The organism is Pseudomonas sp. KCJK8993 (assembly GCF_046230915.1).
GTDB lineage: Bacteria > Pseudomonadota > Gammaproteobacteria > Pseudomonadales > Pseudomonadaceae > Aquipseudomonas > Aquipseudomonas piscis.
Window position 1 is genome coordinate 1 of the sequence record NZ_JBJJLO010000004.1, and the last position, 56,640, is coordinate 56,640.

The 56,640-nt window shown below is 63.4% G+C and carries 51 protein-coding genes and 1 tRNA gene (1 of these 52 only partly in view); 16 read left to right on the top strand and 36 right to left on the bottom strand.

What is annotated here, in order from left to right:
* On the bottom strand, positions 1-2,041 hold a 2,041-nt coding region (locus ACK6AU_RS02380), incomplete at its 3' end, for an AsmA family protein (RefSeq protein ID WP_409297554.1).
* Positions 2,042-2,427: 386 nt separating this feature from the next.
* On the opposite strand from ACK6AU_RS02380, the gene ACK6AU_RS02385 reads away from it, so the two are divergent.
* From ACK6AU_RS02385 to ACK6AU_RS02415, 7 genes are all read left to right on the top strand, one after another.
* Positions 2,428-2,895, top strand: coding sequence for a hypothetical protein (locus tag ACK6AU_RS02385; protein ID WP_409297556.1), 468 nt, complete (start codon positions 2,428-2,430; stop codon positions 2,893-2,895).
* A 162-nt stretch (positions 2,896-3,057) separates the two neighbouring features.
* Positions 3,058-3,690 (top strand): TetR family transcriptional regulator, encoded by a 633-nt coding sequence (locus ACK6AU_RS02390; RefSeq protein WP_185697538.1) that lies wholly within the window; start codon positions 3,058-3,060, stop codon positions 3,688-3,690.
* Positions 3,691-3,956: 266 nt separating this feature from the next.
* The gene (ureE, locus tag ACK6AU_RS02395) at positions 3,957-4,457 is read left to right on the top strand and encodes an urease accessory protein UreE (protein WP_185697537.1); all 501 of its coding nucleotides are present in this window, start codon (positions 3,957-3,959) and stop codon (positions 4,455-4,457) included.
* Positions 4,454-5,128, top strand: coding sequence for an urease accessory protein UreF (locus tag ACK6AU_RS02400; protein ID WP_409297559.1), 675 nt, complete (start codon positions 4,454-4,456; stop codon positions 5,126-5,128). Before ureE ends, ACK6AU_RS02400 begins: the two co-directional genes overlap by 4 nt.
* A 23-nt stretch (positions 5,129-5,151) precedes the next feature.
* Complete coding sequence (gene ureG / locus ACK6AU_RS02405) at positions 5,152-5,766, top strand: urease accessory protein UreG (protein ID WP_185697535.1); 615 nt, start codon at positions 5,152-5,154, stop codon at positions 5,764-5,766.
* A gap of 34 nt (positions 5,767-5,800) precedes the next feature.
* Entirely contained in the window at positions 5,801-6,373 is a 573-nt protein-coding gene (locus ACK6AU_RS02410; RefSeq protein WP_185697534.1) for a HupE/UreJ family protein, read from the top strand.
* Between the two features lie 108 nt (positions 6,374-6,481).
* Positions 6,482-7,621, top strand: coding sequence for an AGE family epimerase/isomerase (locus ACK6AU_RS02415; protein WP_185697533.1), 1,140 nt, complete (start codon positions 6,482-6,484; stop codon positions 7,619-7,621).
* Between the two features lie 25 nt (positions 7,622-7,646).
* Here ACK6AU_RS02415 and ACK6AU_RS02420 read toward each other — a convergent pair whose 3' ends face one another.
* The 9 genes from ACK6AU_RS02420 to ACK6AU_RS02460 form a co-directional block, all read right to left on the bottom strand.
* Positions 7,647-8,552 carry a cation diffusion facilitator family transporter gene (locus ACK6AU_RS02420; protein ID WP_185697532.1) on the bottom strand — a complete coding sequence of 302 codons (906 nt, stop codon included), beginning with the start codon at positions 8,550-8,552 and terminating at the stop codon, positions 7,647-7,649.
* Between the two features lie 278 nt (positions 8,553-8,830).
* Positions 8,831-9,598, bottom strand: coding sequence for an SDR family oxidoreductase (locus tag ACK6AU_RS02425; protein WP_409297562.1), 768 nt, complete (start codon positions 9,596-9,598; stop codon positions 8,831-8,833).
* 825 nt (positions 9,599-10,423) lie between these two features.
* A complete protein-coding gene (locus ACK6AU_RS02430; RefSeq protein ID WP_103325705.1) occupies positions 10,424-11,140 on the bottom strand; it encodes an ABC transporter ATP-binding protein in 717 nt (238 codons plus the stop codon).
* Positions 11,137-12,009: an ATP-binding cassette domain-containing protein gene (locus tag ACK6AU_RS02435; protein ID WP_185697531.1), complete on the bottom strand. Its 873-nt coding sequence runs from the start codon at positions 12,007-12,009 to the stop codon at positions 11,137-11,139. Before ACK6AU_RS02435 ends, ACK6AU_RS02430 begins: the two co-directional genes overlap by 4 nt.
* Positions 12,006-13,301: a high-affinity branched-chain amino acid ABC transporter permease LivM gene (gene livM, locus ACK6AU_RS02440; protein WP_409297565.1), complete on the bottom strand. Its 1,296-nt coding sequence runs from the start codon at positions 13,299-13,301 to the stop codon at positions 12,006-12,008. The genes ACK6AU_RS02435 and livM overlap by 4 nt, the downstream gene beginning before the upstream one ends.
* Before the next feature lie 2 nt (positions 13,302-13,303).
* On the bottom strand, positions 13,304-14,218 hold the full coding sequence (locus ACK6AU_RS02445) for an ABC transporter permease subunit (protein ID WP_022641909.1): 915 nt from the start codon (positions 14,216-14,218) through the stop codon (positions 13,304-13,306).
* A gap of 161 nt (positions 14,219-14,379) precedes the next feature.
* A complete protein-coding gene (locus tag ACK6AU_RS02450; RefSeq protein ID WP_185697529.1) occupies positions 14,380-15,516 on the bottom strand; it encodes a branched-chain amino acid ABC transporter substrate-binding protein in 1,137 nt (378 codons plus the stop codon).
* 361 nt (positions 15,517-15,877) lie between these two features.
* Positions 15,878-17,161 (bottom strand): NAD(P)/FAD-dependent oxidoreductase, encoded by a 1,284-nt coding sequence (locus tag ACK6AU_RS02455; RefSeq protein WP_409297568.1) that lies wholly within the window; start codon positions 17,159-17,161, stop codon positions 15,878-15,880.
* A 74-nt stretch (positions 17,162-17,235) separates the two neighbouring features.
* Positions 17,236-18,726: an aldehyde dehydrogenase family protein gene (locus ACK6AU_RS02460; RefSeq protein ID WP_409297570.1), complete on the bottom strand. Its 1,491-nt coding sequence runs from the start codon at positions 18,724-18,726 to the stop codon at positions 17,236-17,238.
* Positions 18,727-18,896: 170 nt separating this feature from the next.
* Between ACK6AU_RS02460 and ACK6AU_RS02465 the strand changes: the two genes are divergently transcribed.
* From ACK6AU_RS02465 to nadE, 3 genes are all read left to right on the top strand, one after another.
* On the top strand, positions 18,897-19,790 hold the full coding sequence (locus ACK6AU_RS02465; protein ID WP_185697526.1) for a LysR family transcriptional regulator: 894 nt from the start codon (positions 18,897-18,899) through the stop codon (positions 19,788-19,790).
* Positions 19,791-19,917: 127 nt separating this feature from the next.
* A complete protein-coding gene (gene pncB / locus ACK6AU_RS02470; RefSeq protein WP_185697525.1) occupies positions 19,918-21,132 on the top strand; it encodes a nicotinate phosphoribosyltransferase in 1,215 nt (404 codons plus the stop codon).
* 3 nt (positions 21,133-21,135) lie between these two features.
* Entirely contained in the window at positions 21,136-21,963 is an 828-nt protein-coding gene (gene nadE / locus ACK6AU_RS02475) for an ammonia-dependent NAD(+) synthetase (RefSeq protein WP_185697524.1), read from the top strand.
* A gap of 56 nt (positions 21,964-22,019) precedes the next feature.
* On the opposite strand, the gene azu is transcribed toward nadE, so the two are convergent.
* Positions 22,020-22,466: an azurin gene (azu, locus tag ACK6AU_RS02480; protein WP_185697523.1), complete on the bottom strand. Its 447-nt coding sequence runs from the start codon at positions 22,464-22,466 to the stop codon at positions 22,020-22,022.
* Positions 22,467-22,816: 350 nt separating this feature from the next.
* Between azu and ACK6AU_RS02485 the strand changes: the two genes are divergently transcribed.
* Positions 22,817-23,404, top strand: coding sequence for a TIGR00730 family Rossman fold protein (locus tag ACK6AU_RS02485; RefSeq protein ID WP_185697522.1), 588 nt, complete (start codon positions 22,817-22,819; stop codon positions 23,402-23,404).
* A gap of 33 nt (positions 23,405-23,437) precedes the next feature.
* Here the strand turns inward: ACK6AU_RS02485 and ACK6AU_RS02490 are convergent, their stop codons facing one another.
* From ACK6AU_RS02490 to rnr, 10 genes are all read right to left on the bottom strand, one after another.
* Positions 23,438-23,899 carry a hypothetical protein gene (locus ACK6AU_RS02490; RefSeq protein WP_409297574.1) on the bottom strand — a complete coding sequence of 154 codons (462 nt, stop codon included), beginning with the start codon at positions 23,897-23,899 and terminating at the stop codon, positions 23,438-23,440.
* Entirely contained in the window at positions 23,896-24,780 is an 885-nt protein-coding gene (locus tag ACK6AU_RS02495; protein WP_221775132.1) for an NAD synthetase, read from the bottom strand. Before ACK6AU_RS02495 ends, ACK6AU_RS02490 begins: the two co-directional genes overlap by 4 nt.
* 223 nt (positions 24,781-25,003) lie before the next feature.
* The gene (locus ACK6AU_RS02500) at positions 25,004-27,301 is read right to left on the bottom strand and encodes a YgiQ family radical SAM protein (protein ID WP_185697519.1); all 2,298 of its coding nucleotides are present in this window, start codon (positions 27,299-27,301) and stop codon (positions 25,004-25,006) included.
* A 177-nt stretch (positions 27,302-27,478) separates the two neighbouring features.
* Positions 27,479-28,876: a replicative DNA helicase gene (gene dnaB / locus ACK6AU_RS02505; protein WP_185697518.1), complete on the bottom strand. Its 1,398-nt coding sequence runs from the start codon at positions 28,874-28,876 to the stop codon at positions 27,479-27,481.
* Positions 28,877-29,000: 124 nt separating this feature from the next.
* On the bottom strand, positions 29,001-29,447 hold the full coding sequence (gene rplI / locus ACK6AU_RS02510; RefSeq protein ID WP_007921484.1) for a 50S ribosomal protein L9: 447 nt from the start codon (positions 29,445-29,447) through the stop codon (positions 29,001-29,003).
* A gap of 21 nt (positions 29,448-29,468) precedes the next feature.
* Positions 29,469-30,368 carry a hypothetical protein gene (locus ACK6AU_RS02515; protein ID WP_409297576.1) on the bottom strand — a complete coding sequence of 300 codons (900 nt, stop codon included), beginning with the start codon at positions 30,366-30,368 and terminating at the stop codon, positions 29,469-29,471.
* Between the two features lie 36 nt (positions 30,369-30,404).
* Entirely contained in the window at positions 30,405-30,635 is a 231-nt protein-coding gene (gene rpsR / locus ACK6AU_RS02520; protein ID WP_002551829.1) for a 30S ribosomal protein S18, read from the bottom strand.
* 28 nt (positions 30,636-30,663) lie between these two features.
* Complete coding sequence (gene rpsF / locus ACK6AU_RS02525; protein ID WP_022641809.1) at positions 30,664-31,089, bottom strand: 30S ribosomal protein S6; 426 nt, start codon at positions 31,087-31,089, stop codon at positions 30,664-30,666.
* A gap of 248 nt (positions 31,090-31,337) precedes the next feature.
* Complete coding sequence (gene rlmB, locus ACK6AU_RS02530; RefSeq protein ID WP_022641808.1) at positions 31,338-32,099, bottom strand: 23S rRNA (guanosine(2251)-2'-O)-methyltransferase RlmB; 762 nt, start codon at positions 32,097-32,099, stop codon at positions 31,338-31,340.
* Positions 32,096-34,702 (bottom strand): ribonuclease R, encoded by a 2,607-nt coding sequence (gene rnr, locus ACK6AU_RS02535; protein WP_409297579.1) that lies wholly within the window; start codon positions 34,700-34,702, stop codon positions 32,096-32,098. Before rnr ends, rlmB begins: the two co-directional genes overlap by 4 nt.
* Positions 34,703-34,927: 225 nt before the next feature.
* On the opposite strand from rnr, the gene ACK6AU_RS02540 reads away from it, so the two are divergent.
* From ACK6AU_RS02540 to ACK6AU_RS02550, 3 genes are all read left to right on the top strand, one after another.
* A tRNA-Leu gene (locus ACK6AU_RS02540) sits at positions 34,928-35,014 on the top strand.
* A gap of 183 nt (positions 35,015-35,197) precedes the next feature.
* Positions 35,198-36,223 (top strand): extracellular solute-binding protein, encoded by a 1,026-nt coding sequence (locus tag ACK6AU_RS02545; protein ID WP_409297581.1) that lies wholly within the window; start codon positions 35,198-35,200, stop codon positions 36,221-36,223.
* Positions 36,223-37,782: an ABC transporter permease gene (locus ACK6AU_RS02550; protein WP_409297583.1), complete on the top strand. Its 1,560-nt coding sequence runs from the start codon at positions 36,223-36,225 to the stop codon at positions 37,780-37,782. The genes ACK6AU_RS02545 and ACK6AU_RS02550 overlap by 1 nt, the downstream gene beginning before the upstream one ends.
* Before the next feature lie 46 nt (positions 37,783-37,828).
* On the opposite strand, the gene ACK6AU_RS02555 is transcribed toward ACK6AU_RS02550, so the two are convergent.
* The 12 genes from ACK6AU_RS02555 to ACK6AU_RS02610 form a co-directional block, all read right to left on the bottom strand.
* Entirely contained in the window at positions 37,829-39,763 is a 1,935-nt protein-coding gene (locus tag ACK6AU_RS02555) for a methyl-accepting chemotaxis protein (protein ID WP_409297585.1), read from the bottom strand.
* Positions 39,764-39,902: 139 nt separating this feature from the next.
* Positions 39,903-41,195, bottom strand: coding sequence for an adenylosuccinate synthase (locus ACK6AU_RS02560; RefSeq protein ID WP_022641569.1), 1,293 nt, complete (start codon positions 41,193-41,195; stop codon positions 39,903-39,905).
* 54 nt (positions 41,196-41,249) lie between these two features.
* Positions 41,250-42,437 (bottom strand): ATP phosphoribosyltransferase regulatory subunit, encoded by a 1,188-nt coding sequence (locus ACK6AU_RS02565; protein WP_185697512.1) that lies wholly within the window; start codon positions 42,435-42,437, stop codon positions 41,250-41,252.
* Positions 42,438-42,729: 292 nt separating this feature from the next.
* On the bottom strand, positions 42,730-43,599 hold the full coding sequence (gene hflC, locus ACK6AU_RS02570; protein ID WP_185697511.1) for a protease modulator HflC: 870 nt from the start codon (positions 43,597-43,599) through the stop codon (positions 42,730-42,732).
* Positions 43,599-44,777, bottom strand: a complete 1,179-nt coding sequence (gene hflK, locus ACK6AU_RS02575) for an FtsH protease activity modulator HflK (RefSeq protein ID WP_022641566.1) — start codon at positions 44,775-44,777, stop codon at positions 43,599-43,601. Before hflK ends, hflC begins: the two co-directional genes overlap by 1 nt.
* Positions 44,778-44,873: 96 nt before the next feature.
* Positions 44,874-46,175, bottom strand: a complete 1,302-nt coding sequence (gene hflX / locus ACK6AU_RS02580; protein WP_263014122.1) for a ribosome rescue GTPase HflX — start codon at positions 46,173-46,175, stop codon at positions 44,874-44,876.
* 12 nt (positions 46,176-46,187) lie between these two features.
* Complete coding sequence (gene hfq / locus ACK6AU_RS02585; protein WP_007921378.1) at positions 46,188-46,448, bottom strand: RNA chaperone Hfq; 261 nt, start codon at positions 46,446-46,448, stop codon at positions 46,188-46,190.
* Positions 46,449-46,540: 92 nt separating this feature from the next.
* Positions 46,541-47,512, bottom strand: a complete 972-nt coding sequence (gene miaA, locus ACK6AU_RS02590) for a tRNA (adenosine(37)-N6)-dimethylallyltransferase MiaA (RefSeq protein WP_409297589.1) — start codon at positions 47,510-47,512, stop codon at positions 46,541-46,543.
* Positions 47,512-49,425: a DNA mismatch repair endonuclease MutL gene (gene mutL / locus ACK6AU_RS02595; RefSeq protein WP_409297591.1), complete on the bottom strand. Its 1,914-nt coding sequence runs from the start codon at positions 49,423-49,425 to the stop codon at positions 47,512-47,514. Before mutL ends, miaA begins: the two co-directional genes overlap by 1 nt.
* Entirely contained in the window at positions 49,422-50,849 is a 1,428-nt protein-coding gene (locus tag ACK6AU_RS02600) for an N-acetylmuramoyl-L-alanine amidase (RefSeq protein WP_221775112.1), read from the bottom strand. Before ACK6AU_RS02600 ends, mutL begins: the two co-directional genes overlap by 4 nt.
* The gene (gene tsaE, locus ACK6AU_RS02605; RefSeq protein WP_409297593.1) at positions 50,849-51,322 is read right to left on the bottom strand and encodes a tRNA (adenosine(37)-N6)-threonylcarbamoyltransferase complex ATPase subunit type 1 TsaE; all 474 of its coding nucleotides are present in this window, start codon (positions 51,320-51,322) and stop codon (positions 50,849-50,851) included. The genes ACK6AU_RS02600 and tsaE overlap by 1 nt, the downstream gene beginning before the upstream one ends.
* Positions 51,310-52,170: an NAD(P)H-hydrate dehydratase gene (locus tag ACK6AU_RS02610; RefSeq protein WP_409297595.1), complete on the bottom strand. Its 861-nt coding sequence runs from the start codon at positions 52,168-52,170 to the stop codon at positions 51,310-51,312. Before ACK6AU_RS02610 ends, tsaE begins: the two co-directional genes overlap by 13 nt.
* A 64-nt stretch (positions 52,171-52,234) precedes the next feature.
* Between ACK6AU_RS02610 and queG the strand changes: the two genes are divergently transcribed.
* Positions 52,235-53,314, top strand: a complete 1,080-nt coding sequence (gene queG, locus ACK6AU_RS02615) for a tRNA epoxyqueuosine(34) reductase QueG (protein WP_409297597.1) — start codon at positions 52,235-52,237, stop codon at positions 53,312-53,314.
* Here the strand turns inward: queG and ACK6AU_RS02620 are convergent.
* Together ACK6AU_RS02620 and orn are read right to left on the bottom strand one after the other, a co-directional pair.
* Positions 53,296-53,907 carry a trimeric intracellular cation channel family protein gene (locus ACK6AU_RS02620; RefSeq protein ID WP_185697503.1) on the bottom strand — a complete coding sequence of 204 codons (612 nt, stop codon included), beginning with the start codon at positions 53,905-53,907 and terminating at the stop codon, positions 53,296-53,298. The two genes, queG and ACK6AU_RS02620, sit on opposite strands and share 19 nt — an antisense overlap.
* Before the next feature lie 102 nt (positions 53,908-54,009).
* Positions 54,010-54,552, bottom strand: coding sequence for an oligoribonuclease (gene orn / locus ACK6AU_RS02625; RefSeq protein ID WP_185697502.1), 543 nt, complete (start codon positions 54,550-54,552; stop codon positions 54,010-54,012).
* Between the two features lie 108 nt (positions 54,553-54,660).
* Here orn and rsgA point away from each other — a divergent pair, with 108 nt between their 5' ends.
* A complete protein-coding gene (gene rsgA / locus ACK6AU_RS02630; protein ID WP_185697501.1) occupies positions 54,661-55,692 on the top strand; it encodes a small ribosomal subunit biogenesis GTPase RsgA in 1,032 nt (343 codons plus the stop codon).
* A gap of 53 nt (positions 55,693-55,745) precedes the next feature.
* Here the strand turns inward: rsgA and motB are convergent, their stop codons facing one another.
* Positions 55,746-56,640 carry the 3' portion of a flagellar motor protein MotB gene (gene motB, locus ACK6AU_RS02635; protein ID WP_409297600.1) on the bottom strand. The gene runs 197 nt beyond the window's last position, so the window shows 895 of its 1,092 coding nt (coding positions 198-1,092); its start codon lies off the right edge, out of view; its stop codon occupies positions 55,746-55,748.

Genomic DNA, 56,640 nt, shown 5'->3' on the forward strand with positions numbered 1-56,640 from the left:
CCGCACGCATCTGCTGCAACAGTGGCGCGCACTGGTTGGGTTCGTCGTTGCTCGGCGCCACCAGCGCCAGGAGCCCGGCCGCCGGACCGGCGATCACCCCCAGCGCCACCATTCCCGCGCCACGCAGCACCAGCGGCACGGCCTTGACCCCGGCGCTGGGCTGGATGAACTTGCCCTGCACGTAGAGGGGCGAACGCAGGGAGAACAGGCGCAGGCCCTTGGACTCGGGAGTGATGGTCAGGTCCAGCTGCTCGGTGGCCATGTTGGCGGTGCCATCGACGTAGATGATGGCGTTCTCGGTATCGAAGACGAACAGGCGCGAAGTGGCGAGGCCGGTTTTGATGCCGAAGTCGGCGGCGGCGCAGTTGATCTTCACATCCTTGTCGCCGAACAACTTGCCCACCACATAGTTGCCGACATTGAGCCCGGCGATCTCCATCAGCCCACGGCTGATGGCGCCATCGTTGATCAGCATCTTCAAGTCACCGTTGGCGCTGCCCAGCAGGGCCGCCACCGAGTTGCCGCGCCCGGAGAGATCGGCATCGCCGTTGAGCTCGCCGAAGCTGGTCTTCATGGGCTCGAAGGCGGGGAACAGTTGCTTGAGCTTGAAGTTGCGCGCGGTCAGACGGGCCCGGCCCTCCATGGGCGTGGCATGGCCATTGAGGCGCACCAGGGCATCGAGCTTGCCGCCGGCCACGCCGAAACGCAGGGGTTCCAGGCTGAGCTGGCCGTCGTTGAGCACCAGGTGGGTGTAGAGATCGGTGAACGGCAGGTCGGCGCTGTGGACGATGCGCTTGCCGGTGAACTCGACGTCGGCATCCATGTCGCGCCAGCGCTCGGTGCGGAACTCCTCCACCGGCAGCACCTTGTCCGCCGGTTGCTTGCTCTCGCCGCCCCGGGCCTTCTGCTTGGCATTGGAGTCGGCGCCGATCAGCGGCCCCAGGTCGCGGAACAGGAGCAGGTTGGAGACCAGCGCCCCGCTGAGCTTGGGCCGGGGTTGGCTGGCGACGTAGGTCAGGTTGCCATGGATGTCGCTGTCGCCGATCTTGCCGTTGAAATCCTTGTAGCTGAACGTTGCGCCGGCCGGGTCGTGCAGCTTGGCGCTCAGGTGGCCATCGGTGGAGTACGGCGGCGAATCGGGCAGGGTCACCCCGGTCAATGGATAGAGGTTGCCCAGGCTGGTGCCCGCCAGCTTCAGGCGCAGGTCCAGGGCGCCCAAGTTCAGCGGATCGGTGAGGCTGCCATGCAGCTCGATGCGCGAGTCGCCGATCTGCGCCTGGGCCTGGAGCGGGAACGGCTTGCTGCTGTCCTTGAGGGCCAGCAGGCCGCCGATCTTGCCGGTGCCGGCGAGCTTCTGCCCGTGGTACTGGCCCTTGACCTTGAGGGCGAAGGCATAGGCCTGGGGTTCGGCGCCTTGCTCGACGACTTTCTTCGCCTCGCTCTGGCCAACGATGTCACTGAACGGAATCGGCTGGCCAAGCAGTTCCACCAGAAGGTCCAGGCGAGTCTTGAGGCTCTGGTCGTCCAGGGTCACGTGGCCCTTGTCGAAGCCGATGGCGCCGATGTCCACCGTCCAGCTGGATGGCTGGGCATCGGGGTCCGCGGGATCGAAGGTGAAAGTCCAGTTGGCACGACCGTCGGCCAGCCGCTGCAAGTCGGCCTCGGGTTCGGTGAGGTCGATGCGCGGGATGCTCACCCGCCGCGCCAGCAGCGCCAGGGGCGAGATCCGCAGTTCGACCCGCTTGAGACCGACCATCCGCGGTGCCTTGGACCAGTCCGGGTTGCCCAGGGTCAGGTCCTCGGCGACCACATGGGGCCAAGGCACCCAGGCCCGCCAGCCACCCTCGTCGGGCTCGCGCCGCCAGGCCACCGACAAGTCGCCATTGATCGCGAACGGCCGGTGCAGTTCCTCGGACACCTTGGCATTGAGGGCCGGCTTGATCCGGTTCCAGTCGAAAAAGACCACCACCAGCACCAGTAGGGCCAGCAACAGGACCAGGCCGGTGAAGGTCCAGGCGAGGATTTTACGAGTGCGCGTCATGGCACGAGGCTCCTTGAGACAACTGAGCGCCGAACCACGACGCATCGATGAAGAACCGGGGCAAAACCACCGGCATTGGAACTACGACTGACAAAGTCCCCACAGGTTTGATCGGCGACGCCGGCCCGGGGGAAAAACCGGTCATTTCTGGCCACTTGGACAACCATGTGTTACCGCTCAACGCTCCTCCCTGGAGCATGAGTGAGTCGAAACTACCCACCCCGGTGCACGACCCTGAAAGCTGAGAGGCCCGGACTAGAGCCTCGCGACAAACAATCAATTCTGTTGATTATCATCATTGTGTTTATGAACTTTTATATCGATTTAGTGGCGGTAACATTAGCTCCGTACCCAATTTTTCGCCCCCCCACGGAGCACCCCCTATCATGAAACGCCACATCCTCTTGAGCCTGACCTTATCCATCCTGGCCGCCAACGCCTTCGCCCTGCCCGCCGCCGAACAGGCCACTCCACAGGTCCAGGCCAGCCATGGCAGCGCGTTCACCCAGACGCTGGCCGAAGGTGGTTCGGATCGCCTGATCGAACGCAACAAGGTCGCCGCCGATGGCTATGATCGCACCCCACAAGGCCAGAGCGTTGCCGAAGATGGCTACGACCGTACTCCACAAGGCCAGACCGTTGCCGAAGGTGGCCGTGATCGCCTGGAAGAGAAAGGCCTGGTCGAAGATGGCTACGACCGTACCCCACAAGGCCAGACCGTTGCCGAAGGCGGTCGCGATCGCCTGGAAGAAAAAGGCCTGGTCGAAGATGGCTACAGCCGTACCCCACAAGGCCAGACCGTTGCCGAAGGCGGTGCCGATCGCCTGGCCGAACGTCATCAAGCTGCGAGCTGAGGCCATGTTGGCCCAGAAAAAAGCCCGGTCCCTGGACCGGGCTTTTGACTTTTCAGCGTACCCGTCCCACCCCCTGCCTGCCCAGGCCTGACGCCAGTTCGACTCGGGCAAAGTTGATTTGCTAGAGTGCCCCGCTCTCCCAAGCGAAGAATTCCCTTCCAGATGCTGCCCCGCGCCGAACAGAAGCAACAGACCCGCAACGCCCTGATGGATGCCGCCCGGCACTTGATGGAGGGTGGTCGTGGTTTTGGCAGCCTGAGCCTGCGGGAGGTGGCCAAGGCCGCTGGCATCGTCCCCACCGGTTTCTACCGGCACTTCAGCGACATGGACCAGCTTGGCCTGGAACTGGTCAGCGAAGTGGGCCAGACCTTTCGCGAAACCATCCGCCTGGTCCGCCATAACGAATTCGTCATGGGCGGCATCATCGACGCCTCGGTGCGCATCTTCCTCGATGTGGTGGAAGCCAAACGCGTGCAGTTCCTGTTTCTCGCCCGCGAGCAATACGGTGGCTCGCTGCCGGTACGCCAAGCCATCGCCAGCCTGCGGGAAAACATCAGTTCGGACCTGGCCGCCGACCTGGCGCTGATGCCCAAGCTGCAGCATCTCGATGCCGCCGACCTCAGCGTCATGGCCGACCTGGTGGTCAAGAGCGTATTCGCCACCCTGCCGGACATCATCGATCCGCCAATCCAGGCCTTGCCCGAACACCTCACGCCCCAGGCGAAGATGACCCAGCAACTGCGCTTCATCTTCATCGGGCTCAAGCACTGGAACGGCTTGGGCAGTACCGAGTAATTCCCCCACCACTGCGCCAGATCTCCCTCGCCCTGCTCTGGAGCAGGCCTTTGCGCCTGCCCGGCAAACAGGCACCCAATTGCGGCAAAAACATTTGCAGCGCACCAAGCCAGTGCTATAAATCAGCTCGGCGCAGCAATTTGTAACAAGATAAAACAAGGTTTTGCCCCTTTTCCAGGCGCAGTACCAGGGGTTTTCCTTTCCTTCGAGCGATTGGCAAGGCCCTTGCTCTGGCTTGTGCATCGTTCATAGCTGGAAGCTTTCCGATGCTGGTGATCCATCGCCGAACCGCCCCCCAGGCCACCTGGTCCGCTGAACTGCACCTGACCTATGAAGCACGCAGCAAGAGCCGCCTGCGCTGCTTCAGTGCCGAGGGCGAGGACGTCGGCCTGTTCCTGGAGCGTGGCCAGCCACCGCTACACGATGGCGAATGCCTGGTCGCCGAGGACGGGCGTATCGTCAAGGTCCGCGCCCGCGCCGAGACCCTGCTGCATGTCACTTGTGGCAATGCCCTGGAACTGACCCGCGCGGCCTATCACCTGGGCAACCGCCATGTGGCCTTGCAAGTGGGGGATGGCTGGCTGCGCCTGCTGGATGACTACGTACTCAAGGCCATGCTCGAACAACTGGGAGCCAGTGCCAGCGTCATCGAGGCGCCGTTCCAACCCGAGCATGGCGCCTATGGTGGCGGGCACCATCATTCCCATCACGGCGATGCGGACTTCAACTACCCGCCACGCCTGCACCAGTTCGGCGCTCGCCCGTGAACCCGGCCTGGGCCCTGTTGCGCCTGGCCAGCCCGCAACTGCCCATCGGTGGCTACAGCTATTCCCAGGGCCTGGAGACGGCGGTGGACCAGCAGCGGGTGCATGACCCGGACAGCGCCCGGCGCTGGATCGGCGACCAGCTGTTGCTCAACCTGGCGCGCTTCGAGGCCCCGCTGCTTTGGGCCCATTGCCAGGCCGCAGCGGAGCAGGATTGGGAACGCCTGCACCAGCTCGGCGAAGAGCATCGGGCCAGCCGTGAAACCCGCGAGCTGTACCTGGAGAGCCGGCAAATGGGCTACTCCCTCAAGCAGCTGCTCGAAGGCCTGCCGGAACTGGACGCCGGCGCCCGGCAAATGCTGGCGCGGCAGGACGAACCGCACCTGGCCCTGGGCTGGGCCCTGGCCGCCCGTGCCTGGCAAATCGCCCCGCGCGATGCCCTGGCCGCCTGGCTCTGGAGCTGGCTGGAGAACCAACTGGCGGTGCTGATGAAGACCCTGCCCCTGGGTCAGCAGGCCGCCCAGCGCCTGACCAGCGACCTGCTGCCGCTGCTGCAACAGGCCCAGCAGCAGGCCACTACCCTTGATTCCCAACACTACGGCAGCGCCGCCTTCGGCCTGTCCCTGGCGAGCATGGCCCATGAGCGCCAGTACAGCCGCCTGTTTCGTTCCTGAGGGCCGTCATTTTGGAGAAGCACATGAATACACAACCCTTGCGCGTCGGTATCGGCGGCCCGGTGGGCTCCGGCAAGACCGCCTTGACCCTGGCCCTGTGCCTGGCCCTGCGCGAGCGCTACAACCTGGCGGTGGTGACTAACGATATCTATACCCGCGAAGACGCCGATTTCCTGGTGCGCAACCAGGCCTTGGCCCCGGAACGGATCATCGGCGTGGAGACCGGCGGCTGTCCGCATACCGCCATTCGCGAAGACGCCTCGATCAACCTGGAGGCCGTGGATCAGCTGAACCGGCGCTTCCCGGGGCTGGACCTGATCCTGGTGGAGTCCGGCGGCGACAACCTGTCGGCCACCTTCAGCCCGGAACTCTCGGACCTGACCCTCTACGTCATCGATGTCTCGGCCGGCGACAAGCTGCCACGCAAGGGTGGCCCGGGCATCTGCAAATCCGACCTGCTGGTGATCAACAAGATCGACCTGGCGCCGCTGGTCGGCGCCTCCCTGGACCTGATGAACAGCGACACCCAACGCATGCGTGGCGGCAAGCCGTTCGTCTTCAGCAACCAGAAGACCGGCCAGGGCCTGGCGGAGATCATCGCCTTCATCGAACGCCAGGGCCTGCTGAGCGCAGCCTGAACCCAACCTCGACCCTCGACAAGGACAGCGATCCATGACCTTCCAACGCATCCTCGGGGCCCTGGCCCTGCTGCTGGTTCCCACCCTGGCCCTGGCCCACCCCGGCCATGGCGACAACGGCCTGATGGCCGGCATCGGCCATCCGCTCGGCGGCCTCGATCATCTGCTGGCGATGGTCGCGGTAGGCCTGTGGGCCGCCCAGCAACAAGGCGTGGCGCGCTGGGCGCTGCCCTGCACCTTCGTCAGCACCATGTTGCTGGGCGGGCTGCTGGGTTTCGCCGGCCTGCAACTGCCGGCCCTGGAAAGCGGCATCGCCGCCTCGGTCCTGGCCCTGGGCCTGGCGGTCGCGCTGGCAGTACGCCCGCCGCTGGCCCTGGCCATGGCGGCCACGGCCTTGTTCGCCCTGTTCCACGGCGTGGCCCATGGCCTGGAGCTGCCGGACATGTCCAGCCCCTGGGCCTATGCCGCAGGCTTCGTGGCCGCCACCGCCGCCCTGCATGCCGCAGGCTATGCCCTGGTGCGAGCGCTACCGCGGACCGCCGCGCCCCTGGTGCGCATGGCCGGCGCGGCCTCTGCCGCCGCCGGCGTGTGGCTGCTCGCCGGTTGAAGCCCTTAGGTCGCGGCCGCCACGGTGGCTGCGACGCAGGGCCAATCGGCACGGCCTTCTCTGCTACCATGTCGCGCATTCAAACCTGCCGTTAGAAGACGCCAGCCAATGCTCGATGTATCCCGCCCTACTCCCTCGCCAGTCGCCAATGCTGTGTTCCAGGCCGTGCAGCAGCATTTCCACGAGGTGATCGTGCCCCTGTGGCAAGGGCCGGGCTGGAACCGGCAACTGGCGCTGCCCTACGAGGCGCTGGACACCGAGCACCGGCCCCTGCCGCCGCAGCGCTACCGGGCCATGGCCTGTGCCCGGCAGCTGTACGTGTTTTCCCAACTGATCGGCGAGGCCAGCGCGCCCTTCGCCGCGGAGCGCGCCGCCGCGCTGTTCCGCTCGCTGCAACGGCATTTCCACGATGCCGAGCACGGCGGCTGGTTCTACAGCATCGACCCCGAGGGCGCGCCGCTGGACCGGCGCAAGGACCTCTACACCCACGCGTTCATCGTCTTCGCCTGCGCCCACTACTGGGCCAAGGTCCGCGAACCGCTGGTGGAGTCGACGCTCAATGCCGCCCTGGAAGTGGTGGCCCAGCGTTTCGCCCAGGGCGAGGGACTCTACGAAGCCAGCCTGGACGAGGATTGGTCCCTGCTGGGCAGCGGTCCGTTGCAGAACCCCTCGATGCACCTGGCCGAGGCTTTCCTCGCTACCCTCGCGGCCCGTGACGATGCCTCGGTGGAGGCGGCCTTGCTCGAGTTGTGCCAGGCCATGCAGCAGCACTTCATCGAGCCACAGCAGGGCGTGATGATGGAGAAACCCCTGGGGGCCGTGGATAACTGGTTCGAGCCAGGGCACCAGTTCGAGTGGTATTTCCTCCTCGCCTCCTCGCCCCTGCTGCGCCAGGGTCCGCTGCACGCCTGCCTGGAACGGGCTTTCTCCTTCAGCGAACGGCAGGGGGTCGATCCCCAGAGCGGCGCGGTATGCGCGATGCTCGAACTGCCACCCCGGGCCAGCCCCAGGGATGCCACCCAGCGTATCTGGGCCCAGGCCGAATACCTGCGCGCACTGACCTTGCGCACCGATGGCCAGGTCTTCCTGGAGCGCCAGCTACAGGCGCTGCAAGGCAACTTCCTGCATGCCGGCGGCTGGTACGAATGCCTGGACGCCAATGGTGCGGTCAGCCGCCAGGACATGCCTTCGACCACGCCTTATCACCTGGCCACCTGTTACCAGGCCCTGGCTGGCTACTTCGGCTGAAGCGCCTGGCCGGCCCACAGGCCGGTCAGGCGATCCACTTGCGATCCCCGGTGAAGCTGATGGTCAGCCAGCGCGCGGTATCGGCCCCTCCCAGTTGGCTGGAGATGTCCTCGCGCAAACGGTCCAGGGTCGCGACATCCTGTAGCGGATAGTCGGCCGGCAGCACCACGTGGATCTCGATGAAACGCGCCCGGCCGTGCTTTTGCACATAGCTGACATAGTCCTCGAAACCATGGGTGGCCTTGGCCTGTTCCATCACCGTGCGCACGGTCTCGTCCAGTTGGTCGGGGGCGATACCCAGCACCTCGCGCAGGGCCGGGCGCAGGATCTTCAGGGCTGGCGCCAGCATGCTCAGGGCCAGCACGATCAGGATCAGCGGATCGACATACATCGCCCACCGGTCATGGCCGTAGTGCTTGAGCAACAAGGCGCTGACGAAGCTCACCAGCAGCCCCACCGAGAGCATGGCGTCCACCAGCCAGCTGATGTTGTCGAACTGGATCAGCGATGACTTGAGCTTGCGGTTGCGATGGCGCACGAACAAGAAGTAGGCGAACTCCACCACGCTGAACACGGCGGCATAGACGATCACCAGGCCCAGCTCGATCTCACGACCGCCGTTGATGATGCCGAACACGCCGTTGAGAAAGGCGTAGATGGCGATCAGCAGCAGGAAGCTGCCCTCGATCAACAGCACCATGGGCTCCAGGTGCCAGAAACCGAACTGGAAGCGTTGGTTACCCGGCTTGGTGATCAGCCTGGCGGTGATCAGCATCAGCACCTTGATGAAGGTGGCGACCAAGGAAAAGAAACCATCGAACAGGATGGATTGGGCGCCAGAAACAAAACCCGTGACGATACCGGCGATCGCCACGGCGAACATCAGTACGGTCGATTGCTTGAGCAGAGCCTGCTCACCTCGGTTACTCACGATTCCTCCCACGGAACTTGGAAAACACCGCCTCAATGACAGCGGCAGTACACATTCAGGGGAGGAATTCTAGCGTGCTTCGGCTTCGGCCAGCTGAAACGAATCAGCTTATATATTTCCGCATGCGACCGTCCTCACTGCGAGGCGGTGGATAACGGCTGTCGCTGGGGCATGATCATGAGCGTCATGAAAGGTCTGCGGGCCTTGGCGCAGCTTCGCCAGCTCAGCAGCGGCTACAAGAGTACCGCGCACTGCCTGCGAAGCTGCACCCTGGCAGGTCAGGCCTTGGCGTTGCGATCGATGGCGAAACCGGCCCAGGACTGGCTCACCGGCATCAGTTCCAGGCTGTTGATGTTGACGTGGGCCGGGGTGTTCATGACCCAGAAGATGGTCTCGGCGATGTCCTCGGGCTGTATCGGCTCGGCACCGGCGTAGGTGGCGTCATAACGGGACTGGTCGCCGGCGAAGCGCACCAGCGAGAACTCGCTTTCGCACAGGCCCGGCTCGATGTTGGTCACCCGTACCCCGGTGCCCTGCAGGTCGCAGCGCAGGTTCAGGGAGAACTGTTTGACGAAGGCCTTGGTGCCGCCATACACATGGCTGCCGGGATAGGGGTAGTTGCCGGCGACGGAGCCCAGGTTGACGATCCCGGCACCACGGCCATGGGCGATCAGCCGTGGCAGCAGCAGGCGGGTGCTGTACATCAGCCCCTTGATGTTGGTGTCGACCATGGTGTCCCAATCGTCCAGGTCGCACTTGGGCGCCGGATCCGTGCCCAGGGCCAATCCGGCGTTGTTGATCAGGCCGCGCAGCTTGGCGAATGTCGGCGGCAGGTTGTCGATGGCCTGTTCCATGGCCTTGCGGTCCCGCACGTCCAGCACCAGGCCATGGACCTCGGTCTGCTTGGAGAGCTCCGCGCACAAGGCATCGAGGCGCTCCTGGCGGCGACCGGTCAGAACCAGCGACCAGCCGGCCTCGGCAAAGCGCCGGGCACAGGCTTCGCCGAAACCGGAAGTCGCGCCGGTGATGAACAGAGTGGAAGTCATGGTGTTCTCCTTGCTGGGGGGCGGGCCGCCATTTCAATAAAAAAACGTTTCGCAGCATGCCCGGCCCGGCCTCGGGCGGCAACCGGCCCGGTGCCCAGGAAGCTTCATGGCCACAGCGCCCGCCATCGCTGTGGATATCTCCAGGAGGCTGGACAAAAAACGACCACCTGGCGCAAGGCCACGCCCTACGGGGCCTGTAGCCAGGTGCGCGCACCTTATCCACAGGCCGGTCCACAGACTTTGGGGGCAACTGGCAAATACTCCAGGCCACGCTCCACGAGACCTGCATGGGCACAGGCAAAGTTTTTCCCTTGACCTGGGCCGACCGTCCGTGCCGCCGCAGCCTGAAAAAATGACCGGACGGTCAAGCAATAGAAGGCCAGAGACCAGTAACCACGCCGCCCCGGGAGTTCTTTCCAGAGTTTAACCACAGACTTATCCACAGACTTATACAGACCTTCGCCCACTGCCTGCCGCGACAATAAAAAGGTTGACAACGCCGTCCTCAAGACCACCAAAAACCGCTGATCAAAAAACCAACGATTGCTTGCAAGCCACGTCCTGCAAGGCTTTCAGCCAGCTACTCCCACGTTACCCACAGCCCGCTCCACAACAAACGGGGACAACTCAAAACGGTGGAAAAACAACCGTTTGCGGCATCTTCATGCGGCGTTTTGGCAACTTGCCCAAGAGGTTTTCCACAATTGTCGGACGCAGATCAGCATTCTCCGTAAATCCAGGCCCGCCAATGAGCCTGAATCTGCGGGTGTGGATAAAAAAGGCCCCGCCGGCACGAACCGGCGGGGCCTTTTCATCCACAGCCGGTCAGTGGCCGCCCAGGTAGGCGTTGCGCACCTCCTCGTTGACCAGCAGTTCCTTGCCGCTGCCGCTGAGGCGGATCTCGCCGTTGACCATCACATAGGCGCGGTCGGACAGCTTGAGCGCATGGTTGGCGTTCTGCTCCACCAGGAAGATGGTCATGCCGCTGGCCGCCAGCTCCCGCAGGGTGGCGAAAATCTGCTTCACCACGATCGGCGCCAGGCCCAGGCTCGGTTCGTCCAGCAGCAGCAACTTGGGCCGGCTCATCAAGGCCCGGGCGATGGCCAGCATCTGCTGCTCACCGCCGGACATGGTCATGGCCCGCTGGTTGCGCCGCTCCTTGAGCCTGGGAAACAGCTCGAACATACGCTGCATGTCCTCGCTCGCGTACTGGTCGCCGATGGGGATGGTGCCCATCAGCAGGTTTTCCTCCACGGTCATGTCGGGGAACACCCGGCGCCCTTCCGGGGACTGGGCGATGCCGTTGGACGCGATGTAGTGGGACGACTTGCGGGTGATGTCCACACCGCGATAGAGGATCTGCCCGGACTCGGCCCGGGGCTGGCCGAAGATCGACATCAAGAGGGTCGACTTGCCGGCACCGTTGGAGCCGATCAGGCTCACGGTCTCTCCTTCGTCGATGTGCAGCGAGACCTTCTTCAGGGCCTGGATCGGGCCGTAGTACACGTCCAGGTCCTTGAGTTCGAGGATAGGTTGAGTCATGCCAGCTCCTCTTCGTCGGCACCCAGGTAGGCGGCGATCACCTTCGGATCGTTGCGGATCGCCTCCGGCCCGCCTTCGGCGATCACGTTGCCGTGGTCCAGTACCACGATATGGTCGGAAATGCTCATCACCATGCCCATGTCGTGCTCGATCAACACCACGGTCAGGTCATGTTCGTCGCGCAGCAACCGGATCATCGCGCTCAGCGCCTCGGTTTCCTGGGGGTTGAGGCCCGCGGCCGGTTCGTCGAGGCAGATCACCTGCGGCCGCGTGCACATGGCCCGGGCGATCTCCAGGCGCCGCTGCTGGCCGTAGGACAACTCGCCGGCCAGGCGGTTGGCGCAGTCCACCAGGTCCACCACTTCCAGCCAGTAGAACGCCTGGTCCAGGGCATCGCTTTCCGCCTTGCGATAGCCCCTGGTATTGAGCACCCCCGCCAGCAGGTTGCGATTGACCCACATGTGCTGGGCCACCAGCAGGTTCTCCACCACCGACATTTCCCGGAACAGGCGGATGTTCTGGAAGGTCCGCGCCAGGCCGGCCCGGTTCACCAGGTGGGTGCCGCCGAACATCTTGTAGTACAGGCGGCTGGAGAAGTGTTTCGGCGACACGAAGTCGCTGGCCCGGAACGGCTCGCCCAACAGCTTGATGACGTTGGTCTGCCGGCCCCGGGTGTTGAGTTCGATGCGCCCGCCGGACGCCTTGTAGAAACCGGTGAGGCAGTTGAACACCGTGGTCTTGCCGGCGCCGTTGGGGCCGATCAGGGCGAAGATCGAGTTGCGCTTGACCTTGAGGCTGACGTCGCTGAGGGCCTTGATGCCGCCGAAGTGCATCATCAGGTTCTCGACCGAAAGAATGTATTCGCTCATGGCGCGCTCCTTGGGCTCAAAACGCCTTTGCGCGGGGTCACCCCGGTGCGGCTGATGCGGATCAGGCCGCGCGGCCGCCAGATCATCATCAACACCATCAGGATGCCGAACAGCAGCACCCGGTATTCGGAGAAGCTGCGCAGCAGTTCAGGCGCCACGGTGAGCACGAAGGCGGCGATCACCACGCCCACGGTGGAGCCCATGCCCCCCAGCACCACGATGGCGAGGATCAGCGCCGACTCGAAGAAGGTGAAGGACGAGGGGTTGACGAAGCCCTGGTAGCTGGCGAAGAACACCCCGGCCAGGCCCGCGGTGGAGGCACCCAGGGTAAAGGCCGAGAGCTTCACCAGTACATGGTTCAGCCCCATGGCACGGCAGGCGATCTCGTCCTCGCGCAAGGCTTCCCAGGCTCGGCCGACGGGCATGCGGGTCAACCGGTGCTTGATGTAGAGCACCAGCAGCACCACCAGGAACAGCACGATGTAGATGAACAGGAATTTCAGGTTGGGGTTGTATTCCAGGCCGAAGAACTCATGGAACGGCACTCCGCCGTCCTTGGCCTTGCGCCCGAACTCCAGGCCCAGGAAGGTCGGCGACGGCACCGGCATGCCGTTGGGGCCCCCGGTGAAGGACAGCCAGTTGTTGAGCACCAAGCGGATGATCTCGCCGAACCCGAGGGTGACGATGGCCAGGTAGTCGCCGTGCATGCGCAACACCGGGAAGCCCAATATGCATCCCGCCAGCGCCGCGGCGATCGCCGCCAGGGGCAGCACCGTCCAGAAGCCCAGGCCCAGGTACTGGTAGCCCAGGGCCAGGCCATAGGCGCCGATGGCGTAGAACGCCACGTAGCCCAGGTCCAGCAGACCGGCCAGGCCCACCACGATGTTCAGCCCCAGGCCCAGCAGCACGTAGATCAGGCCGAGGACCACCACGGTCAACAGGTACTTGTTGGCGAAGAACGGAAAGACGATGGCGATCACGATCAGCGCCGGGATGATCCAGCGCAGCCGCGACTTGTAGTCCGGCGCCAGCACATGCACGCCCGAGCCGCTGCCTTCGAAGCCCTGGAGGATCTTCAGCCCGCGCGGGGTCTGCAGGAACAGGCTCAGGGCCAGGCGCCCGGCCATGACGATGGCCACCAGCCAGGCGACCCGGGTCGGTTCCAGGTTGAAACTGTAGCCGTCCAGGACCACGCCCACGATGGGGCCGAACACGATCAGCGAGATCAGCCCGGCGAGCACGGCGTCGACGACGCTCTTCTTGATATCGATCGGTTTATTGGCAGCAGACATACTTACACCTTCGCCACGAGTGGGCGACCCAGCAGGCCTTGGGGACGGAAGATCAGGATCAGCACCAGCAGCGAGAAGCTGAACACGTCTTTGTAGTCGGAGTTGATCAAGCCGGAGAACAACGACTCGGAGATACCGAGGATGATCCCGCCGAGCATGGCGCCGGGCAGCGAGCCAATGCCACCGAGCACCGCGGCGGTGAAGGCCTTGATGCCGATGACGAAGCCGGCGTAGAAGTCGAAGGTGCCGTAGTTCATGGTGATCAGCACCCCGGCCAGGGCGGCCATGGCCGCGCCGATGATGAACACGTAGGAGATCACCCGGTCGGTGTTGATCCCCAGGATCGAGGCCATCTTGCGATCTTGCTGGGTGGCCCGGCACATGCGCCCGAGCTTGGTGTACTTGATGATGTAGGTCAGCAGCGCCATGCCGGCGAAGGCCGCCACCAGGATGAAGATCTTGGTGTAGGTCAGTTGCACGAAACCACTGCCGATATCCACCTTCCAGGCCCCGGCCAGCAGGGTGGGCACGCCCTGCTGCTTGGCGCCCTGGCTGATCTGCGCGTAGTTCTGCAGGATCAGCGAGATGCCGATGGCGCTGATCAGCGGCGCCAGGCGGGTGGAGTTGCGCAGGGGCTTGTAGGCGACGCGCTCGATGACCCAGCCGTAGATCCCGGTGACCACGATGGTGAAGATCAGGGTGCCGAGGATGAGTAGCGGGAAGGATTCGATGCCGAAGTAGGCCAGCAAGGCCAGGCTGATTGCCGCGAGGTAGGCGGAAATCATGTACACCTCGCCGTGGGCGAAGTTGATCATGCCGATGATGCCATAGACCATTGTGTAGCCGATGGCGATCAGACCGTAGACGGACCCGAGGGTCAGTCCGTTGATCAGTTGCTGCAGGAAAATACCATCCATAACGCAATCTCACGGACTTGAGAGACGGCACAGGGCGTCGACGCCGGACAGGGATCACCCATCCGCGCAACACGTCCGTTGTGCAGCTCTACGAGAAAAGGCAAGTACTGCACGAGTACGGGCCGATACCGGGGGCCGGTATCGGTCCGTGCGGACTCATGTCACTTCTGTTTTTCCAGCTGGTGGTATTTGCCGTCCTTGTCCCACTGGTAGACCACGTAGTCGGAGACCTTGAGGTCGCCCTTGGCATCCCAGGCCTTCTCGCCCATCACGGTCTTCACCGGATTGGCCTTGAGCCACTTGGCGGCGTCCTCGCCCTTGTTCGACTTGGCGCCATTGAAGCCGGCGGCCAGGGCCTGGATCGAGGCGTAGGCGTACAGGGTGTAGCCCTCGGGCTCGGTGCCGGCCTTGCGGAAGGCGTCCACCACGGCCTTGCTGTCCGGCAGCAGGCGTGGGTCGGCGCCGAAGGTCATGTACACGCCATCGACGTACTGCGGGCCACCGGCGGTGGTCACCAGTTCGTCGGTGACGATACCGTCGTCGGACATGAACTTGACGTCCTTCAGGCCCTGCTCGCGCAGTTGGCGCACCAGCGGGCCGGCCTCGGGATGCAGGCCGCCGAAGTACACCACGTCGGCACCGGCGGCGCGGATCTTGGTGACCACGGCACTGAAGTCCTTCTCGCCCCGGGTCAGGCCCTCATACAGCACCGGGGTCACGCCGCGCTTGGTCAGCTGCGCCTTGGTGGCGTCGGCCAGGCCCTGGCCGTAGGTGTCCTTGTCGTGCAGCACCACGACCTTCTTGCCCTTGAGCACATCGATGATGTAGTCGCCGGCCACCACGCCTTGCTGGTCGTCACGCCCACACATGCGGAACATCGCCGACAGGCCGCGCTCGGTGACCTGGGGGTTGGTGGAGCCCGGAGTGATGGCAATCACCCCCGCGTCGCTGTAGACCTCGGAAGCCGGGATGGTCGACGAGGAACAGAAGTGCCCGACCACCCCGGCCACCTTGTCCTGGTCCACCAGGCGGTTGGCCACCGCGACCGCCTGCTTGGGCTCGCAAGCGTCGTCGCCCTTGACCAGCACGATCTTCTCGCCGTTGACCCCGCCCTTGGCGTTGATTTCGTCAGCCGCTGCCTGTGCACCCTTCATGTACTGCTCGCCAAATGCCGCGTTGGCGCCTGTCATGGGACCCGCTACGCCGATCTTCAGGTCGGCTTGAGCAAACGCAGAAACACCCAGCGCAGCTGCCACTGCGAGGGCCAGGAAGCCTTTCTTGTAAAACGTCTGGGACATGAGGTGATGCTCCAAGGTTTTTTAGTTGGCACTGCGACTTACATCAATGCTCAGAGCAAGCGCCGTGCCAGTGGTTTTTTATTCTTAGAAAAGTCGCTGTCTTATTGTTATTTCGACTGTTTCGAGCCCATTTTCATTGGGCGTGCAACCGTCTAAACCGCGGAAGGTAAAACCCTGTCTTCCAGTGGGCGCAACCCACTCGTGCCATCATTGCAACCGCGACACAATTCAACGTGCAACCCTCTTGTAACAGCCTGCGTCACCGAACTGCACACCAGTGGTGCGCAACTGCTACGAGCCGCACCACTACAGGCTAGTCGCTGCATCGAAAAGCGTCGTCAATGGCTGCGCATTTCCTCATTCAGATAACGATTCGCAGGCATTGGCCGGCGTGGTAGAGAGAGAACCCGGCCTCATACAGGCAACTGCGCAGGGCCGCGCCAGGCAACGGCTGCATGGGCGCAAAGGGGATCGGCAAGGCCTGCGGGTCGCCATTGCACAGGTAGTCGGCGAAAGCCTTGCCGACCACGGTGCCGGTGGTCACCCCGCGGCCGTTGTAACCGGTGACGGCCACCAGCCCCGGGGCCGGCTCGAACAGGCGCATCAGGTGGTCGGGGGTGAAGGCGATGCAGCCGGTCCAGGTGCATTCCCACTCCACGGGCTTGAGGTAGGGGAAATAATGCTGCTGCACCCGGTCGGCCCAAGCCTTGAGGAACCACAGGGGCTTCTGGTCGCCATTGCCCAGGCTGCCCAGCAGCAAGCGGCCCTCGGCATCCCGGCGGATGCTGCTCAGCACCTGGCGGGTATCCCAGGAACCCTGGCCACCGGGCAGGATCTGCTGGGCAGCCTCTTCGGTCAGCGGCACCGAGGCCACCTGGTAGTAGTAACCCGGGAAGAAATTGCGCCGCAGTTCGGTCCAGTCGCCCTCGGTGTAGGCGTTGGAGGCGATCACCACCTGCTCGGCCAGCACCGAGCCCTGGCCGGTCTGCACCGACCAGCGCTGGCCCTGGCGCTCCAGGCGGGTCACCGGCGAATGATCGAACAGCCGGCCGCCCAGGTCGGCCGCCGCCTTGGCCAGGCCGCTGACATAGGCCATGGGGTTGAGGGTCCCGGCCCGGCGATCGAGCAAGGCCGCGGAGATCTTCCGGGTGCCGGTGGCGGTTTCGCAGGCCGCGCCGGTGAGCAATTCCACCGGCGCGCCACGGCGCTTCCATTGCTGCTCGCGGCTGCGCAGGTCGGCCTCGCCCCGGGCGTTGTGGGCCATGTGCAAGGTGCCTTCGCGGCGCAACTGGCAATCGATGCGGTACTTGTCCACCAGGCTGAACACCAGCGACGGCGCCGCACCGAGCATGCGATTGAGCCGGCTGCCGATCTGCTCGCCGAAACCGGCCTCGATCTCGTCCGGTGGAATCCACATGCCGGCATTCACCAGGCCGACGTTACGCCCCGAGCCCCCCTGCCCGGCACGCTGGGCCTCCACCACGCAGACCCGCTTGCCCTGTTCCAGCAGATGCACCGCCGCCGACAAACCGGTGAAGCCGGCACCGATGATGCAGACATCCGCCGTCTGCTCGCCCCGCAGTGGCGCGTGGTCAGGCCGGTGCGGAGTCAATCGTTCCCATAGACATTGTTCTTGTAGTGCCATCGCCAACTCCGAAATCAACCCACATGGACCAACCGCCCCTGGCACGCCCGGCTGGCAGGCGTGCCGCGCGGGGCTTAGTCGAAGGTAATGCCCTGGGCCAGCGGCAGCTCGCGGGAGTAGTTGACGGTATTGGTCTGGCGACGCATGTAGCCACGCCAGGCGTCGGAGCCGGACTCGCGCCCGCCACCGGTTTCCTTCTCGCCACCGAAGGCGCCACCGATTTCCGCACCGCTGGGGCCGATGTTGACGTTGGCGATGCCACAGTCGCTGCCCACCGCCGACATGAAGCGCTCGGCCTCACGCACATCGGTGGTGAAGATGCACGAAGACAGGCCCTGGGGCACGGCGTTGTTCAGGCGCAAGGCCTCGTCGAAGTCCTGGTAGCCGATCACGTAGAGGATCGGGGCGAAGGTCTCGCTGCACACCACGTCGCTCTGCTCGGGCATTTCCACGATCGCCGGCGACACGTAGTAGGCGTTGGGGTACTGGTCCTGCAACTGGCGCTGGCCACCGAACACCCGCCCGCCCTCGCTCAGGGCCTGCTCCAGGGCGTCCTGCATGGCCTCGAAGCTGTGCTTGTCGATCAGCGGGCCGACCAGGTTGCCTTGCAGCGGATGGCCGATGCGTACCTTGGCATAGGCGGTCTTGAGGCGAGCGACGATCTCTTCCTTCACCGACTCATGGGCAATCAGGCGGCGCAGGGTGGTGCAACGCTGGCCGGCGGTGCCGACGGCGCTGAACAGGATCGCGCGCACGGCCATGTCCAGGTCGGCGCTGGGCCCGAGGATCATGGCGTTGTTGCCGCCCAGTTCGAGAATGCTGCGGGCGAAGCGCGCGGCGACCTTGGGCGCCACTTCACGGCCCATGCGGGTGCTGCCGGTGGCGCTGACCAGGGCCACGCGGGGATCGTCCACCAGCGCCGCGCCGGCATCGCGCCCGCCGATGATCACCTGGCTCAGGTATTCGGGGGCGTCATGGAAGTTCTTCAGCACCCGCTCCAGCAAGGCATGGCAAGCCAGGGCGGTCAGCGGAGTCTTCTCCGAGGGCTTCCAGATCACCGGGTTACCGCAGACCAGGGCCAGGGCGGTGTTCCAGGACCAGACCGCCACCGGGAAGTTGAAGGCGCTGATCACCCCCACCACTCCCAGCGGATGCCAGGTCTCGCGCATATGGTGGCCGGGGCGCTCGGAGGCGATGGTCAGGCCATAGAGCTGGCGCGACAGGCCGACGGCGAAGTCGCAGATGTCGATCATCTCCTGCACTTCCCCCAGGCCTTCCTGGGTGATCTTGCCGGCCTCCCAGGACACCAGCTCGCCGAGGTCGGCCTTGTGCTCGCGCAGCACCTCGCCGAATTGCCGTACCAGCTCGCCACGGCGAGGGGCCGGGACGTTGCGCCAGAGGGCGAATGCATGCTCGGCGCGACTGACCTGCTGCTCCACTTCGGCGGCCCCTTGCCAGTTCACCGCGGCGATCCGGCTGCCGTCGATGGGCGAATGCACAGGGTGCGCGCCCGACTGGTAGAGGGCCGGGTTCACGCCCAGACGATCAAGCAATGCGGTAACCATGGGTGACTCCTTACAAGTGGCAAGCGAAAGACCAGGACCGCCGTGGCGGTCGTCGAGACCTGTAGTTGTAGCTGGCCGCAGACTTGCCAACAAACGACCTTTAAGCGAGATATCATTCCGTTTATTCATGCTGGAGCGCTACCCGGCACCGATAAGAACAAGGACAAGCCATGCTGAACAAACGCTACCTGCCGTCGATCACGGCCCTGCAATGCTTCGAGGCCGTGACCCGGCACCTGAGCTTCACCCGCGCGGCCGAGGAACTGAACCTGACCCAGAGCGCGGTGAGCAAGCAGGTGGCGCAGTTGGAGGAACTGCTCCAGCACTTGTTGTTCCGCCGCGTGCGCCGACGCCTGCAGCTGACCCCGGCCGGCGACCTGTACCTGGTGGAGGTGCGCAAGATCCTCACCCAGGTGGAGATGTCTACCCACTACCTGCGCTCCTACGGCGGCGAGACCGAAGTGCTGCGGGTCTCCACGCCCTATACCTTCGGCGCGCGCTGGCTGGTACCCCGGCTCAAGGGCTGGCGCCTGCGCCACCCGCATATTCACCTGGACCTGTGCAACGAACAGGAACCCGACGAACTGCTCCAGGGCCATAGCGACCTGGCGTTCTACTTCGGCCAGGGCGCGCGCCCCGGCACCGAGAGCCTGAAGCTGTTCAGCGAGGAACTGGTAGCGGTATGCGCTCCCGACAGCCTGCCGGCCGCACCGCTGACCGATCCCCGGCAACTGGCCGACCTGGTGCTGCTGCAGAACGCCTCGCGGCCCCAGGGTTGGCACGAGTGGTTCGAGCAGCAGGGCTACCAGACCGAGCACAGCTACCATGGCCCGCGCTTCGAGACCTTCTACATGTGCATCCGCGCCGCCCAGGTCGGCTGCGGCGTGGCCCTGCTGCCACGCTTTCTGGTGGAAGAAGAACTGGCCGAGGGCAAGCTGGTGATCGCCTGGAAATACGCCATGCCCAGCCAGGATGCCTACTACCTGGCCTACCCCGAGCATGCGGCGGAAGTGCCCAAGGTTCGCGATTTCGTGCGCTGGATGCTGGAGCGGATCGATCCGTAGCCCCCGACTTCAGCCCCGGACCGAAAAAACACTGGCAAAGCCCAGGACGTCTATGCGCCACTAGCGCCTTCACTGAAAGAGCTGAGCGCCGCACCCATCAGTCGCGGCCAGCATGGAGATTCCCGTTATGAGCGAGAGTGTATTTGCCGATCGCATCGTGCAGAACCTGCTCGACACCGACTTCTACAAACTGACCATGATGCAGGCGGTGCTGCACAACTACCCCAACGCCGAGGTGGAATGGGAGTTTCGCTGCCGTAACAGCGAGGATCTGCAGCCCTACCTGGCGGAGATCCGCTATCAGTTCGAGCACCTGGCGGAGCTGAGCCTGAGTCCTGACCAGTTGGGCTTTCTCGAACGCATCAGTTTCCTCAAGCCGGATTTCCTGCGCTTTCTCGGGCTGTTCCGCTTCAACCTGCGCTACGTGCACACCGGCATCGAGAACGGCGAGCTGTTCATCCGCCTGCGTGGCCCATGGTTGCATGTGATCCTGTTCGAAGTGCCGATGCTGGCCATCATCAGCGAGGTGCGCAATCGCTACCGCTACCGGGAAGTCCAACTGGTGCAGGCCCGCGAGCAGCTGTACCGCAAGTTCGACTGGCTGACTGCCAACGCCAGCAGCGAGGAATTGTCCGAGCTGCAAGTGGCGGATTTCGGTACTCGCCGGCGCTTCTCCTACCGAGTCCAGGAAGAAGTGGTGAATGTGCTCAAGCACGATTTCCCCGGGCGTTTCGTCGGCACCAGCAACGTGCACCTGTCCCGCGAGCTGGGCATGAAGCCCCTCGGCACCATGGCCCATGAATGGATCATGGCCCACCAGCAACTGGGACCACGGTTGATCGACAGCCAGATCGCCGCCCTCGATTGCTGGGTCCGCGAGTACCGGGGACTGTTGGGCATCGCCTTGACCGACTGCATCACCACCGATGCTTTCCTGGGCGATTTCGACCTGTTCTTCGCCAAGCTGTTCGACGGCCTGCGCCATGACTCGGGGGACCCGATCCTCTGGGCGGAAAAGGCCATCGCCCACTATCACAAGCTGGGCATCGACCCGATGAGCAAGACCCTGGTGTTCTCCGACAGCCTGACCCTGCCGCGCTCCCTGGAAATCTTCCGGGCGCTGCGCGGGCGGATCAACGTCAGCTTCGGCATCGGCACCAACCTGACCTGTGACATTCCCGGTGTCGAGCCGATGAGCATCGTGCTTAAAATGGCCGCCTGCAATGGCCAGCCCGTCGCCAAGATCTCCGACGAAGCGGGCAAGACCCATTGCAAGGATCCGAACTTCGTCGCCTATTTGCGCCACGTTTTCCAAGTACCAGCCCAACCTGGCAAGGAGTGAATCATGCAAGCCGTACAGCGTGAGATTGCGCAGCAGCTCAAGGTCCAAGCACCTTTTCCCGACCACACCGCCCTGGAAGCGGAAATCGCCCGGCGCGTGCGGTTCATCCAGGACTGCCTGGTCAATTCCGGCCTCAAGACCCTGGTATTGGGCATCAGCGGCGGGGTCGACTCACTGACCGCCGGCCTGCTGGCCCAGCGGGCCATGGTCGAGCTACGTGCCAGCAGCGGCGACCAGCGCTACCGCTTCATCGCCGTGCGCCTGCCCTACGAGACCCAGTTCGACGAACATGACGCCCAGGCCGCGGTGGACTTCATCAACCCCGACGAGCGCCACACGGTGAACATCGGCCCGGCGGTCAAGGCCCTGGCCAATGAAGTGGCGGCCTTCGAAGGCCAGCACGCGGTATCCCGGGACTTCGTACTGGGCAACACCAAGGCGCGGATGCGCATGGTCGCCCAGTACACCATCGCCGGCGCCACCCAGGGCCTGGTGATCGGTACCGATCATGCCGCCGAGGCCGTGATGGGCTTCTTCACCAAGTTCGGCGACGGCGCCTGCGACCTGGCGCCCCTGAGCGGCCTGGTGAAAAACCAGGTGCGCGCCATTGCCCGGTATTTCGGGGCCCCCGAGTCGCTGGTGGAGAAGATCCCCACCGCCGATCTCGAGGACCTGTCGCCGGGCAAGCCGGACGAAGCCTCCCATGGCGTCACCTATGCCGAGATCGATGCCTTCCTGCACGGCCAGCCGGTGCGCGAGGAAGCCTTCAAGACCATCTGCGACACCTACCGCAAGACCCAGCACAAGCGGGTCATGCCCTTCGCGCCCTGAGCGCCAGGCACAAAAAAGCGCCCCGAGGGGCGCTTTTTCGTTGCAGCCGGGCCTGATTACTTCAGGATCACGGCGCCTTTCATCATCGAGTTGTGGCCTGGGAACGAGCAGAAGAACTGGTAGCTCTCGCCAGCGGTCAGCTTGGACACGTCGAAGGTCACCGAATCCTTTTCACCGGCACCGATGATCTTGGTGTGGGCGATGACGCGGGTGTCGCCTTCCTTCAGGTAGTTCTTGTCGATGCCTGCGGCCATGCCGTCGGCAGCGATGCCCGCCATGTCTGCGGTCTTGCTCAGTACCCAGTTATGGCCCATGACGTTCTTCGGCAGGCTGCCGGAGTGAGCCAGGTTCACGGTGAAGGTCTTGCAGCTCTTGTCGATGGTGATTTCCTTGGTGCTGAAGGACATCTGGTCGGTAGAGTCGACGTCGACCTTGCATTCGGCGGCCATCAGTTGGCTGCTGGCCAGTGTCAACAGGGATACCGCGACGAGTTTGGCAAACATGGTGAATCTCCAAGGCAGGGTTAACAAAATCCATCTGAATCCATGGGGGGCAAGACTGCCTGAATTTCTCGCTATTGCCTATGATTTGCATCAAGAAACTGTATACAACTCTCTGCTATCAGGCCGATCGAAACAATCAAGCAGCCAGTCCCCGGGACTGTCCCTAGAATCGCCGACATCACCCCATCGGAGCCTGGATCATGTCGCTCAACAGCCTGTTTCGCAGCTTGTTCGCCGCCTACGCCTGTGGTGCCAGTGGCACCCACGAGATGCCACGAGGCGACGCTTAATGCTTGGACGCAGCTCATCGAGCCTTTACCCTGAGGCGATCTTTGAGCTGGGAGCAAGACATGTCGTTAACTTCTGTCTGTGTATTTTGTGGCGCCAGCGCCGGCGCCAATCCTGCCTACCGTGAAGCCGCCCAGGCCATGGGCCGGGCCATCGCCGAACGCAACCTCACCCTGGTCTACGGCGGTGGCGCGGTGGGCCTGATGGGCATCGTCGCCGATGCGGCCATGGCCGCTGGCGGGGAAGTCGTGGGCATCATTCCGCAAAGCCTGAAAGACATCGAGATCGGCCACAACGGCCTGACCCGCCTGGAGGTGGTGGATGGCATGCATGCGCGCAAGGCACGCATGGCCGAACTCAGCGATGCCTTCATCGCCCTGCCCGGCGGCCTGGGTACCCTGGAAGAACTGTTCGAAGTCTGGACCTGGGGCCAGCTGGGCTACCACCGCAAACCCCTGGGGCTGCTGGAAGTGAATGGCTTCTACGAAAAACTCGGAGGTTTCCTCGACCATATCGTCGGCGAGGGTTTCGTCAGTACTGCGCACCGCCAGATGCTGCAGATCAACCAGTCGCCTGCCGGCCTGCTGGATGCCCTGAGCACCTGGCAACCTTCGGTCTCGGCCAAGTGGGTCGACTCAAAGCCGAGCTGAAGCCGAAGCCCCCGACAAGCGTCCCAAGCGGTATCAGGGGCGCTTGCGCTGCGGCTTCAACGACACCTTGAGCAACTGGCGCTGATGGCGAATCTCCAGCAGCTTTCCACGCATTTGCCGGTGACGCCGGCTGTTGAGCAACAGCAATCCCAGCAAGGGCAGCAACAGCCCCACCAGGTAGATGCCCTGGTGCGGATGGTATTGGAACATCGGCGCCACCAGGACCAGGCACAGGGCGAAGTAACCGGCCACCAGCCACACCCCCCAGGCAATGCCGCGCACCACCAGCAGGTTACCCACCACCAGCAGCAGGATCAGCACCAGCAGGCCCAGGCCCATGTAGTCGTTGCTCTGCTCCGGCGCGATGCCGCGCCAGTAGGTGACTTGCGCCAGCGACAACAACAGCGATGCACTGAAGCAGCCCAGCAGCACCGTGAGCATGAAGGTCGGGAAATAGCGCGCCAGGAACTCGCGCATGTTGCCCCCGCCGATCATTCGTCGAACTCCTCGTAGAGCCCCACGGCCAGGGTCTTCGCCGTGCCCAGGTTACCGGAGCGGATGCTGCCGGTCGTGCTCAGGACCGCGCCCAGGGCATCTTGCATCTGTGTCAGGGTCGCGTGCCGGATCTGCGTCGTCGAATAGCGCTTGGGCAATCCGCCGGCCCGCTGCTGCAACTTCATCAACTTGGGAGTCAGGCTCGGGTCGCGCAGGCTCAACAGTTCCTTGGTCAGCCTGGCTCGCTCCTGGCGGTTGAGCCCCTTGAGCAGCTGGGTCCAGCTCTTGCCGGTGTTGGCCGCCTTGCTGGCCTTGAGCAGCTTGACCGTGGTCAGCGCGGAGCCCCCGACACCCACCAGGGAAATGCCATCCAGGATCGGCGAAACAATGGCGTACCACTCGGCGTCGTCCATCCGGTCGTTGGCCGCCGGATCCTGGATCTCGTTGATCACCCGCGCCCCACCGATCACGCACTGGGCGGTCCCGGCCACCGCCGCCGACACCCCAAGCGCCACCATCCAGGCACTGGCGCCGGCGGTGAACGGCACGGCGACGCTGCCGCTGAACACCACCAGCCAGCCGATCACCGCGGCGGCACAGGACAACGAGGTGTTGAAGGATTCGGTGGCCAGGCGCGACTCGCGGGGGTTGTTCTTCACCTGGTCGACGAACTGCTGGGGCGCGATATACCTCTTCGCTTCCCGCAGGACCACACGCTTGGGGGTGATGCTGCAAATCGGCCTGAACTCACGCAGGGTGATCACATTGAAGTCGGCATCGATGTACACCACCCCCGCCCCGACGATCGATGAATCGCTATCGATGGCGGCGAACAGCCGTGGCAGGTTGAGTTGGCTTGCGATCCGCTGGCGGGCGAGCATCTGGGTGATGTTGAGGTCCCTGGTGACTCCGTCTATAGCGCTGGCCACGTGATTCGTCCTTGGTCTGGCGGTGGAGGGTTGCCTGATGGCTTGAGGCCACCTCGGCATGCACTGAATGAAGGTCGCCAACCTTAACAAAGCGCCGGGCTCTTGTTGCCCTGTGCCCGTTAAAAATCCGCAGGGAAAAGCCAGACGCCAGCTTCACGGCTGGCGTCTGGTCATATCAGCGCGGTACCACCGGCTTGCGAGCCGGTTTCTTGCCCTTGCCCTTGGCAGCGTCGGCACGCTCCTTGGCGGCCTGCTTGTTGCGGGCGAAGGCCGCGGCCTTGGCCTGCTCGCGCTTGTCCCAGGCGTTGCCGCCATCGCTGGCACGGGGCGGCAAGCCAGTGTGCTGGGTCAGGATCCGGGTTTCCTTGGCCACCTTGTGGCTGCCGGCCGGGGTCGAGTTCTTGCGCCGGGCGCTCTGGTAGCTGTCGGTAGATGGCTGGTGCGCCGGGATCAGCTGGTGCTTGCCCGAACCGATCAGGTCGCCGCGGCCCATGCGCAGCAGGGCCTCGCGCAGCATCGGCCAGCCCTTGGGATCGTGGTAGCGCAGGAATGCCTTGTGCAGCCGGCGCTGCTCCTCGCTCTTGACGATGGTCACGCCGTCGCTCTTGTAGGTGACCTTGCGCAGCGGGTTCTTGCCCGAGTGATACATGGCGGTGGCGCTGGCCATCGGCGACGGATAGAACGCCTGCACCTGGTCGGCGCGAAAGCCATTGCCCTTGAGCCACAGCGCCAGGTTCATCATGTCTTCATCGGTGGTGCCCGGGTGGGCGGCGATGAAGTACGGGATCAGGTATTGCTCCTTGCCCGCTTCCTTGGAGTATTTCTCGAACATCCGCTTGAAGCGATCATAGGTGCCGATCCCAGGTTTCATCATCTGGTTCAGCGGGCCTTCCTCGGTGTGCTCCGGAGCGATCTTCAGGTAGCCACCCACGTGGTGGGTCACCAGTTCCTTGACGTACTCCGGCGATTCCACCGCCAGGTCATAGCGCAAGCCGGAAGCGATAAGGATCTTCTTCACCCCTGGCAGGGCGCGGGCGCTGCGGTACAGCTGGATCAGCGACGAGTGGTCGGTGTTCAGGTTCGGGCAGATGCCGGGAAACACGCAGGACGGCTTGCGGCACGCGGATTCGATTTCCGGGCTCTTGCAGGCGATGCGGTACATGTTCGCGGTCGGGCCGCCGAGGTCGGAAATGACGCCGGTAAAACCCGGAACCTTGTCGCGGATTTCTTCGATTTCGCGAATGATCGACTCTTCGGAGCGGTTCTGGATGATCCGCCCTTCGTGCTCGGTAATGGAGCAGAAGGTGCAACCACCAAAGCAGCCACGCATGATGTTCACCGAGAAACGGATCATCTCGTAGGCCGGGATTTTTTCCTTGCCATAGGCCGGATGCGGAATGCGCTGGTAAGGCATGCCGAACACGTAGTCCATTTCCTCGGTGGTCATCGGGATGGGCGGCGGGTTGAACCAGACATCGACTTCGCCATGCTTCTGCACCAGCGCACGGGCGTTGCCCGGGTTGGTCTCCAGGTGCAGCACGCGGTTGGCATGGGCGTAGAGCACCGGATCGTTACGCACCTTTTCCATGGACGGCAGGCGGATCACGGTCTTGTCCCGGGTCATCTTCGGGCTGGCCAGGATCTGCACCACCTTGGCTTCCTGCGGGTCTTCCACCGGCCCCTTTTCTTGCTCGATGGCGCAGGCGGCCGTGTCCTGGGTATTGACGTAGGGGTTGATGATCTTGTCGATCTTGCCCGGGCGGTCGATACGGGTGGAATCGACCTCGTACCAACCTTGCGGCGTGTCCCGGCGAATGAACGCGGTGCCGCGCACATCGGTGATGTCTTCGATCTTCTGGCCGTAGGACAGGCGCTGGGCGACTTCGACAATCGCCCGCTCGGCGTTGCCGTAGAGCAGGATATCGGCGCAAGCGTCGATCAGGATCGAGTTGCGCACCCGGTCCTGCCAGTAATCGTAATGGGCGATGCGGCGCAGGGAGGCCTCGATGCCACCGAGGATGATCGGCACATGTTTGTAGGCCTCCTTGCAACGCTGGCTGTAGACCAGGCTGGCGCGGTCCGGACGCTTGCCCGCCAAGCCGCCCGGGGTATAGGCGTCGTCGGAGCGGACCTTCTTGTCGGCGGTGTAGCGGTTGATCATCGAGTCCATGTTGCCCGCTGCCACCCCGAAGAACAGGTTCGGCTCGCCGAGCTTCATGAAGTCGTCCTTGGACTGCCAGTTGGGCTGGGCGATGATCCCTACGCGAAAGCCCTGGGCCTCCAGCAGCCGGCCGATGATCGCCATGCCGAAGGACGGGTGATCGACGTAGGCATCGCCGGTGACGATGATGATGTCGCAGGAATCCCAGCCGAGCTGATCCATCTCCTCCCTGCTCATGGGCAGGAATGGCGCCGGCCCGAAACATTCGGCCCAGTACTTTGGATAGTCGAATAACGGCTTGGCTGCTTGCATGTCGATGACCGGTGTTGGCGCAGATAAGGACGCGCTGAATGACAGGGAAATTCGCGGGCGCGGAATATAGCACAAAAAATGACCAATTCCGACGACCATGGTCGGAAATTGGTGGAGGCGTTAATCGCGGGCAAGCCTCGCTCCTACAGGAGCCGCCCGCGATCGGGACGGCGAGTCTTACTCGTCGTCGTCGAAGTTGTAGCTGCCCGGAGCCAGGTTCTCGAAGCGCGTGTACTTGCCGATGAAAGCCAGGCGGACGAAGCCGATGGGGCCGTTCCGCTGCTTGCCGATGATGATTTCGGCAATGCCCTTGTGCTCGGTCTCCGGGTGGTACACCTCGTCCCGGTACACGAACATGATCACGTCGGCGTCCTGCTCGATCGCTCCGGATTCCCGGAGGTCGGAGTTCACCGGACGCTTGTTGGGACGCTGTTCCAGGGAGCGGTTGAGCTGGGACAGGGCCACCACCGGGCAGTTGAATTCCTTGGCCAGGGCCTTGAGGGAACGGGAGATCTCGGAAATCTCGTTGGTCCGGTTGTCGCCGCTGGAGCCCGGGATCTGCATCAGTTGCAGGTAGTCGATCATGATCAGCGCGATATCGCCGTGCTCGCGCACCAGACGCCGGGTCCGGGCACGCATCTCCGAAGGGCTGATGCCCGCGGTGTCGTCGATGAACAACTTGCGGTCGTTGAGCAGGTTGACCGCCGAGGTCAGGCGCGGCCAGTCGTCGTCTTCCAACTGGCCGGAACGAACCTTGGTCTGGTCGATCCGGCCGAGGGACGACAGCATACGCATGATCAGCGATTCGCCTGGCATCTCGAGGGAGTACACCAGCACCGCCTTGTCGCTGCGCAGTACGGCGTTCTCTACCAGGTTCATGGCGAAGGTGGTCTTACCCATGGACGGACGACCGGCGACGATGATCAGGTCCGCTGGCTGCAGCCCGCTGGTCTTCTCGTCGAGGTCGGTATAGCCGGTGGACAGGCCGGTGATGGCGTCGGACGTGTTGAACAGGGTATCGATGCGATCGATGGCCTTGGTCAACAGTTCGTTGACGCCCACCGGGCCGCCGGTCTTGGGCCGTGCTTCGGCGATCTGGAAGATCTGCCGCTCGGCCTCGTCGAGGATCTCCTCGGCGGTGCGGCCTTCGGGATTGAAGGCGCTGTCGGCGATCTCGTTGCTGATGCCGATCAGCTGGCGCAGGGTCGCCCGCTGGCGCACGATCTGCGCATAGGCCTTGATGTTGGCGACCGACGGGGTGTTCTTCGCCAGTTCGCCAAGGTAACCCAGGCCGCCGACCTGGGCGGTCTGGCCTTCCTTGTCCAGCTGCTCGGACAAGGTCACCACGTCGATGGGCAGGTTCTGGTCGGCCAGGCGGGCGATGGCGCGGAAAATCAGGCGGTGGTCATGTCGATAGAAATCGCCGTCGGAGACCTGATCCAGCACACGCTCCCAGGCGTTGTTGTCCAGCATCAGACCACCGAGCACGGCCTGTTCGGCCTCGATGGAGTGCGGCGGCACCTTCAGGGCAGCGGTTTGCAGATCGTATTGCTCGGGAGCGGAAATATCGTTCATGGCCACTTGGAATTCTAGAGACGGAAATCAGGATCGGCAGAAAGACAAAGGGCACGACCTGTAAACAGGATCGTGCCCGATGTTAACCGTCAGTCACACGAGGTGCCAGACGATTTGGTACTGCTTAAGCAGCCACCACGACAACGCGTACGGTAGCTTCGACTTCAGCGTGCAGGTGCACGGCTACGTCGAACTCACCCACGTTACGGATGGTGCCGTTCGGCAGACGAACTTCGCTCTTGGCAACTTCAACGCCGGAGGCGGTCAGTGCGTCAGCGATGTCGTGGGTGCCGATCGAACCGAACAGCTTGCCTTCGTCACCAGCGGTGGCAGTGATGGTCACTTCCAGCTCAGCCAGTTGCGCAGCGCGAGTTTCGGCAGAAGCCTTCTTCTCTGCAGCCAGTTTTTCCAGCTCGGCACGACGCGCTTCGAATGCAGCCAGGTTGGCAGCGGTAGCAGCGGTGGCTTTGCCGAAAGGCAGCAGGTAGTTACGGCCGTAACCAGCCTTAACGTTTACCTTATCGCCCAGGTTGCCCAGGTTGGCGATTTTTTCCAGCAGGATCAGTTCCATTTGGTAATAACCTCTTAACTTTTAACCTTCACCGTTCGCAGAACCGTTATCGGCGTCTTTCGGCGCCAAACGACCGCGAAAATCAATCAGGCTGTCGACAATGGCCAGGACCACGAGCAACGGATAGATCAGCTGCATGAACGGCAGCATCGTGATGTACACCCCAACCAGCCAGAACCTGGCCAGTCGCCCTTGCGCCACCAGCCCGTGAATCAGGGCCAGCCCGGCGAAGGCCAGCGGCACACTGCACATCGGCGTCAGCATGGCCAGTTGCGGTCCGAAGCTCGGCCCGACCAGCATGCACGCCAGCAGCAACATCGCTGGCCCAAGGGGAATTCTGATGGCGCGAAATTCGCGACCAAAACCACCCGGGTTATACAACACAGCTTGCCAGTAACGCCCAAGAATCAGGCTCAGCACGCTGATGGCTTGCAGCAAGGCCGCTATCAGGCCGGTCAGGATCGGGGCGATCAGCGTGGCGAGGCGCGCTCGCTCTTCCACCGAAAGCTGCTGGTAGACCTCACCCAAGGCCATCGGCAGGATCTTGATCAATTCCTGTGACAGCGCTTCGATCTGAGGGCGGAATGCCGCACCCAGGACTCCAGCGAACACCAACCCCATCGCTATGCTGACCAGCAGCACGCGGTTCCAGGATTCGCTTGCGCGTAAAACCAACGCAAGGCTCGAAGACCCCAGCAGCACCAGAAGCGCTCGTGGATCATCGAACGTCAGCCACCAGAGCAACGCCGGCAGCACTCCCAGAGCCAGGACACCCACGGCGTCCTGCAATCCGCGCCGCAGCAGCACGAGGCTTGCAGCGGCAGCACCCAACCAATACAACAACGGCAATGCTGAACAACCAGCCACTACCAGAGTGGCCTGCACACGACCGCGCATGATGAACTCAGCTAAGGCGCGCATGCATTCAATCCCTTACTACTTGTCGACTGCCCGGTCTCAGCGGCCGTGGCTGTCGGTGTAGGCCAGCAGGGCCAGGAAGCGGGCGCGCTTGATAGCGGTGGCCAGCTGACGCTGATAACGAGCTTTGGTACCGGTGATGCGGCTTGGAACGATTTTGCCGGTCTCGGATACGTAGGCTTTCAGAGTGTTGAGATCTTTGTAATCGATCTCTTTCACGTCTTCAGCGGTGAAGCGGCAGAATTTACGACGACGGAAGAAACGTGCCATGTGATTGGCTCCTCAAAAGATCCGTGGATTACTCGTCAGCGTTATCGCTGTTGTCGCTGTCATTGCTGTCGTCGCCATCGGCGCTGTCAGCATGCTCAGGACGGTCACGACGCTCACGGCGCTCGCTGCGGTTTTCTTCGGCCTTGAGCATCTCGGATTGGCCAGTGATGGCTTCTTCGCGACGGATGACCAGGTTACGGATCACTGCATCGTTGTAACGGAAGTTATCTTCCAGCTCAGCCAGGGCTTTACCGGTGCACTCAACGTTCAGCATCACGTAGTGAGCCTTGTGAACATTGTTGATTGCGTAGGCCAGTTGACGACGGCCCCAGTCTTCCAGACGGTGGATCTTGCCGCCGTCTTCTTCGATCAGCTTGGTGTAACGCTCAACCATGCCGCCGACTTGCTCGCTCTGATCCGGGTGGACCAGGAAGATGATTTCGTAATGACGCATGAATGCTCCTTACGGGTTGTAGCCTGCCGCCTGTAAGCGGTCAGACAAGGAGTGAATGACACTTTGTGTGTCTTGCCTGGTCGTAGGCCCCCAATAAACGAAGGGGTACCTGCCGTGCGGCAAGGGGCGCAATTGTAGAGAAGGGGAAACAGCGGCGCAAGGCAATTGGTGAATATTTGAACAGCAACTAAAAACCATGGGTCGCGAGCGGCAAGCAATAATACTTGCCGCCCATGACCTGCCGCTTGCTACTTGCGCGCGGCCTTGGCCTTGGCGCCGCGCTGGCGCATGGCCTCGAACAGGCAGACGCCCGTGGCCACGGAGACGTTGAGGCTGCTGACACTACCGGCCATCGGCAGGCGCACCAGGTAATCGCAGTGCTCGCGGGTCAGGCGGCGCATGCCCTTGCCCTCGGCCCCCATGATGATGATGGTCGGCCCGGTCAGGTCCTGATCGTACAGTTCCTGCTCGGCTTCGCCAGCAGTGCCGACGATCCACAGGCCACGCTGCTGGAGCTTCTCCAGGGTGCGGGCCAGGTTGGTCACCGCCACCAGCGGGATCACTTCTGCAGCGCCACAAGCCACCTTGCGCACGGTTGGCGTCAGGGTCGCCGACTTGTCCTTGGGTACCAGCACCGCCAAGGCCCCCGCGGCATCGGCGGTACGCAGGCAGGCACCAAGGTTATGCGGATCGGTCACACCATCGAGCACCAGCAACAGCGGTGCACCCTCAGTGCGATCCAGCAGCTCATCGAGCATGGCTTCGCCCCAGACCTGGCTGGGGCTGACTTCCGCCACCACGCCCTGGTGCACGCCCTCGACCCAAGCGTCCATTTCACGGCGCTCGGCCTGACCGACCGCAACCCGGTTCTGCCCCGCCAAGTCCAGCAGTACCTGGACCCGGGGATCACTGCGGCCTTCAGCCAGCCAGATCTGCTTGACCCGCTTGGGATGGTGACGCAGCAATGCTTCCACGGCATGTACACCGTAGATCTTTTCCAATTGACTCATGACTTGGCCTTAGGTTTACGCGCCCCACCGCTCTTTGCGCCGGAGCCTGACTTGGACGGCCCCTTGCGATGCTTGGTGGGCTTGGCAGGCTTGTCGAACGCCGGCTTGCCGGACTTTCCAGCCGCGGGCTTGCCGCCGGCCTTGGCCTCGGCCAGCAGCGCCTTCTTCATCTCCCGGCTTTTGCGTACCTCGGCGTTTTTCGCCGCGGCATCGCTGGGACGGTAGGCGTCGGAGGCCTTTTCCTTGCTGGAGCCGCGGCGGGCCGGCTTGGCCGGGCCGCGCTCCTCGACCACCTTGCTCGCCGGCCCGTCGGCCACGCCGCGCTTCTTGTGTCCAACGGGGGCGCTGAAGGTTTTTTCCGCCATTTCGAAGTCGATCTTGCGCTCATCCAGGTCGACGCGCATGACCCGCACTTCCACCGTGTCACCGAGGCGGAAGCTGCGACCCGTGCGCTCGCCCGCCAGGCGGTGGTGCACAGGATCGAAATGATAGTAGTCAGCCGGCAGCGCCGTGACGTGCACCAGGCCCTCGACATAGATATCGGTCAGCTCGACGAACAGGCCAAAACCCGTCACGGCGGTGATCACACCCGGGAAGGACTCGCCTACACGGTCCTTCATGAACTCGCACTTGAGCCAGTTCACCACGTCCCGGGTGGCTTCGTCGGCGCGCCGCTCGCTCATCGAGCATTGCTCGCCGAGCTGCTCCAGGATGGCTTCGTCGTACGGATAGATACGCGCCTTGGGAATGCTCGTCGCACCGGCACGACGCACGTGCGGCGTCTCTTGCCGGGAGTGGATGACGCTGCGAATGGCCCGGTGGGTCAGCAGGTCCGGATAGCGACGGATCGGCGAGGTAAAATGGGTATAGGCCTCGTAGTTCAGGCCGAAGTGACCCTGGTTGTCGGCGCTGTATACCGCCTGGCTCAACGAGCGCAGCATCACGGTCTGGATCAGGTGGTAGTCCGGACGATCCTTGATCTTTTCCAGCAGGGCCTGGTAGTCCTTCGGCGTCGGACCTTCCTTGCCCTTGTGCAAGGTCAGGCCGAGTTCGCCAAGGAAGGCGCGCAGCTTTTCCAGGCGCTCCGGTGGCGGGCCATCGTGCACCCGGTACAACGCAGGGATTTCATGCTTCTTGAGGAATTCGGCGGTTGCCACGTTGGCCGCCAGCATGCACTCCTCGATCAGCTTGTGAGCATCGTTGCGCGCGGTCGGCCGAATCTCGGCGATCTTGCGCTCGGAACCGAAGATGATCCGGGTTTCCTGGGTTTCGAAATCGATGGCGCCACGGGTATGGCGGGCACCCAGCAACACCTTGTACAGCGCGTAGAGCTGCTTGAGGTGCGGCACCACATCGGCATACTCGCCGCGCAACTGCTTGGCTTCGCCGGTCTTGGGATGCTCGAGCATGGTGCTGACCTTGTTGTAGGTCAGGCGCGCCTTGGAGTGGATCACCGCTTCGTAGAACTGGTAGTCGGTCATTTCGCCTGACTTGGAGATGGTCATTTCACAGACCATGGCCAGGCGATCGACCTTCGGATTCAGCGAACACAGGCCGTTGGACAACTCTTCAGGCAGCATCGGGATCACGCGCTCGGGGAAGTACACCGAGTTGCCGCGCACCTGAGCCTCGGCATCCAGGGCCGAACCGATCTTCACGTAGCTGGAGACGTCGGCGATCGCCACGTACAGCTTCCAACCACCGCCGAACAGGCGCAGCTTGCCGGGCTTGGCTTCGCAATAGACCGCATCGTCGAAGTCCCGGGCGTCCTCGCCGTCGATGGTGACGAAGGGCAGGTCACGCAGGTCGATACGTTTTTCCTTGTCCTTCTCTTCCACCTCCGGCTTGAGCCGGCCGGCCTCCTTGAGCACAGCCTGGGGCCAGACATGGGGGATATCGTAGGTGCGCAGGGCGACATCGATCTCCATGCCCGGCGCCATGTAGTTGCCGACCACTTCGATCACATCGCCTTGCGGCTGGAAGCGCGGCGTCGGCCAGTGGGTGATCTTCACCTCGACGAACTGGCCGATCTTGGCATTGGCGTTGCGGCCCGGGGTCACCAGCACTTCCTGCTGGATCTTCGGATTGTCCGCGACCACGAAGCCGATACCGCCTTCTTCGAAGTAGCGACCCACGATGCTTTCATGGGCACGCGATACCACCTCGACGATCACGCCTTCACGCCGGCCGCGGCGATCCACGCCGGACACCCGGGCCAGAGCCCGATCGCCGTCGAATACCAGGCGCATTTGCGCCGGGCTCATGAACAGGTCTTCACTGCCGTCGTCCGGCACGAGGAAGCCGAAACCGTCACGGTGACCGCTGATACGGCCGAGAATCAGGTCGAGCTTGTCCACCGGTGCATAGGTGCCGCGGCGGGTATAGATCAGTTGAGCGTCGCGCTCCATGGCGCGCAGGCGGCGGCGCAGGGCTTCGAGTTGGTCTTCTGTGGTCAGACCGAACTCTTCCACCAACTGCTCGCGACTAGCTGGCGAACCCCGGTCAGCCAGATGCTGGAGGATGAGTTCGCGGCTAGGAATAGGGTTTTCGTATTTTTCCGCTTCACGAGCGGCCTCGGGATCGAGGGACTGCCAATCGGCCATTAGATAGATTTCACCTTGTCTATATCCCCGTTAGTTTGGCATACGCGTATTGAAACGGGAAATTTCAGGCTTGGACAAAGCCGGAAAACACTTCGTCACTCCCCTGATACCTCCTTGCGTCTACCCCCGGAGCATTTTTTCAAACTTTTTTGAATCCAGGGGTTTACAGCTCAAAACAGCGTCCGTATAGTGCGCGCCATCGACGACACAGACGTCAGCGATACTGCCCAGATGGTGAAATTGGTAGACACGCCAGCTTCAGGTGCTGGTGGCCGCAAGGCCGTGGAAGTTCGAGTCTTCTTCTGGGCACCAATTCAAAGCTTCAGGACCTTTACCTGAAGCCTCACAAAAACCCGCGAAAGCGGGTTTTTGCGTTTCTATGCCCCAAGTTTTCCTTCTCTCTTCCGGGCTCCCCTCCCGCAAAGCGCACATGAGAAACGATATCGTTTATGATTGTTACAAGTTTTTGCAATGCAAGAGTGAGGAAACCTGCGAATGATGTTCAGAAATACCCTCCTACCAACATCCCTTCTGCGTGGCTTGACCATCACTTTGCTGGGATTGACCCTGGCAACCCCCATCACCCAAGCCGCTGAACCCGTGTCCCTGACCCTCTACAACGGCCAGCACAAGGAAGTCGGCGAAGCGATCGCCAAGGCCTTCGAAGCCAAGACCGGCATCCACGTCAATGTTCGCAAGGGCAGCAGCAACCAGCTGGCCAGCCAGGTAGTCGAAGAAGGCGAGCGCTCCCCCGCCGACGTGATCTATTCCGAAGAATCCCCACCCCTGAACAAACTGGGGGAACAGGGCCTGCTGGCCCAGACCGACACCGCCACCCTGGCCGCCCTGCCCAAGGAGTACGTGGCCAGCAACGGCACCTGGATCGGTATCACCGCTCGCGTGCGCGTGGTGGCCTTCAACCCCAAGCTAGTCGCTGAAAAGGACCTGCCCACATCGGTACTGGAATTCTCCCAGCCCCAATGGCAAGGCAAGATCGGCTTCGTCCCCACCAGCGGTGCCTTCCAGGAACAGGCCGTGGCGATCATCAAGCTGCACGGCATGGATGCAGCCGAAGAATGGCTGACCGGACTGCGAGCCTTCGGCAAGGTCTACAGCAACAACATGGTGGCGCTCAAAGCCGTGGAAAACGGTGAAGTGGCTGCGGTCCTGGCGAACAACTACTACTGGTTCGCCCTGCAGCGGGAAAGAGGCCAGCTGGACTCCAAGCTGCACTACTTCACCAATGGCGACGCTGGAGGCCTGATCACCGTCTCCAGTGCGGCGGTACTCAAGTCCAGCAAACATCCCAAGGAAGCCCAGCAATTCCTCGCCTACATGGCCAGCGAAGAAGGCCAGCGCGTGATCACCCAGACCACCGCGGAATATCCGCTGCACAAGGGCATGGAGTCCAACCGCGGGCTCAAGCCCTTCAGCGAGCTGAACCCTCCACGGGTGACACCCGCCGACCTGGGCAATGCCGAACAGGCCCTGGAGCTGGAACGTGATGTCGGCCTGAACTGATGGGCCCTTCGCTTTCCGCCGCACGCGCCCCTCGCGCACCGGGGCGCAAGCCTCCTCCTGCCTGGTTGCTACTGCCGGTCCTGCTGTTGGTCTGCCTGAGCCTCTTGCCCCTGGGGTATGTGGTGCTCAAGGCCTGGCAAGCCGGCTGGGCAGAAGCTTGGCACCTGCTATGGCGCCCCTACGTATTCCGCCTGCTACGCAACACGCTGTTGCTGATGCTCGGAACGACCGGCGCCTGCGCGATCATCGGCCTGTCCCTGGCCTGGCTACTGGAGCGCAGCGACCTGCCGGGCCGGAGGATCTGGGGCGTGGTGCTATGCCTGCCATTCGCCGTGCCAGCCTTCGTCAGCAGCTTCACCTGGGTGTCCCTGAGCGCCAGCTTCGAAGGATTGGGCGGGGCGATCCTGGTGATGACCCTCTCCAAGTACCCGCTGGTATTCCTGCCTGTAGCCGCCGCCCTACGCAATCTCGACCCATCCCTGGAGGAATCCGCGCGCACCCTGGGGCAGGACCGCTGGGGAGTGTTCTTCAAGATCACCCTGCCCCTGCTCTGGCCATCGCTACTGGCGGGATCGCTGCTGATTGCCTTGCACATGCTGGTGGAATTCGGCGCCCTGTCGATCATGGGCCTGCAGACCTTCACCACGGCGATCTACCAGCAATTCGAGCTGGAATTCAGCAACGCCAACGCGGCGATGCTGTCGGCCGTCCTGCTGCTGTTGTGCCTGGCCCTGCTATGGCTGGAACTGCGGGCCCGCGGCAAGGGTCGGCACGTACGCATCGGCCAGGGAGTCGCCCGCCATGCCGAACAGGTGCGCCTGGGCGCCTGGAGCCTGCCCGGACAGCTCTATTGCCTGGCACTGGCGCTGATCGGCAGCGGCATCCCTCTGGCAATGCTGGCCTATTGGCTGGCGGTAGGTTCATCGGCCGCCTTTCCCATGGCCGCCATCGGCGAGGCCCTGCTTTCGTCCCTGGCGCTCTCCCTTGGCGGCGCGGCGCTGTGCCTGCTGCTGGCGGTGCCGGTGGGCCTGCTGGTGGTGCGCTACAAAGGGCGACTGGCGATCTGGGCCGAACGCCTGCCTTACTTGCTGCACGCCTTGCCGGGCCTGGTGATCGCCCTGACCCTGGTGTACTTCGCCTTGCACTATGTGCCGGCGCTGTACCAGACCTCGGCGCTGCTGCTGATCGCCTACGCCTTGCTGTTCCTGCCACTGGCCCAGGCACCGATTCGCACAGCCTTGAACAAGGCAGCACCACAGCTGGAAGAGGCGGCACGAACCCTGGGAGCTTCGTCGTTCGGGGCCTTTTGCCGGGTCACCCTGCCGATCATCTTCCCGGCACTGGGTGCGGCCTTCGCCCTGGTGTTCCTAGATGCGATGAAGGAACTCACCGCGACCCTGCTACTCAGCCCCACGGGGCTGAACACCCTGGCCACCGCAGTCTGGGCCCATACCTCGAACCTGGAGTTCGCCGCAGCGGCGCCCTATGCGGTGCTATTGATCCTGGTCTCGGGCCTGCCGGTGTACCTGCTAACGACGCGCATGTACCTGAACCGCTGAGAGCAGCCGCCCGATGGCTCGCCAGAGCCATCGGCCAGCACCAACCTCAGGCGCGAAACTGGCCCAGGCTGGCCTTGAGCTGCGCCGCCAGGCTGTCCAGCACCTTGCCGCTGGCGGTGGTTTCCACCACCGCCTGGGCCGCACGCTCGGCCTGGGCATGAATGGTCTCGACCCGTCCACGCACCGCCTGCGCCCCCTGGGCCTGTTGCGCCGCAGCCTGGGTAGCCAGACCGATGGCAGCGTGCACCTGCTCCACCGACGACTGCACCGACTGCTGCAATCGAGCGCTGTCGCGCAGCACCAGCAAGCCTTCACTGGCCTGGCGCCCGGCCTGGCCGATAGCCGCCACTGCTTCGCGCGCACCTTGCTGCAAAGCGCCGATATGGGCCTGGATATCGCCGGTGGAACTCTGGGTCTTGCTGGCCAAGGCCCGCACTTCGTCCGCCACCACCGCAAAACCGCGCCCGGTCTCGCCGGCCCGAGCCGCCTCGATCGCCGCATTCAGCGCCAGCAGGTTGGTCTGCTCGGCGATGCCATGGATCACCGTCAGCACCACCTCGATCTGCTCGCTCTGCTGGGCCAAGCGCTCGATCACCTTGGCCCCGGTATCTACCTGCCCGGCCAACGCTTCGATCAAGTTGCCGACCTGTTCCGAAGTCCGGGTGGTCTCATCGGTGGCTTGGCGGATCTCTACCACTTGTTGCAACGCGGCCTGCATGGCCTGGCTCTCCGCCTGGGCCTCGTCAGCCATGTGCGACAGGGCCCGCAGGCTCTCCGCCACCTCGTCGCGCTGAGCCGCGGCCGCCGCATCGGCGCCGGCATTACGCAAGCTCATCGCGCCAATCTCGACCCCGGTGCGCTGTGCCACATCGCCCGCCTCACGGACGATCGGCTGCAACTTGTCGACGAAGCGATTCACCGCCGAGGCCATGTCGCCGATCTCGTCGTTGCTGTTGAGCGGCACGCGCTTGGTGAGGTCGCCCTCACCGGCCGCCAGGTCATTGAGCGCGGCAATCAGCAGGTGCAGCTTGTTGACCACCCGCCGCCCCAGCACCACCGCCAGCAACAGCAGCAGCGCCAGGCCCACCAAGGCCAGGCCTACGCCAATCTGCCAACGCAGGGTGGCCGCCGCCTCTTGCACGGTACTGGCAGTGTTGGCCTGCATCTCGGCCGCCGTGCCCTGGGCCGACTGCAGCCGTGAACGCATCGCCGCCGAACTGTCGGCGGAGGCCCCCTTGAGACTGTCGCCAACAAGCTGGTCGCTGCTCGCGATCAAGGCCGTGAAGCGCTGGTCCAATGCCGCGATGTCTGCCTCCACGGAGGCCGTGGATACCCCCATCAGCACCTTGCCGATCTCCACCCCATTGGGATTGATCGAGGCCTCTATGTAGTAGACCGAAGGGTCGTTCTTCGCCGCGTCCAGGACCTTGTCCAGGGCCCGATCGCCCTTGCCCTTATCCAACAGGGCACGGTTGATGGGGTTTTCACGGTTCAGGTAGCGAGTCAGGTGCGCACCCGTGGCATCGTCATACACCACGAAGAGCACGCTAGGGTTGCGCTGGGCCCGCCGCGCGAACTCGGACAAGGTTGGCACATCGTTGTCCCACATGGCCCGAGGCGCCACCGAGGCCAGCAACTGGGCCATATCGTTGGCGGAATCCTTCAGGTCTTTCTCCAGCGCGTCGCGCAGCTGTACCTGCTCCTCCTTGAGCCGCGACGACAAGCCAGCCGTAAGCCGCTGGCGAGTACTGGCGGACAGGCTCTCCAGGCTGGAGGTGACCTCCTTGCCCGCCTGTTCCAGTTCCCCCGCGAGCTTCTGGCTGTCACCGCCCAGGCGCGAAGCCAGGTTTGCCTCCAGGGCTGTCACCGTGCTCCGGGTCAGGGCGACGGCGACCAGCACCTGCACCAAAAGGGCGATACCAAGAGTAACGAAAACAGGCCGTAGTAAACGGCTTTGTAACAGTGAGAGAACGGCCGACACAGGAAATCCCTCTACTTTTGACGCCATTATTCTGATGGCACTCTAGAAGTGGATTCCCCAGCAAGGGTCGTGCCGTGCAGCAGGCAGAAACGACAAAGGGCCCCATGAGGGGCCCTTTGCTTGCTACATCAACAGCTTATCAAGCGAACGGATGACGCAGGACGATGGTCTCGTTGCGGTCCGGGCCTGTCGAAATAATGTCGATCGGCGCGCCGACCAGCTCTTCGATGCGCTTGATGTAGGCCAAGGCGGCAGCCGGCAGCTCTTCCAGGGTCTTGACGCCCAGGGTCGACTCGCTCCAGCCCGGCATCTGCTCGTACACCGGCTCCAGGCCAATGTAGCTGTCAGCGTCGGTTGGCGCGTCGATGACTGCACCATCCTGGTTCTTGTAGCCAACGCAGATATTGATGGTTTCCAGGCCGTCCAGTACGTCCAGCTTGGTCAGGCACAAGCCCGAGATGCTGTTGACGTCGATGGCGCGACGCAGGATCACGGCATCGAACCAGCCGCAACGGCGGGCACGGCCAGTGGTGGCACCGAATTCATGGCCACGCTTGGCCAGGAAGGCACCGACGTCATCGAACAGCTCGGTCGGGAACGGGCCCGAACCAACACGAGTGGTGTAGGCCTTGGTGATGCCCAGGATGTAGTCGATGTACATCGGGCCCACTCCGGAGCCGGTGGCAATGCCGCCAGCGGTGGTGTTGGAGCTGGTGACGTACGGATAGGTACCGTGGTCGATGTCCAGCAGCGAACCCTGGGCGCCTTCGAACATGATGTCCTTGCCGTCGCGACGCAACTGATGCAATTCGGCGGTGACGTCGAGCATCATCGGCTTGAGCTGCTCGGCGTACTCCATGCACTCGTCCAGGGTCTTCTGGAAGTCGATGGCTGGCTCTTTGTAGTAATTGACCAGGACGAAGTTGTGGTAGTCCAGCAACTCGCCCAGCTTGGCGGCGAAACGCTCGCGGTGGAACAGGTCGCCGATGCGCAGGCCACGGCGAGCCACCTTGTCTTCGTAGGCCGGGCCGATGCCACGACCGGTGGTGCCGATCTTGGCTTCGCCACGGGCTTTCTCCCGGGCCTGGTCCAGCGCCACGTGGTAGGACAGGATCAGCGGGCAGGACGGGCTGATGCGCAGGCGCTCGCGTACCGGTACGCCTTTTTCTTCCAGCTTGACGATTTCACGCATCAAGGCATCCGGAGCCACCACCACGCCGTTGCCGATCAGGCACTGCACGCCTTCGCGCAGCACGCCGGACGGGATCAGGTGCAGAACGGTCTTCTCACCGTCGATCACCAGGGTATGGCCGGCGTTGTGGCCACCTTGGTAGCGCACTACGGCGGCGGCATGTTCGGTCAGCAGATCAACGATCTTGCCTTTGCCCTCATCACCCCACTGGGTGCCCAGGACTACGACATTCTTACCCATAACATTTGTCCTCATTCGCGCAAACTTGGTGCCGGCGAGCGCCGGCAGGAAAACTCAGGAAACCAGTGGCAATACTTGCCAAATACCATCTTGCTGAACCAATTGCCGGTCGCAGTCCGCTTCCGCGGCGGCGGCCAGGGGCTGCCCTGGCAGGGCCTGGACCACGCGCTGGCCTTCGCTGCGCAGCTGGCAGACGGTCCGCCAGAGCGTTGCGTCGGTGTTATCGGGCATCCAGATACCACCCGACGGCAATTCGATCTCGGCACGCCCCAGGGTCACCAGGGTCTTGAGGTCGGTGGAGAAACCGGTAGCCGGCCGGGCACGCCCGAAGTCCGCACCGATGTCATCGTAACGACCGCCCTGGGCGATGGATTGACCCACGCCAGGGACGAATACCGCGAACACCACGCCGGTGTGGTAGTGATAGCCACGCAGTTCGCCAAGATCGAAATACAGCGGCAGATCCGGGAAACGCACCGACAGGCGCTCGGCAATCGTCAGCAGTTCATCCAGGGCCACCAGCACCGGGGTCGGCGCACCGGCCAGGCGACGGCGAGCGTCGCTCAGTACCTCACGGCTACCGCACAGGTCCACCAGGGAACGCAGCATCTGCGCCAGGTCCGCCGGCAGCCCTTCGGTCAGGCTGATGACTTCATCGATCGCCTTGCGCTGCAAGGCGTCGAACAATTGTTGCTCCACGGCGCCGGACAAGCCGGCAGCCTGGGCCAGGCCACGGTAGATACCCACGTGGCCCAGGTCCATGTGCACATCCGGCACCTCGGCCAGCTGCAGCATGGCCAACATCAGGCTGATGACCTCGACGTCGCTGCTTGGGCTGGCGTCGCCGTACAACTCGGCACCCAGCTGGATCGGGCTACGGGAAGTCGACAAGGCCCGCGGCTGGGCATGCAGCACACTGCCGGCGTAGCACAGGCGGCTCGGCCCTTCACGACGCAGGGTGTGGGCGTCGATACGCGCCACTTGTGGCGTGATGTCGGCACGGAATCCCATCTGCCGGCCCGATTGCGGATCGATGACCTTGAAGGTGCGCAGGTCCAGGTCCTGGCCGGCGCCCGTCAACAGGGACTCCAGGTATTCGATATGGGGAGTGACGACGAACTCGTAACCCCAGCTCTGAAACAGATCCAACACCTGACGACGCGCCACTTCGATGCGCGCCGCTTCCGGCGGCAATACTTCTTCGATGCCATCTGGCAGCAGCCAGCGGTCTACCGTTGCCATTACGCCATTCCCCTATGGTCCGGGCGGCAAGCCTGGGGCCAGCCTTAGAGTGAAGCAGAAAACAGTCGCATCCGACGCGAGCTCAGCCGGACAGGCAGCCAGAAATCGGCTGTACAGACCCTTTTCCTCGAAAAATCCCGCCGGACTCTTGAACGAGCCACGGCCAATCAAACATGCAGACGCAAAAAAGCCGGGAATTTCCCGGCTGCCGCATCATACACCCGTTTTCCCAAAGGATCACCCCGCGAGGCATTTTAGCCGCCCGGCGGGGTGCCCCAGGGTCAGGGACGGATCAAGGCTTGGACTTTTCCAGGTAGTGGAAAAAGTCGCTGCTTGGGTCCAGCACCATTACGTCGGATTTGTTCGCGAAGCTTTCACGGTAGGCACGCAGGCTACGGTAGAACGCGTAGAACTCCTGGTCCTGGCCGTAGGCCTTGGCGTAGATCGCTGCCGCCTGGGCGTCACCATCACCACGAATCTCCTCGGACTCACGATAGGCTTCGGCCAACAGCACCCGACGCTGACGATCGGCGTCGGCACGGATGCCTTCGGCCAACTCGTTACCCTTGGCACGGTGCTCGCGGGCCTCACGCTCACGCTCGGTGCTCATCCGCTCGAACACGCTGCGGTTCACTTCCTTGGGCAGGTCGATCGCCTTGACCCGGACATCCACGACTTCGATGCCCAGCTCTTTCTCCGCCATCTTGTTCAGCGAGCCGGTGATGTCGGCCATCAGCGCATCGCGCTCGCCGGACACCACCTCATGCAGGGTGCGCTTACCGAACTGGTCACGCAGGCCCGACTCCAGGCGGCGGGACAGGCGCTCGTCAGCGATCTGCTTGAGACCGGAAGTCGCGGTGTAGAAACGCTCGGCGTCCTTCACTCGCCACTTGGCGTAGGCATCCACCATCACGGCTTTCTTTTCCAGGGTCAGGAAGCGCTGAGTCGGTGCGTCCAGAGTCATCAGGCGCGCATCGAACTTACGCACCTGGTTCACGTAGGGCACTTTCACATGCAGGCCAGGCTGGACATCGGCCTGGACCACACGACCGAACTGCAGCAACACCGCGCGCTCGGTCTGAGCCACGATGTAGAAGCTGTTCCAGGCAACCACCGCCACGACTACACCCACGATCAGGGCGATCAGCGATTTATTGCTCATCAGCGACTCTCCCTAGAACGCGTCTGCTGCTGTTGCTGCATATGCTCAACCGCCGCGCGCGCATTCGCTTCATTGCTGGAGGTAGAAGCAGAGCCCGTTACCGAGGAGCCACCGCTACGACCACTGTCGATCATCTTGTCCAACGGCAGGTACAGCAGGTTGTTCTGCCCGCCCTTGCCACCGGTCACCAGCACCTTGCTGGTATTGCTGAAGACTTCCTGCATGGTGTCCAGGTATAGGCGCTGGCGAGTGACCTCTGGCGCCTTGCGGTACTCGGCAACCAGCTTGGTGAAGCGATCGGCCTCACCCTTGGCGCGCGATACCACTTCGTCGCGGTAACCGTTGGCATCCTCGAGGATGCGCTGGGCCTGGCCGCGAGCTTCAGGAACCACGCCGTTGGCGTAGGTTTCAGCCTGGTTGCGCGAACGCTGCTCATCTTCACGAGCACGGATCACGTCGTCGAAGGCTTCCTGCACTTCACGCGGGGCCGCTGCGCTCTGTACGTTCACCTGGGTCACAGTGATACCGGTGCGATAGTTGTCGAGGAAACGTTGCAGACGCTCCTTGATCTCGCTGGCCATGAGTTCACGCCCCTCGGTCAACACCTGGTCCATGGCGGTGGAACCCACCACGTGACGCAAGGCACTGTCGGTCGCGTGTTGCAGGCTGATCTCCGGCTGGTCGACGTTCAGCACGAAGTCCTGCAGGTTACTGATCTTGTACTGCACGGTCAGCGGCACCTCGACGATGTTCTCGTCCTCGGTCAGCATCTGGCCCTGCTTGGTGTAGGCACGCTCACGCGTGACGTTTTCCATGTACTTGCGATCGATCGGCGGGAAATAGATGTTCAGGCCCGGGCCAACGGTCTCGTAATACTTGCCGAAGCGCAGCACCACGGCCTGCTCCTGCTCGTCGACGACGTAGACGGCGCTGTACAGCCATGCCGCCGCCAACACCACCAGACCAATACCCAGCAAGCCGAAACCACCACCCTTGCCGGAGCTGGGGCCGTCATCACCACGTTTCTTGCCACCACCGAACAACCCATTCAGGCTTTCCTGCAGCTTACGGAAGGCCTCGTCGAGATCTGGCGGGCCCTTGCGATCGCCGTTATTGCGGCGCTTACCGCCCCAAGGGTCCTGATTATTCGAGTTGCCACCCGGCTCATTCCAAGCCATAGCGCTCTCCATCTGATAAAGCAAAGACGCGCCCACGGCGCGCCGGCCAATGCTACAGAATGCCTGCTACAGCGGCACAACCGCATGCCCAGGCTTTTATTGCAAAGTGTGTTGCTCGATGAAGTCCGACGGTTGCCATCCTTCGCGACTGACCAGCCGATTCAACTCGGCACGGGGCAGGCGAACGGCCAGCAAACTGACACCCTCGTCGTCGTGATCTTCTTTCTGCACAGCGTTCAACTGGAAAAACTGTGCTCGCAGTCGAGCAAAACGCTGGGGCAAGCGCAAGGTGCCCACGAACAAATCTTCCCCCAAAAGCTCGGCGATGGCCTGCTTGAGCAGATCCAGGCCCTGCCCGTCGCGAGCCGACAGCCAGACCCGCTGCGGCTTGCCATCGGGATCACGCTGGATCTGCGGTTCAACCCCCTCGAGCAAATCGAGTTTGTTATAGACCTCCAGGATCGGCAAGTCTTGAGCCCCGATCTCCCCCAGCACCACCATGACCTGCTCGATCTGGGCCATGCGCTCGGGCTCATGGGCGTCGATCACATGCAGCAGCAAATCAGAGTTGCTCGACTCTTCGAGCGTCGCACGGAACGCCTCGACCAGCTTGTGCGGCAAGTGGCGAATGAAGCCCACGGTATCGGCCAGCACGATCGGCCCCAAGTCATCCAGCTCAAGTCGGCGCAAGGTAGGATCGAGGGTGGCGAAAAGCTGGTCTGCCGCGTAGACATCGGACACGGTGACAGCATTGAACAGGGTGGATTTGCCGGCGTTGGTGTAACCCACCAGCGACACCGAGGGGATATCGGCCCGTTTGCGGCCACGACGAGCCTGCTCACGCTGGCTGCGGACCTTTTCCAGGCGAGCCTTGATCTGGCGCAAACGCACTCGTAGCAGACGCCGGTCTGTTTCCAGCTGGGTTTCCCCCGGCCCACGCAGGCCGATACCACCTTTCTGCCTCTCGAGGTGAGTCCAACCACGAACCAATCGGGTGCTCATGTGCTCAAGCTGAGCCAGTTCGACCTGGAGCTTGCCTTCATGAGTACGGGCTCGTTGAGCGAAGATATCGAGAATCAGCCCCGTGCGGTCGATCACGCGACACTCGAATGCGCGTTCGAGGTTGCGTTCCTGGCTGGGCGTGAGGACGTGATTGAAAATCACCAGGTCTACCTGTTCGGCTTTGACCAGGTCGCGTAACTCCTCGACCTTGCCGCTGCCAACCAGGTATTTGGCGGTTGGCCGATGACGCGGCACGCTGATAAACGCGACGGTCTCGGCGCCGGCCGATACTGCCAGCTCCTGAAACTCCTGCGGATCTTCGCGCGCCTCAGGGTCCTGACCTTCCAAGTGAACGAGAATGGCTCGCTCACCACCACCGTGGCGCTCAAAGAACAAAGGAGACTCCTATCAGGCGTTACCTGGCTCAGCGTCACCCTGTTCGGATTCGGATGCGCTAGGCAGGCGAATCGGGCGAACTGGAACCACTGTCGAGATAGCGTGCTTGTAGACCATCTGGCTGACGGTGTTTTTCAGCAGGATGACGAATTGGTCGAAGGACTCGATCGTGCCTTGCAGCTTGATGCCGTTGACCAGATAGATGGAAACCCCAACTTTCTCTTTACGCAATGTATTCAAGTAAGGGTCTTGTAGCGAATGCCCTTTTGACATGTGCCGCACTCCTTTAAGGATCAATAATAAAAACCGGAAAACAGATGACCAAAGCCGTCACACCCCCAAGGATAGACGGCAATTGCAAGGACTCAGCCCAATATGGAGATCGTCCCTAAGTATTTCAAGGCGCGTGGCAGATTGTCGCAATCCAAGCTGTCCAACCATTGCAGGCCGGACCAGCTGCGTAACCAGGTAAACTGGCGTTTCGCCAATTGGCGCGTGGCGATGATGCCTCGCTCCTGCATTTCGGCGAACGTCAACTTGCCATCCAGGTGATCCCAGACTTGGCGGTAGCCCACTGCACGTATAGACGGCAACCCGGCATGCAGGTCACTTCTCGAACGCAGAGCTACGACCTCATCGATGAATCCCTGTTCCAACATTTGTGTGAATCTTTGTGCAATACGCTGGTGCAGTACCTGGCGATTCGCCGGAGCGATGGCCAGATTGGCGACAGTATAGGGCAATTGGCCGTGTCCCGAAGCGCCTGCTTCGGTACTTTGCGCCAATTGACGCTGACGATGGGCCGTCATCGTCAGGCCACTGGCCCGATAGACCTCCAATGCCCGGGTCAAACGCTGGGGATCATTGGGATGGATCCTCGCCGCGGATTCCGGGTCCACCACCGCCAACTGCTCGTGTAGCGCCTGCCAGCCAAGACGCGCCGCCTCTTCTTCCAGCTCGGCGCGGATCTGCGGGTCCGCCGGCGGCATATCCGCCAGGCCTTCGAGCAGCGCCTTGTAATACAGCATCGTGCCCCCCACCAGCAGCGGGATCTTGCCCCGAGCGGTGATATCGGCCATCGCCGCCAGGGCATCGGTGCGAAAATCCGCCGCCGAATAACTTTCGGCCGGGTCGAGGATATCGATCAGGCGATGGGGAAACTGCGCCAGCAGCTCCTTGGAGGGCTTGGCGGTGCCGATGTCCATGCCGCGATAGACCAGCGCCGAGTCGACACTGATCAATTCGCAGGGCAATACCTTGGTCAACTCGATGGCCAGGTCGGTCTTGCCCGCCGCGGTCGGGCCCATCAGGAAAATCGCGGGAGGAAGCTGGGTCATCAACGGCCGCGCAAAAAGAGTTTGTCCAGGTCGTCCAGGCCCATCTGGGTCCAGGTCGGCCGGCCGTGGTTGCACTGGCCGCTGCGCTCGGTGTTTTCCATGTCGCGCAGCAGTGCGTTCATCTCCGGAATGGCCAGGCGCCGGTTGGCGCGCACGGCGCCATGGCAGGCCATGGTTCCCAGTAGTTCGTTGAGGTGGGCCTGGATACGATCACTGGTACCGTATTCCATCAGGTCGGCCAGTACGTCCTGCACCAGGCGGTTGGCCTCGGCCTGCTTGAGCAACGCGGGAATCTGCCGAATCGCCAGGCTCTCGGGGCCCAGGCGCTGCAATTCGAAGCCCAGGCGCTGGAACCACTGGGCGTGTTCCTCGGCGCAATCGGCTTCGCGTTGGCTCAACGCCAGCGATTCGGGCACCAGCAGCGGCTGGCCACTGAGCCCTTCGCTGGCCATGGCCACCTTCAGCCGCTCGTACATGATCCGCTCATGGGCGGCGTGCATGTCCACCAGCACCAGGCCAATGGCGTTCTCGGCCAGGATATAAATGCCCTTGAGCTGGGCCAGGGCGTACCCCAGCGGTGGAATGTCGCCCTGGCTTTGCGGCAATGCACCGCTTGCGCTCGGGGCAGTTTCCAGCGGCGCATAGAACTCGCGGTAGACCGCCTGGCTCTCCCCGGCATTCACTGGCTGCGCTGGGCGTGGCGTGTACTGATATTGATAACCCGCACCCGCTCCACTCGAGGAAAACGCCGGACACTGCTCACCCTGGGGCTGTTCGAGTACCGGCGAAGCCAGGCGCATCTCGCCCTGGGGCCCGAACTCACCCGCCTGCAGGCCGGTCGGGCGGACCATCTCGGCAGTCGAGGCGGGAGCCGCCAGCTGGTCCTCCGGACGCACGTCGGCCAGGGCCCGGTGCAGGGTGCCATACAGGAAGTCGTGGACCATCCGCCCTTCGCGAAAGCGCACTTCGTGCTTGGTCGGATGCACGTTGACGTCGACCCCAGTGGGATCGAGCTCGAGGAACAGCACGAACGTCGGGTGCCGGCCGTTGAACAGCACGTCACGGTAGGCCTGGCGCACCGCATGGGCCACCAGCTTGTCGCGCACCGCGCGGCCGTTGACGAAGAAGTACTGCAGGTCCGCCTGGCTGCGCGAGAACGTCGGCAAGCCGACCCAACCCCACAGGCGCAGGCCGTTGCGCTCGACCTCGATCGGCAGCGCCTGCTCGAGGAAGCCCGGGCCGCAGATGGTACCCACGCGCCGGGCCCGGGCCATATCGTCGACGGCCTCGTGCAGGCTGAAGATGGTCTTGCCGTTGTGGCGCAGGTGAAAAGCCACGTCGAAGCGCGCCAGCGCCAGGCGCCGGATGACCTCTTGCAGATGGTCGAACTCAGTCTTCTCGGCCTTGAGGAACTTGCGCCGGGCCGGGGTATTGAAGAACAGGTCGCGCACCTCCACCGAAGTGCCGACCGGATGCGCCGCTGGCTGCACCCGTGGGGTCATGTCGCGGCCTTCGGTTTCCACCTGCCAGGCCTCGCTGGCCTCGGCGGTACGCGAAGTCAGGGTCAGCCGGGCCACCGAACTGATCGACGCCAAGGCCTCGCCGCGAAAACCGAGGCTGAGCACGCCTTCGAGATCTTCCAGCTCACGAATCTTGCTGGTGGCGTGGCGCGCCAGGGCCAGCGGCAAGTCGTCAGGCGCTATACCACTACCGTTGTCACGTACCCGCAACAGCTTCACGCCACCTTGCTCGACCTCCACCTCGATCCGCCGCGCGCCGGAGTCCAGGCTGTTTTCCAGCAATTCCTTGGCCACCGAGGCCGGGCGCTCGACCACCTCACCAGCGGCGATCTGGTTGGCAAGGCGCGGGCTGAGCAGCTCGATGCGCGAACCACCGAATACCGATTCACTCATTCCTTGGCCGCCAATTCAGTACCGGGGATGGTCAGGACCTGCCCCACTTTCAATTCATCACCCTTGAGGTTGTTGGCACTGCGCAAGGCAGCGGCCGGAACCTGGTAGCGCACCGCGATCATGGCCAGGGTTTCTCCCGGGTTGACCCGGTGGTCACGGGGACCCTGGGCGATCTTTCCGGAATCCCGCAGCCAGGCGATATAGGTGCCTGGGGGCGGATTCTGCTGGAAGAACTGTCGCACGCCGCTGCTGATGGAGCGCGCCAGGGCCTGCTGGTGGCTGGCAGTGGCCAGCTTGGAGGCCTCGTTGGAGTTGGAGATGAAGCCGGTTTCCACCAGGATCGAAGGAATGTCCGGTGACTTGAGCACCATGAACCCAGCCTGTTCCACCCGCTGCTTGTGCAGAGGCGTGACCCGGCCGATGTTGTTCAACACCTTCTGCCCGACGTTCAGGCTGGAGGTCAGGGATGCGGTCATCGATAGGTCCAGCAGTACCCCGGCCAGCATCCGGTCCTTGTCATCGAGGCTGACATTGCCGGCACCACCGATCAGGTCGGAACGGTTCTCGCTGTCCGCCAGCCAGCGCGCGGTTTCCGAAGTGGCGCCGCGCTCGGACAGGGCGAACACCGAAGCACCGAAAGCCGCCGCGGACGGCGCGGCGTCGGCGTGGATCGAAACGAACAGGTCGGCGCCCTTCTTGCGGGCGATCTCGGTCCGGCCACGCAGAGGGATGAAGTAGTCGCCGGTACGGGTCAGCTCGGCACGGTAGCCCTTGACGCCGTTGATCTGGCGCTGCAGTTCGCGGGCGATGGACAGCACCACGTCCTTCTCGTGCTGGCCGCGGGAGCCGGACGCGCCCGGGTCCTCGCCGCCGTGGCCGGCATCGATCACCACGATGATGTCGCGTTTACCCGCCGGGGCCGGAGGCAGCTTGATCGCCGGTTCTGCCGGCGTGACAGGCACCGCCGGGACGGTGGCCACGGCTGGCGGCGGCGCAGTCGGCGGCGCTGCGTCGGCCGGGTTGTCGAACAGGTCGACCACCAGGCGGTTGCCGTACTGGGCATTGGGGGCCAGGGTGAAGCTCTTCGGCGTGACGGCCTTCTTCAAGTCCACCACTACCCGCAGGTCCGTGGGGGTACGCTGCGCCGAGCGCATGGCGGTGATCGGGGTATTGGCCGTGGCGACATTCAGCGAACCACCTAGGGTGGCGCCATTGATATCGATCACCAGACGATCCGGGGCCGTGAGGGTAAAGACGCTGTGTTGAACCGGGCCGGACAGGTCGAATACCAATCGCGTGTTATCCGGTGCCCGCCAGAGGCGGACGCTGCGAACCTGTGTAGCGGCCACAGCATCGACGGCCAATGCCGTAAGCAATAGTCCTACGACAGCAACCAACGCGCGAATGCGCATACCTAACCCCATCAATTATTGAATTCCAACGCCAAAGCGGCACACCAGGACTCGCCTCGCGAGCCTTGAGACAATAGATGTACGCAACGCCCATTATTTTGCGGGGTAATGGTAATGGTCAGGTCGGGCTTTGGCAAAAAGCCTGCACCGCGCTGGGGCCACTCCAGGAGGCACAGGGCATCGCCTTCGAAATAGTCGCGGATCCCCAGGTACTCCAGCTCCTCCGGATCGACCAGGCGATACAGATCGAAGTGGAAGGCCCGCACCGCACCAACCTCATAAGGCTCGACCAGGGTGAAGGTCGGGCTCTTCACCGCGCCAGTGTGGCCCAGGCCGCGGATGATCCCCCGGGACAGCGTGGTCTTGCCCGCCCCCAGGTCCCCTTCGAGAAAGATCACCCCCACGCCACCGGTGATTCGAGCAATGCGTGCACCAAATTCCACCATGGCCTGTTCGTCGGCCAGATAAAGGGTTAACTCAGACACGGTGCTTGCTCCTCCAACAACTGACGAATGGCTGGAATCAGATCACTGGCCGCCAGCCCACGGCCCATTTTTCCTTGCTGCTCGCCGGCACTGGCATGCAGCCAGACCGCCAGGCAAGCTGCCTCGAACGCCGGCAGGCCCTGGGCCAGCAGCGCACCGAGCAAACCCGCCAGGACATCGCCCAGGCCGGCCGTAGCCATCGCCGGATGCCCAGCATCGCAGCGGGCCAACCGCCCATCGGGGCTGGCCACCAGGCTGCCCGCACCCTTGAGCACCGCCACCACACCATACTTGCGACTCAAGGCAAGGGCCGCCGCCGGGCGTTCGGCCTGGATATCCGCAGTGGCCAGCCCCAGCAGTCGCGCCGCTTCCCCCGGATGCGGGGTCATCACGCTGCCGCTCGGCACCTGCAGGCCACCCAGGGCCAGCAGGTTCAGGGCATCGGCATCCCAGACCTGGGGCAACCGTGCATTGGCCGCCGCCGATAGCAGGCTGCGCCCCCACGCGCCCTGGCCCAGGCCAGGACCGGCGACCACCACCGTGGCCCGGGCCAGCAGCTCCATCAACTGGTTGGCCGAGTGCGTACCCCGGGTCATGACCTCGGGCAGCCGGGCGCCGGCTGCCGCCACGTGTTCGCTGCGAGTGGCCAGCGACACCAGGCCCGCGCCGCCGCGCAAGGCACTTTCGGCCGCCAGCAGCGCGGCGCCGGCAAACCCTCGGTCGCCACCGATCAACAGCACATGGCCGAACTGGCCTTTATGGGCGTCCATTGGACGGGCAGCCAGGCGCGGCAACTGACCGGCCGTCAGCGGCTGGATGTCTGGCAAGGGGTGTTTTGTCTGCGGCATGCGTCTTCCAGCTCCGATGTCTGGCAGAATTATACGCACCTCAGTAGTCGGTTTCTCTCGCCTCATGTCCGCCATCACCCAGGATCTTCCCGCCCTCGCCCAATCCATCAAGGACTGGGGCCGCGAACTGGGCTTCCAGCAAGTCGGCATCAGCGGCCTGGACCTTGCCGAACACGAAAGCCACCTGGAACGCTGGCTCGCCGCTGGCTACCACGGTGAAATGGAATACATGGGCGCCCACGGCAACAAGCGCTCGCGTCCTGCGGAACTGGTGCCCGGCACCCTGCGCGTGGTTTCGCTGCGCATGGACTACCTGCCCGGCGACACCCAGATGGCCCAGCGCCTGGCCCAGCCATCCAAGGCCTATGTCTCGCGCTATGCCCTGGGCCGCGACTACCACAAGCTGATCCGCAAGCGTGTGCAGCAACTGGCCGAGCGCATCCAGCAGGTCATCGGCCCCTTCGGCTACCGCGCCTTCGTCGACAGTGCGCCAGTGCTGGAGAAAGCCATTGCCGAACAGGCCGGCCTGGGCTGGATCGGCAAGAACACCCTGGTCCTCAACCGCAAGGCCGGCAGCTACTTCTTCCTCGGCGAGCTGTTCGTCGACCTGCCACTGCCAGTGGATGCCCCCCACGCCAGCGAACATTGCGGACGCTGCACTGCGTGCCTGGACATCTGCCCGACCAACGCCTTCGTCGGCCCTTACCAGCTGGACGCCCGGCGCTGCATTTCCTACCTGACCATCGAGTTGAAGAACGCCATTCCCGAAGAACTGCGCCCACTGATCGGCAACCGGGTATTTGGCTGCGACGACTGCCAGATCGTCTGCCCCTGGAACCGTTTCGCCCGCACCTCGGGAGAGGGCGACTTCAAGCCCCGGCACAACCTGGACAACGCCGAACTGGCGGAGCTGTTCCTGTGGGATGAAGAGCAGTTCCTGAGCAATACCGAAGGCTCACCGCTGCGGCGCGCCGGCTACGAGCGCTGGTTGCGCAACCTCGCGGTGGGCCTGGGCAACGCACCATCCACCATTCCGGTGCTGGAAGCCCTGAAGGCCCGCCAGAACTACCCGTCGGAGTTGGTGCGCGAACATGTGCAGTGGGCCCTGGCCCAGCATGCCAGCCGTCAATGTTCGTCGTTGTAGACGAACTTGGGCATTTCCCAGTGGAAGCGAATCGCCAGCAAGCGCAGCAGAAAGCCACCGAACAAGGTGATCAGGATCGACTGCTCGCCGGGTAGTTGCAGATAGATGCACAGCATGTAGCACCAGGCAGCGGCGAAGGACACGCTGGCGTACAGCTCACGACGGAAGATCAGCGGAATATCGTTGCAGAAGATATCCCGGAGAATGCCGCCGAAGACCCCGGTGATCACCCCGCTGACCGAAGCCACCAGCATGCCGTGGCCCATCTCCAGGGCGGTCATGCAGCCGATCAGGGTGAAGGCCACCAGACCGACCGCATCGAGCACCAAAAACAGCGAGCGCAAATGGCGCATCAAGGGGGCGATGAAGATCGTCACCAGGGCCGCCACCGACGTCAGCACCAGGTACTCGGGATGCTTGACCCAGGTCAGCGGGTAATGCCCGAGCAGCACATCGCGCACCGAACCGCCGCCCAGGGCGGTGACACAGGCGATCAGGACCACGCCGAACCAGTCCATGCCGCGACGTCCGGCAGAAAGGGCGCCAGTCATGGCTTCGGCGGTAATGGCGATCAGATAAAGCATCAACAACATGTTGGCGGTCCCTTCAAGAAGGCGCGCAGTCTACTCAGTTGGCGCGGGCACCAAAAGAGGGCGGCAGCGGGCACGAGGCAACCGGCCCGCTCGCCAGCATGTTCAGAGCTTGATGAAGTGCTTGCGGTAGTGCTGCAGCTCGGCGATGGATTCGCGGATGTCGTCCAGGGCCAGGTGAGTACCGCCCTTCTTGAAGCTGTCGCGCACCTCGGGTGCCCAACGGGCAGCCAGTTCCTTGAGGGTCGAGACGTCGAGGTTGCGGTAGTGGAAATAGCTTTCCAGGCTCTTCATGTGGCGATAGAGGAAGCGCCGGTCCTGGCAGATGCTGTTGCCACAGATCGGCGACTTGCCCTTGGGCACCCATTGCTCCAGGAAGGCGATGGTCCGGGCCTCGGCCTCGGCCATGTCGATGCGGCTCTCACGCACCCGCTGGGTCAGGCCGGAGTTGCCGTGCTGGCGAGTGTTCCACTCATCCATGCCGGCGAGAATCTCGTCGCTCTGGTGGATGGCGATGACCGGTCCTTCAGCCAAGGTATTCAGGTTGCTATCGGTGACGATGGTCGCCATCTCGATGATGACGTCGGTGTCGGGGTTCAGACCGGTCATTTCCAGATCGATCCAAATCAGGTTCTGCGGGTTTTGCATGGGTGGGCTCCTCGGCGTGGTTGCGCAGTTTAGCCTAGAGGGCCTGCCCGGCGTGCTAAACTCGCCGCCGTTTTACCCAATCGCCGTAATTATCGACACGGAACATCAATGGCCAAACGCCAGCTCAATCGCCGCCAGAACTGGCGCATCGAAAAGATCCAGGGTGAGCGCGCAGCCCGCGCCGCCAAACGCGAGTCCTCCGTCATGGAGGCGCTGGAAGGGGGCGACCTGGGGCCGGAACAGACCGGCCTGGTGATCGCCCACTTCGGCGTCCAGGTCGAAGTCGAGGCCCGCGAAGGCGAACTGGCCGGCCAGGTGTTTCGCTGTCACTTGCGGGCCAACCTGCCGGCGCTGGTGACCGGCGACCAGGTGGTCTGGCGCGCCGGCAACCAGGGCATAGGGGTGATCGTCGCCCAACTGCCCCGCAGCACCGAGCTCTGCCGCCCCGACAGCCGTGGCCAGCTCAAGCCGGTAGCGGCCAACGTCGACATGATCGTGATCGTCTTCGCGCCCATGCCAGAACCCCACGCCAACCTCATCGACCGTTACCTGGTGGCCGCCGAACATGCCGGGATCCGTCCCTTGCTGCTGCTGAACAAGGCCGACCTGATCGACGCGCAGAACGCCCCGGCGCTCAACGCCCTGCTGGCGGTCTATCGCCAGCTGGGCTATCCGCTGCTGGAAGTCTCGGCCCATCACGGCGACGGCATGGAGCAACTACAAGCGCTGCTCGATGGCCGCATCAGCGTGTTCGTCGGCCAATCGGGGGTGGGCAAGTCATCCCTGGTCAACAGCCTGCTGCCAGACGTCTCCACCCGGGTCGGCCCGCTGTCGGAATTTTCCGGACAGGGCACCCACACCACCACCACCGCCCGGCTGTTCCACTTCCCCGGTGGCGGCGAGCTGATCGACTCCCCCGGCATTCGCGAATTCGGCCTGGGCCACGTCAGCCGCGCCGACGTCGAAGCCGGCTTCATCGAGTTCAACGACCTGCTGGGCACCTGCCGCTTCCGTGACTGCAAGCACGACCGAGAGCCCGGCTGCGCTCTGCTCAAGGCCCTGGAAGAGGGCCGCATCCAGCAACAGCGAATGAACAGCTACCGCTCGATCATCGCCAGCCTGCCCGACGACAGCTACTGACCCTGCCTCCACGCAGAAACGACTAGGCCGCGATCATCGCGGCCTAGTCGTTTTTACCTGGCGGTTCCCGGCGTGGCCGTGGGGGCCGTTGCTGGCGCAGCAGGTGCAGGCGTTTTGCCCGCCGCGCCCTGCTCATCCATTTTCAGCACCCCGTCCTCGAAGATGTTCAGGCGCTGGCGCACTTCGTGGGCCGGCAGTGGTTCGCTACCCGGTGGCAAGGCGTGCGGATCGACTGTCGCCCCCGGTACCTCGCCAGGGGCTCCAGTGCCCTGGGTCGGCGCCGGAGCTTTCTGGTCGCCCTGCTCGCCCTCGATGGCGCGCTGGGCCCGCTTGGTCAGCACCACGATGTCGATACGCCGGTTGACCGGGTTGAACGGATCCTTGCGATCGAACAGCGCCGACGAAGCGAAACCCACCACCCGCGCCACTTGCGGATCAGGATACCCCCCGGCAACCAGCGCCCGGCGAGCAGCATTGGCACGGTTGGCCGACAGCTCCCAGTTGCCGAACTCGCCGCTGCCCGAGTAAGGCGTGGCGTCGGTGTGGCCGCTGATGCTGATCTTGTTCGGCACCGCCTTGATGGTGTCGGCCATGGCCAGCAGGATGTCTTCGAAATACGGCTTCAGGCGGGCACTGCCGGAGTCGAACATCGGCCGGTTCTCGGCGTCCATGATCTGGATGCGCAAGCCGTCAGGCGTGATCTCGAAAAGAATCTGGTCCTTGAACTTCTGCAGCTGGGGATTTTCCTCGACCTTGTTCTGCAATTCCTGCAGCAACAGTTCAAGACGCTCGCGCTCGACCTGTTCGGCCATGCCCTCCACCTGCTCGGAGTCCACCGTGACCTTGTCCGGCTGGGGCTGGGACTTGATCTCGGGGTTCAGGGTGTTTTCCGGCGCCAGCTCCGGCGAGCCGCCCAGGTCGATGATGTAGGGCGTACCGCTTTCGGAA

Bases quoted from the DNA above. Each gene is read 5' to 3' on its own strand.
- ACK6AU_RS02430 (WP_103325705.1), bottom strand. From the start codon at position 11,140: ATGACTCAACCTATCCTCGAACTCAAGGACCTGGACGTGTACTACGGC.
- ACK6AU_RS02415 (WP_185697533.1), top strand. From the start codon at position 6,482: ATGCTCGATGTATCCCGCCCTACTCCCTCGCCAGTCGCCAATGCTGTG.
- orn (WP_185697502.1), bottom strand. From the start codon at position 54,552: ATGCAAAACCCGCAGAACCTGATTTGGATCGATCTGGAAATGACCGGT.
- ACK6AU_RS02545 (WP_409297581.1), top strand. From the start codon at position 35,198: ATGATGTTCAGAAATACCCTCCTACCAACATCCCTTCTGCGTGGCTTG.
- ACK6AU_RS02565 (WP_185697512.1), bottom strand. From the start codon at position 42,437: ATGGCAACGGTAGACCGCTGGCTGCTGCCAGATGGCATCGAAGAAGTA.
- hflC (WP_185697511.1), bottom strand. From the start codon at position 43,599: ATGAGCAATAAATCGCTGATCGCCCTGATCGTGGGTGTAGTCGTGGCG.
- ACK6AU_RS02610 (WP_409297595.1), bottom strand. From the start codon at position 52,170: ATGCCGCAGACAAAACACCCCTTGCCAGACATCCAGCCGCTGACGGCC.
- mutL (WP_409297591.1), bottom strand. From the start codon at position 49,425: ATGAGTGAATCGGTATTCGGTGGTTCGCGCATCGAGCTGCTCAGCCCG.
- ACK6AU_RS02515 (WP_409297576.1), bottom strand. From the start codon at position 30,368: ATGCGCGCCTTAGCTGAGTTCATCATGCGCGGTCGTGTGCAGGCCACT.
- ureG (WP_185697535.1), top strand. From the start codon at position 5,152: ATGAATACACAACCCTTGCGCGTCGGTATCGGCGGCCCGGTGGGCTCC.
- pncB (WP_185697525.1), top strand. From the start codon at position 19,918: ATGAGCGAGAGTGTATTTGCCGATCGCATCGTGCAGAACCTGCTCGAC.
- ureE (WP_185697537.1), top strand. From the start codon at position 3,957: ATGCTGGTGATCCATCGCCGAACCGCCCCCCAGGCCACCTGGTCCGCT.
- ACK6AU_RS02485 (WP_185697522.1), top strand. From the start codon at position 22,817: ATGTCGTTAACTTCTGTCTGTGTATTTTGTGGCGCCAGCGCCGGCGCC.
- ACK6AU_RS02620 (WP_185697503.1), bottom strand. From the start codon at position 53,907: ATGTTGTTGATGCTTTATCTGATCGCCATTACCGCCGAAGCCATGACT.
- ACK6AU_RS02410 (WP_185697534.1), top strand. From the start codon at position 5,801: ATGACCTTCCAACGCATCCTCGGGGCCCTGGCCCTGCTGCTGGTTCCC.
- ACK6AU_RS02435 (WP_185697531.1), bottom strand. From the start codon at position 12,009: ATGAGCGAATACATTCTTTCGGTCGAGAACCTGATGATGCACTTCGGC.
- ACK6AU_RS02460 (WP_409297570.1), bottom strand. From the start codon at position 18,726: ATGGTTACCGCATTGCTTGATCGTCTGGGCGTGAACCCGGCCCTCTAC.
- livM (WP_409297565.1), bottom strand. From the start codon at position 13,301: ATGTCTGCTGCCAATAAACCGATCGATATCAAGAAGAGCGTCGTCGAC.
- ACK6AU_RS02600 (WP_221775112.1), bottom strand. From the start codon at position 50,849: ATGGGGTTAGGTATGCGCATTCGCGCGTTGGTTGCTGTCGTAGGACTA.
- ACK6AU_RS02500 (WP_185697519.1), bottom strand. From the start codon at position 27,301: ATGCAAGCAGCCAAGCCGTTATTCGACTATCCAAAGTACTGGGCCGAA.
- ACK6AU_RS02550 (WP_409297583.1), top strand. From the start codon at position 36,223: ATGGGCCCTTCGCTTTCCGCCGCACGCGCCCCTCGCGCACCGGGGCGC.
- ACK6AU_RS02425 (WP_409297562.1), bottom strand. From the start codon at position 9,598: ATGACTTCCACTCTGTTCATCACCGGCGCGACTTCCGGTTTCGGCGAA.
- rlmB (WP_022641808.1), bottom strand. From the start codon at position 32,099: ATGAGTCAATTGGAAAAGATCTACGGTGTACATGCCGTGGAAGCATTG.
- ACK6AU_RS02495 (WP_221775132.1), bottom strand. From the start codon at position 24,780: ATGCTCGCCCGCCAGCGGATCGCAAGCCAACTCAACCTGCCACGGCTG.
- ACK6AU_RS02490 (WP_409297574.1), bottom strand. From the start codon at position 23,899: ATGATCGGCGGGGGCAACATGCGCGAGTTCCTGGCGCGCTATTTCCCG.
- ACK6AU_RS02445 (WP_022641909.1), bottom strand. From the start codon at position 14,218: ATGGATGGTATTTTCCTGCAGCAACTGATCAACGGACTGACCCTCGGG.
- hflK (WP_022641566.1), bottom strand. From the start codon at position 44,777: ATGGCTTGGAATGAGCCGGGTGGCAACTCGAATAATCAGGACCCTTGG.
- nadE (WP_185697524.1), top strand. From the start codon at position 21,136: ATGCAAGCCGTACAGCGTGAGATTGCGCAGCAGCTCAAGGTCCAAGCA.
- ACK6AU_RS02390 (WP_185697538.1), top strand. From the start codon at position 3,058: ATGCTGCCCCGCGCCGAACAGAAGCAACAGACCCGCAACGCCCTGATG.
- hfq (WP_007921378.1), bottom strand. From the start codon at position 46,448: ATGTCAAAAGGGCATTCGCTACAAGACCCTTACTTGAATACATTGCGT.
- rnr (WP_409297579.1), bottom strand. From the start codon at position 34,702: ATGGCCGATTGGCAGTCCCTCGATCCCGAGGCCGCTCGTGAAGCGGAA.
- ACK6AU_RS02455 (WP_409297568.1), bottom strand. From the start codon at position 17,161: ATGGCACTACAAGAACAATGTCTATGGGAACGATTGACTCCGCACCGG.
- rpsR (WP_002551829.1), bottom strand. From the start codon at position 30,635: ATGGCACGTTTCTTCCGTCGTCGTAAATTCTGCCGCTTCACCGCTGAA.
- rpsF (WP_022641809.1), bottom strand. From the start codon at position 31,089: ATGCGTCATTACGAAATCATCTTCCTGGTCCACCCGGATCAGAGCGAG.
- ACK6AU_RS02385 (WP_409297556.1), top strand. From the start codon at position 2,428: ATGAAACGCCACATCCTCTTGAGCCTGACCTTATCCATCCTGGCCGCC.
- dnaB (WP_185697518.1), bottom strand. From the start codon at position 28,876: ATGAACGATATTTCCGCTCCCGAGCAATACGATCTGCAAACCGCTGCC.
- ACK6AU_RS02465 (WP_185697526.1), top strand. From the start codon at position 18,897: ATGCTGAACAAACGCTACCTGCCGTCGATCACGGCCCTGCAATGCTTC.
- ACK6AU_RS02450 (WP_185697529.1), bottom strand. From the start codon at position 15,516: ATGTCCCAGACGTTTTACAAGAAAGGCTTCCTGGCCCTCGCAGTGGCA.
- rplI (WP_007921484.1), bottom strand. From the start codon at position 29,447: ATGGAACTGATCCTGCTGGAAAAAATCGCCAACCTGGGCAACCTGGGC.
- miaA (WP_409297589.1), bottom strand. From the start codon at position 47,512: ATGACCCAGCTTCCTCCCGCGATTTTCCTGATGGGCCCGACCGCGGCG.
- azu (WP_185697523.1), bottom strand. From the start codon at position 22,466: ATGTTTGCCAAACTCGTCGCGGTATCCCTGTTGACACTGGCCAGCAGC.
- queG (WP_409297597.1), top strand. From the start codon at position 52,235: ATGTCCGCCATCACCCAGGATCTTCCCGCCCTCGCCCAATCCATCAAG.
- ACK6AU_RS02560 (WP_022641569.1), bottom strand. From the start codon at position 41,195: ATGGGTAAGAATGTCGTAGTCCTGGGCACCCAGTGGGGTGATGAGGGC.
- rsgA (WP_185697501.1), top strand. From the start codon at position 54,661: ATGGCCAAACGCCAGCTCAATCGCCGCCAGAACTGGCGCATCGAAAAG.